The 55,527-nt window shown below is 72.3% G+C and carries 49 protein-coding genes and 1 pseudogene; 22 read left to right on the forward strand and 28 right to left on the reverse strand.

The window, feature by feature from the left end:
- Positions 1-140 precede the first annotated feature (140 nt).
- Positions 141-1,871, forward strand: coding sequence for an LCP family protein (locus ACFW6B_RS27040; protein WP_386599689.1), 1,731 nt, complete (start codon positions 141-143; stop codon positions 1,869-1,871).
- A 108-nt stretch (positions 1,872-1,979) separates the two neighbouring features.
- Here ACFW6B_RS27040 and ACFW6B_RS27045 read toward each other — a convergent pair whose 3' ends face one another.
- Entirely contained in the window at positions 1,980-3,011 is a 1,032-nt protein-coding gene (locus ACFW6B_RS27045; RefSeq protein ID WP_386599692.1) for a glycosyltransferase family 2 protein, read from the reverse strand.
- 175 nt (positions 3,012-3,186) lie between these two features.
- On the opposite strand from ACFW6B_RS27045, the gene ACFW6B_RS27050 reads away from it, so the two are divergent.
- Complete coding sequence (locus tag ACFW6B_RS27050; RefSeq protein ID WP_386599694.1) at positions 3,187-4,680, forward strand: LCP family protein; 1,494 nt, start codon at positions 3,187-3,189, stop codon at positions 4,678-4,680.
- Between the two features lie 82 nt (positions 4,681-4,762).
- On the opposite strand, the gene ACFW6B_RS27055 is transcribed toward ACFW6B_RS27050, so the two are convergent.
- Positions 4,763-5,311: an acyl-CoA thioesterase gene (locus tag ACFW6B_RS27055; protein WP_386599696.1), complete on the reverse strand. Its 549-nt coding sequence runs from the start codon at positions 5,309-5,311 to the stop codon at positions 4,763-4,765.
- A gap of 118 nt (positions 5,312-5,429) precedes the next feature.
- Here ACFW6B_RS27055 and ACFW6B_RS27060 point away from each other — a divergent pair, with 118 nt between their 5' ends.
- A complete protein-coding gene (locus ACFW6B_RS27060; RefSeq protein WP_386599698.1) occupies positions 5,430-6,713 on the forward strand; it encodes an LCP family protein in 1,284 nt (427 codons plus the stop codon).
- 122 nt (positions 6,714-6,835) lie between these two features.
- On the opposite strand, the gene ACFW6B_RS27065 is transcribed toward ACFW6B_RS27060, so the two are convergent.
- Genes ACFW6B_RS27065 through ACFW6B_RS27085 form a run of 5 tightly spaced genes read right to left on the reverse strand, consistent with a single transcriptional unit; the run spans position 6,836 to position 12,137 of the window.
- Positions 6,836-7,792, reverse strand: a complete 957-nt coding sequence (locus tag ACFW6B_RS27065; protein WP_386599700.1) for a hypothetical protein — start codon at positions 7,790-7,792, stop codon at positions 6,836-6,838.
- Positions 7,789-9,357, reverse strand: a complete 1,569-nt coding sequence (locus ACFW6B_RS27070) for a PP2C family serine/threonine-protein phosphatase (protein ID WP_386599702.1) — start codon at positions 9,355-9,357, stop codon at positions 7,789-7,791. The genes ACFW6B_RS27065 and ACFW6B_RS27070 overlap by 4 nt, the downstream gene beginning before the upstream one ends.
- 10 nt (positions 9,358-9,367) lie before the next feature.
- Positions 9,368-10,033 (reverse strand): VWA domain-containing protein, encoded by a 666-nt coding sequence (locus tag ACFW6B_RS27075; protein WP_386599704.1) that lies wholly within the window; start codon positions 10,031-10,033, stop codon positions 9,368-9,370.
- A gap of 17 nt (positions 10,034-10,050) precedes the next feature.
- The gene (locus ACFW6B_RS27080; RefSeq protein WP_386599706.1) at positions 10,051-10,530 is read right to left on the reverse strand and encodes a hypothetical protein; all 480 of its coding nucleotides are present in this window, start codon (positions 10,528-10,530) and stop codon (positions 10,051-10,053) included.
- Complete coding sequence (locus ACFW6B_RS27085) at positions 10,527-12,137, reverse strand: methyl-accepting chemotaxis protein (RefSeq protein WP_386599709.1); 1,611 nt, start codon at positions 12,135-12,137, stop codon at positions 10,527-10,529. Before ACFW6B_RS27085 ends, ACFW6B_RS27080 begins: the two co-directional genes overlap by 4 nt.
- A 203-nt stretch (positions 12,138-12,340) precedes the next feature.
- Here ACFW6B_RS27085 and ACFW6B_RS27090 point away from each other — a divergent pair, with 203 nt between their 5' ends.
- The 3 genes and pseudogenes from ACFW6B_RS27090 to ACFW6B_RS27100 form a co-directional block, all read left to right on the forward strand.
- The gene (locus tag ACFW6B_RS27090) at positions 12,341-13,033 is read left to right on the forward strand and encodes a tellurium resistance protein (RefSeq protein ID WP_386599711.1); all 693 of its coding nucleotides are present in this window, start codon (positions 12,341-12,343) and stop codon (positions 13,031-13,033) included.
- Between the two features lie 265 nt (positions 13,034-13,298).
- Positions 13,299-14,024 carry a hypothetical protein gene (locus ACFW6B_RS27095; RefSeq protein WP_386599713.1) on the forward strand — a complete coding sequence of 242 codons (726 nt, stop codon included), beginning with the start codon at positions 13,299-13,301 and terminating at the stop codon, positions 14,022-14,024.
- An 80-nt stretch (positions 14,025-14,104) separates the two neighbouring features.
- A pseudogene (locus tag ACFW6B_RS27100) lies at positions 14,105-14,720 on the forward strand (transposase family protein); the annotation flags it as partial.
- 92 nt (positions 14,721-14,812) lie between these two features.
- On the opposite strand, the gene ACFW6B_RS27105 reads toward ACFW6B_RS27100, so the two are convergent.
- Positions 14,813-15,355, reverse strand: coding sequence for a hypothetical protein (locus tag ACFW6B_RS27105; protein WP_386599715.1), 543 nt, complete (start codon positions 15,353-15,355; stop codon positions 14,813-14,815).
- A gap of 131 nt (positions 15,356-15,486) precedes the next feature.
- Between ACFW6B_RS27105 and ACFW6B_RS27110 the strand changes: the two genes are divergently transcribed.
- On the forward strand, positions 15,487-16,665 hold the full coding sequence (locus tag ACFW6B_RS27110) for a tyrosine-type recombinase/integrase (RefSeq protein ID WP_386599717.1): 1,179 nt from the start codon (positions 15,487-15,489) through the stop codon (positions 16,663-16,665).
- Between the two features lie 199 nt (positions 16,666-16,864).
- On the opposite strand, the gene ACFW6B_RS27115 is transcribed toward ACFW6B_RS27110, so the two are convergent.
- Positions 16,865-18,022 carry an acyl-CoA dehydrogenase gene (locus ACFW6B_RS27115; RefSeq protein WP_386599719.1) on the reverse strand — a complete coding sequence of 386 codons (1,158 nt, stop codon included), beginning with the start codon at positions 18,020-18,022 and terminating at the stop codon, positions 16,865-16,867.
- 190 nt (positions 18,023-18,212) lie between these two features.
- Here ACFW6B_RS27115 and ACFW6B_RS27120 point away from each other — a divergent pair, with 190 nt between their 5' ends.
- Positions 18,213-19,556: a UDP-glucose dehydrogenase family protein gene (locus ACFW6B_RS27120; RefSeq protein ID WP_386599721.1), complete on the forward strand. Its 1,344-nt coding sequence runs from the start codon at positions 18,213-18,215 to the stop codon at positions 19,554-19,556.
- 164 nt (positions 19,557-19,720) lie between these two features.
- On the opposite strand, the gene ACFW6B_RS27125 is transcribed toward ACFW6B_RS27120, so the two are convergent.
- The gene (locus tag ACFW6B_RS27125; RefSeq protein WP_386599722.1) at positions 19,721-20,359 is read right to left on the reverse strand and encodes a CGNR zinc finger domain-containing protein; all 639 of its coding nucleotides are present in this window, start codon (positions 20,357-20,359) and stop codon (positions 19,721-19,723) included.
- A gap of 104 nt (positions 20,360-20,463) precedes the next feature.
- Between ACFW6B_RS27125 and ACFW6B_RS27130 the strand changes: the two genes are divergently transcribed.
- Positions 20,464-20,823, forward strand: a complete 360-nt coding sequence (locus ACFW6B_RS27130; RefSeq protein WP_386599723.1) for a VOC family protein — start codon at positions 20,464-20,466, stop codon at positions 20,821-20,823.
- A gap of 57 nt (positions 20,824-20,880) precedes the next feature.
- Here ACFW6B_RS27130 and ACFW6B_RS27135 read toward each other — a convergent pair whose 3' ends face one another.
- Genes ACFW6B_RS27135 through ACFW6B_RS27145 form a run of 3 tightly spaced genes read right to left on the reverse strand, consistent with a single transcriptional unit; the run spans position 20,881 to position 23,761 of the window.
- Positions 20,881-22,074: a dipeptidase gene (locus tag ACFW6B_RS27135; RefSeq protein ID WP_386599725.1), complete on the reverse strand. Its 1,194-nt coding sequence runs from the start codon at positions 22,072-22,074 to the stop codon at positions 20,881-20,883.
- Between the two features lie 5 nt (positions 22,075-22,079).
- Positions 22,080-22,604 carry a 5-(carboxyamino)imidazole ribonucleotide mutase gene (gene purE, locus ACFW6B_RS27140; RefSeq protein WP_386599727.1) on the reverse strand — a complete coding sequence of 175 codons (525 nt, stop codon included), beginning with the start codon at positions 22,602-22,604 and terminating at the stop codon, positions 22,080-22,082.
- A complete protein-coding gene (locus ACFW6B_RS27145; protein WP_386599729.1) occupies positions 22,601-23,761 on the reverse strand; it encodes a 5-(carboxyamino)imidazole ribonucleotide synthase in 1,161 nt (386 codons plus the stop codon). The genes purE and ACFW6B_RS27145 overlap by 4 nt, the downstream gene beginning before the upstream one ends.
- A gap of 209 nt (positions 23,762-23,970) precedes the next feature.
- Here ACFW6B_RS27145 and ACFW6B_RS27150 point away from each other — a divergent pair, with 209 nt between their 5' ends.
- On the forward strand, positions 23,971-24,516 hold the full coding sequence (locus ACFW6B_RS27150) for a GtrA family protein (RefSeq protein ID WP_386599730.1): 546 nt from the start codon (positions 23,971-23,973) through the stop codon (positions 24,514-24,516).
- A gap of 70 nt (positions 24,517-24,586) precedes the next feature.
- On the opposite strand, the gene ACFW6B_RS27155 is transcribed toward ACFW6B_RS27150, so the two are convergent.
- Positions 24,587-25,870 carry an ATP-binding protein gene (locus ACFW6B_RS27155; protein WP_386599732.1) on the reverse strand — a complete coding sequence of 428 codons (1,284 nt, stop codon included), beginning with the start codon at positions 25,868-25,870 and terminating at the stop codon, positions 24,587-24,589.
- A 114-nt stretch (positions 25,871-25,984) separates the two neighbouring features.
- Entirely contained in the window at positions 25,985-26,662 is a 678-nt protein-coding gene (locus tag ACFW6B_RS27160; protein WP_386599735.1) for a response regulator transcription factor, read from the reverse strand.
- A gap of 523 nt (positions 26,663-27,185) precedes the next feature.
- Here ACFW6B_RS27160 and ACFW6B_RS27165 point away from each other — a divergent pair.
- Positions 27,186-28,682, forward strand: coding sequence for an oligopeptide:H+ symporter (locus ACFW6B_RS27165; RefSeq protein ID WP_386599737.1), 1,497 nt, complete (start codon positions 27,186-27,188; stop codon positions 28,680-28,682).
- 99 nt (positions 28,683-28,781) lie between these two features.
- Here the strand turns inward: ACFW6B_RS27165 and ACFW6B_RS27170 are convergent, their stop codons facing one another.
- From ACFW6B_RS27170 to ACFW6B_RS27195, 6 genes are all read right to left on the reverse strand, one after another.
- A complete protein-coding gene (locus ACFW6B_RS27170) occupies positions 28,782-30,059 on the reverse strand; it encodes a hypothetical protein (RefSeq protein WP_386599829.1) in 1,278 nt (425 codons plus the stop codon).
- A gap of 62 nt (positions 30,060-30,121) precedes the next feature.
- A complete protein-coding gene (locus ACFW6B_RS27175; RefSeq protein WP_386599831.1) occupies positions 30,122-31,231 on the reverse strand; it encodes a hypothetical protein in 1,110 nt (369 codons plus the stop codon).
- A 5-nt stretch (positions 31,232-31,236) separates the two neighbouring features.
- Positions 31,237-32,217 (reverse strand): hypothetical protein, encoded by a 981-nt coding sequence (locus ACFW6B_RS27180; RefSeq protein WP_386599739.1) that lies wholly within the window; start codon positions 32,215-32,217, stop codon positions 31,237-31,239.
- Positions 32,218-32,245: 28 nt separating this feature from the next.
- Positions 32,246-32,995: an LPXTG cell wall anchor domain-containing protein gene (locus ACFW6B_RS27185; protein ID WP_386599741.1), complete on the reverse strand. Its 750-nt coding sequence runs from the start codon at positions 32,993-32,995 to the stop codon at positions 32,246-32,248.
- A 155-nt stretch (positions 32,996-33,150) separates the two neighbouring features.
- Positions 33,151-33,750 carry an ATP-binding protein gene (locus ACFW6B_RS27190; RefSeq protein WP_386599743.1) on the reverse strand — a complete coding sequence of 200 codons (600 nt, stop codon included), beginning with the start codon at positions 33,748-33,750 and terminating at the stop codon, positions 33,151-33,153.
- A 296-nt stretch (positions 33,751-34,046) separates the two neighbouring features.
- Positions 34,047-34,415: an STAS domain-containing protein gene (locus ACFW6B_RS27195; protein WP_386599745.1), complete on the reverse strand. Its 369-nt coding sequence runs from the start codon at positions 34,413-34,415 to the stop codon at positions 34,047-34,049.
- 249 nt (positions 34,416-34,664) lie between these two features.
- On the opposite strand from ACFW6B_RS27195, the gene ACFW6B_RS27200 reads away from it, so the two are divergent.
- Together ACFW6B_RS27200 and ACFW6B_RS27205 are read left to right on the forward strand one after the other, a co-directional pair.
- Positions 34,665-35,582, forward strand: coding sequence for an RNA polymerase sigma factor SigF (locus tag ACFW6B_RS27200; RefSeq protein WP_386599747.1), 918 nt, complete (start codon positions 34,665-34,667; stop codon positions 35,580-35,582).
- A 324-nt stretch (positions 35,583-35,906) separates the two neighbouring features.
- A complete protein-coding gene (locus ACFW6B_RS27205) occupies positions 35,907-37,487 on the forward strand; it encodes a ricin-type beta-trefoil lectin domain protein (RefSeq protein WP_386599749.1) in 1,581 nt (526 codons plus the stop codon).
- A gap of 72 nt (positions 37,488-37,559) precedes the next feature.
- On the opposite strand, the gene hutI is transcribed toward ACFW6B_RS27205, so the two are convergent.
- From hutI to hutU, 4 genes are read right to left on the reverse strand one after another with little or no spacing between them, the layout of a single operon-like run.
- Complete coding sequence (hutI, locus tag ACFW6B_RS27210; protein WP_386599834.1) at positions 37,560-38,810, reverse strand: imidazolonepropionase; 1,251 nt, start codon at positions 38,808-38,810, stop codon at positions 37,560-37,562.
- Positions 38,807-40,165, reverse strand: a complete 1,359-nt coding sequence (locus tag ACFW6B_RS27215; protein ID WP_386599751.1) for a formimidoylglutamate deiminase — start codon at positions 40,163-40,165, stop codon at positions 38,807-38,809. Before ACFW6B_RS27215 ends, hutI begins: the two co-directional genes overlap by 4 nt.
- Entirely contained in the window at positions 40,162-41,385 is a 1,224-nt protein-coding gene (locus ACFW6B_RS27220; protein ID WP_386599752.1) for an allantoate amidohydrolase, read from the reverse strand. Before ACFW6B_RS27220 ends, ACFW6B_RS27215 begins: the two co-directional genes overlap by 4 nt.
- Positions 41,382-43,055 carry a urocanate hydratase gene (gene hutU, locus ACFW6B_RS27225; protein ID WP_386599755.1) on the reverse strand — a complete coding sequence of 558 codons (1,674 nt, stop codon included), beginning with the start codon at positions 43,053-43,055 and terminating at the stop codon, positions 41,382-41,384. Before hutU ends, ACFW6B_RS27220 begins: the two co-directional genes overlap by 4 nt.
- Positions 43,056-43,242: 187 nt before the next feature.
- On the opposite strand from hutU, the gene ACFW6B_RS27230 reads away from it, so the two are divergent.
- From ACFW6B_RS27230 to ACFW6B_RS27250, 5 genes are all read left to right on the forward strand, one after another.
- Positions 43,243-44,592 carry a diaminopimelate decarboxylase gene (locus ACFW6B_RS27230; protein WP_386599757.1) on the forward strand — a complete coding sequence of 450 codons (1,350 nt, stop codon included), beginning with the start codon at positions 43,243-43,245 and terminating at the stop codon, positions 44,590-44,592.
- Positions 44,593-44,942: 350 nt separating this feature from the next.
- Positions 44,943-45,350, forward strand: a complete 408-nt coding sequence (locus ACFW6B_RS27235; protein ID WP_386599759.1) for a hypothetical protein — start codon at positions 44,943-44,945, stop codon at positions 45,348-45,350.
- Complete coding sequence (locus ACFW6B_RS27240) at positions 45,347-46,159, forward strand: hypothetical protein (RefSeq protein WP_386599761.1); 813 nt, start codon at positions 45,347-45,349, stop codon at positions 46,157-46,159. The genes ACFW6B_RS27235 and ACFW6B_RS27240 overlap by 4 nt, the downstream gene beginning before the upstream one ends.
- Before the next feature lie 65 nt (positions 46,160-46,224).
- Positions 46,225-46,719: a roadblock/LC7 domain-containing protein gene (locus ACFW6B_RS27245; RefSeq protein ID WP_386599762.1), complete on the forward strand. Its 495-nt coding sequence runs from the start codon at positions 46,225-46,227 to the stop codon at positions 46,717-46,719.
- 14 nt (positions 46,720-46,733) lie between these two features.
- Positions 46,734-47,108: a hypothetical protein gene (locus ACFW6B_RS27250; RefSeq protein WP_103550703.1), complete on the forward strand. Its 375-nt coding sequence runs from the start codon at positions 46,734-46,736 to the stop codon at positions 47,106-47,108.
- 30 nt (positions 47,109-47,138) lie between these two features.
- Here the strand turns inward: ACFW6B_RS27250 and ACFW6B_RS27255 are convergent, their stop codons facing one another.
- Both ACFW6B_RS27255 and ACFW6B_RS27260 read right to left on the reverse strand, forming a co-directional pair.
- Positions 47,139-47,708, reverse strand: coding sequence for a hypothetical protein (locus tag ACFW6B_RS27255; protein WP_386599764.1), 570 nt, complete (start codon positions 47,706-47,708; stop codon positions 47,139-47,141).
- A gap of 174 nt (positions 47,709-47,882) precedes the next feature.
- A complete protein-coding gene (locus ACFW6B_RS27260; protein ID WP_386599766.1) occupies positions 47,883-48,917 on the reverse strand; it encodes a MurR/RpiR family transcriptional regulator in 1,035 nt (344 codons plus the stop codon).
- 321 nt (positions 48,918-49,238) lie between these two features.
- Between ACFW6B_RS27260 and ACFW6B_RS27265 the strand changes: the two genes are divergently transcribed.
- Positions 49,239-49,676 (forward strand): hypothetical protein, encoded by a 438-nt coding sequence (locus tag ACFW6B_RS27265; RefSeq protein ID WP_386599768.1) that lies wholly within the window; start codon positions 49,239-49,241, stop codon positions 49,674-49,676.
- A 398-nt stretch (positions 49,677-50,074) separates the two neighbouring features.
- Here ACFW6B_RS27265 and ACFW6B_RS27270 read toward each other — a convergent pair whose 3' ends face one another.
- The gene (locus ACFW6B_RS27270) at positions 50,075-51,469 is read right to left on the reverse strand and encodes a cystathionine beta-synthase (RefSeq protein WP_386599770.1); all 1,395 of its coding nucleotides are present in this window, start codon (positions 51,467-51,469) and stop codon (positions 50,075-50,077) included.
- Positions 51,470-51,612: 143 nt separating this feature from the next.
- On the opposite strand from ACFW6B_RS27270, the gene ACFW6B_RS27275 reads away from it, so the two are divergent.
- From ACFW6B_RS27275 to ACFW6B_RS27285, 3 genes are all read left to right on the forward strand, one after another.
- Entirely contained in the window at positions 51,613-52,641 is a 1,029-nt protein-coding gene (locus ACFW6B_RS27275; RefSeq protein WP_386599776.1) for an SGNH/GDSL hydrolase family protein, read from the forward strand.
- A 517-nt stretch (positions 52,642-53,158) separates the two neighbouring features.
- Positions 53,159-54,379 carry an acetyl-CoA C-acetyltransferase gene (locus tag ACFW6B_RS27280; RefSeq protein ID WP_386599778.1) on the forward strand — a complete coding sequence of 407 codons (1,221 nt, stop codon included), beginning with the start codon at positions 53,159-53,161 and terminating at the stop codon, positions 54,377-54,379.
- Between the two features lie 283 nt (positions 54,380-54,662).
- Positions 54,663-55,469 (forward strand): hypothetical protein, encoded by an 807-nt coding sequence (locus tag ACFW6B_RS27285; RefSeq protein WP_386599780.1) that lies wholly within the window; start codon positions 54,663-54,665, stop codon positions 55,467-55,469.
- The last annotated feature ends 58 nt before the right edge of the window (positions 55,470-55,527 follow it).

Consider the following 55,527-nt stretch of genomic DNA (forward strand, 5'->3'; position numbering starts at 1 on the left):
GCGGTGTCTTCTGCGTCCTGGTCGGCGCCGCCCCGGCGGCGGGGGGGGGGGGGGGCGGCGCCCCCCGCGCCGCGCCCCGCCCCCCCCCCCCCCCCCCGACGGGCCCGTTCGTCAGGCGCAGGGTGGGGAGAGGCTGGGAGATGCCGCAAAGCAGTGTGCGCGGGGAGGGAGCACGGTCACGTGTCCCGCAGGCCGGCGAACTGGGCTGGGACGACAGCATGTACGACGAGGACGGCGAGTCCGTCCGGACGGCGGACGGCGGCCGCGCCCGGCCCGACGGTGACGACGCCCGGCCCGGCGGTGACACCGTGCCGCCCGGCCCGCAGGGCAAGGGCCCGGACGACGGCGACGACGGACGGCACGGGACCCCGGGCCGTCCCCGGCGCAGACGCCGCATACTGCGCTGGTCGGCGCTGGTCCTGTCGGTCCTGATACTCGGCACCGCCGGGGCGGGCTACCTCTACTACCGGCACCTGAACAACAACCTCAAGCAGGACGACCTGAACATCGGCGACGCGAAGGACCGCGCCGCGAAGACGAAACCGAACGCGGCGGGCCAGACCCCGCTGAACATCCTGCTGATCGGTTCGGACGCCCGGAACTCCACCGAGAACCAGAAGCTCGGCGGCGCGAGGGACACCTTCGGCGCTCCGCCCCGGGCGGACGTCCAGATGCTGCTGCACCTGTCCGCGGACCGCACCAACATGTCGGTCGTGAGCATGCCGCGCGACACCCTGCTCCGGATACCCAACTGCACCGACCCGGAAACCGGGAAGACCTACACCGGCAGCACGTCACTGACCATGACGAACGACTCGCTGGGCCGCGGCGGCCCCGGCTGCACGGTCGCGACCTGGGAGAAGCTGACCGACATCCACATCGACCACTTCATCATGGTCGACTTCGCGGGTGTGGTGTCGATGGCCGACGCGATCGGCGGCGTCCCCGTCTGCGTGGACGCCAACATCTACTCGCACACCTCCACCGGTCACGGCTCCGGACTGAAGCTCGAAGAGGGCACGACGTCCATCAAGGGCGAGCAGGCCCTGCAGTGGCTGCGCACGCGGTACGGCTTCGAGGACGGCAGCGACATCGGCCGGACCAAGGCGCAGCACCAGTACATGAACTCGATGGTGCGCCAGCTCCGGGAGAACGCCACGCTGAGCAACCCGGGCAAGCTGCGCGGCCTCGCGGAGACGGCGACCAGCGCGCTGACCGTCGACCAGGGCCTGGGCTCGGTCACCAAGCTCTACGACCTCAGCAAGGAACTGAAGAAGGTCCCGACCAAGCGCATCACCATGACCACCATGCCGTGGGTGTACTCCAGCGACGGCAACCGCGTGCTGCCCAAGCCGACGGACGCGGACAAGGTCTGGCGACTGCTGCGCGAGGACATCGCGCTGGACGGCGCGGACAAGAAGAAGCCCGCGGAGAAGACCTCCTCGGACCCGGCGGCGGACGACGACAAGATCGCGGTGCTGGTGCGCAACGGCACCCGCACCAGCACGCTCGCCCCGGTGCCCGGACGCGCGAGCGCGGTGGGCGAACTGCTCGTCGGCGAGGGGTTCACGCAGGCGAAGGCCGACCCGTCGACGACGTCCGCCGAGGAGGCCACGGTGATCCGCTACCCGAGCGCCGATCTGGAGGGTGACGCCCTGCGGGTCGCCAAGGCCCTCGGGATGTCGACGCACGCGGTGGAGAAGTCGGCGGACGTCTCCGGGGTCACGCTCGTCGTCGGCGCCGACTGGCGGGACGGCACGACGTACGAGGCGCCCGAGGAGGACGACTCGGCTCCCGAGTCCGCGAAGCTCGACAAGGGCTCGGACACCGAAGCCTGCATGCACGTCGACCCGCACTACACCTGGTCGTAGGACAGGCCGAAGGCCGCAAAGCGGTGGGGCCCCTCCCGGATTCCGGGAGGGGCCCCACCGCTTTGCGCCGAGGGCACCCGGCCGCGGACCCCCGCGGCCGGGACGGGCTCAGTTCGAGCCGCTGAGGACCGCGGGACGCCGCGACGCGATGACCTTCCTCGCCAGCGCCTTCGGGCTGGTGAGGAAGCCCCAGCCCCACGACATGTGCATCGTCGCGAGGGCCACGGGGATCTGCAGGCGGGCCTTCGCCGGCAGGCCCTTGCCCGCGGGCAGCGAGCCGAGCCCGATGGCCGCGAGGTAACCGGCCGGGACGACGAACCCCCAGGGCGTCAGCGCCGCGCCGACGACCACGCCCGCCGCGATCGCGCAGACGGCGGTCGGCGGGGCGAGGTAGCGCAGGTTGATGGAGCCCTCGTGGTAGCGGGCGACGACGTGCCGCCAGCGGCCGTAGTCCTTGTACTGCTTGGCGAGCGCCTTGACGGACGGCCTCGGACGGTACGACACCTTCAGCTCGGGCGAGAACCAGATGAGCCCGCCGGCCTCACGGATGCGGAAGTTCAGCTCCCAGTCCTGGGCGCGGATGAACTCCTCGTTGTAGCCGCCCTGCTGCTCCAGCGCCTCGCGCCGGAACACCCCGAGGTACACGGTCTCCGCCCGGCCCGCCTCACCGCCCGTGTGGAAGGCGGCGTTGCCCACGCCGATCTTCGACGTCATGGCGGCGGCGACGGCGTGCTCCCAGTCGTTCTCGCCCTCGGCGTGCATGATGCCGCCGACGTTCTGCGCGCCGGTCTCCTCCAGGAGCCGCACCGCGGTGGCGATGTAGTTCGGGGAGAGCATGCCGTGACCGTCGACCCGCACGACGACGGGGTGCCGGGACGCCTTGATCGCGGCGTTCAGCGCCGCGGGCGTACGGCCGGTCGGGTTCGGCACCGTGTGGACCCTCGGGTCCTCGCGGACGAGTTCGGCCGCGATCTCGTCCGTCCGGTCCGTGGAGGGACCGAGCGCGATCACGACCTCCATCTCGCCCTCGTACCGCTGCTCCAGGATCGCTTGGACGGCCCCGCGCAGATGCCGCTCCTCATTGAGGACGGGCATGATCACAGATACGGCGGGGAACCGCACGTCAGACTTCTCGCTCATCGGAGCTCACGTTACCGCGAACGGGGGACACGGTCGCGCGCCGCCCGGCGTAAGGGCCGGGCCGCAGATCGTATGGGCCTACCGTGCTCACGGATCCCCCTGCCCAGCGGGACGCGGCTCCGTCCGGCCCGCGGAACGCTTCCCTCCCCCGTCCAGCCTCGCGGAGGTGTTCCCCTTGCCCACGCCGCCCCGCTCCCCCGTCCGCCCTCAGCGCCCTCCGCAGCCGTCTCCCGCGCGGCGGCCCGCCCGGCGCTCCGGCGGACGGCCGGTGCGCCCCGTACGGCGCAGGAGGCCGCGCTGGGCCGTGCGGGCGCTGACCACCCTCTCCGTGGTGGTCCTCGCCTCGGCGGGCATCGGGCACGCGGTGCTGAACGGCCTGGACGCGGACATCGCCCGGGTCGACCCGTTCAGGGACATGAAGAACCGGCCCGAGGGCGGGCACGGCATGAACCTGCTGATGGTGGGCACCGACGGCCGGGAGAAGGTCGGCGAGGCGGAACGGCGGAGGTACCGGCTCGGCGGCGCGCCCTGCCGCTGCACCGACACGGTCATGATCGTGCACATCTCGGAGGACCGGGAGCGCGCCAGCATCGTCAGCCTGCCGCGCGACTCCTACGCCGAGGCACCCGCGCACACCGACGCGGTCACCGGCAGACGGCACCCCCCGCACCCCCTCAAACTGAACGCGGCGTACGCGGAGGGCGGCCCGCCCCTGACCGTGCGGACCGTCGAGAAGATGACCCACGTGAAGATCGACCACTACCTGGAGGTCGACTTCACCAGCTTCATGAAGACGGTCGACGTGCTCGGGGGCGTCCGGATCTGCACCGCGCAGCCGCTGAAGGACCGGTACACCGGTCTCGACCTGGCGGCCGGCACGCATCTGCTGCGCGGCGGCCAGGCCCTGCAGTACGTGCGCTCCCGGCACACCGACGGCTCCTCCGACCTCGGCCGGATGAGACGTCAGCAGCGCTTCCTGGCCTCTCTCGTCTCCCGGGCCACGTCGTCCGGGGTGCTGCTGAACCCGATGAGGTTCCGGGACGTGACACGGGCCGTGCTGGGCTCGGTGCGGGCCGACAAGGGGTTCGGCACGGACGAGATGCTGGACCTGGGGCGGGCGATGCGGAACTTCTCCCCGTCCTCGTCCGAGTTCACCACCGTGCCGATCGGACAGATGGCCTACCCCGTCAAGGGCATCGGCTCCACCCTCAAATGGGACGGGCCGAAGGCCAGGAAGCTGTTCCGGGAGCTGCGCGAGGACAAGCCGCTCGCGGCGCCCCGGGCACCGCGCCCGCGGGCCGTCCAGGTCGCGGTGGCCCCGCAGCAGATCCGGGTCCAGATCGAGAACGGGACCTCCACGGCGGGTCTCGGCAAGCGGGTCGACGGCGCGCTCGCCGCCACCGGGTTCCGGACCACGGGCCGGCCCACGACGGGCCATGGCGCGACGATCCGGCGCACCGTCATCGCGTACGACCCCCGCTGGGACCGCTCGGCGAAGTCCCTCGCCGCCGCCCTGCCCGGCTCCGAGATGCGCGCCGTCCCCGGGCGGGGTCCCCTGCTGAAGGTGATCGCCGGTGCCGACTTCAAGCGGGTGACCCGGGTACGGGCCGAGGATCCCACCCAGGGCGGGCCCGGGGTGGTGACGGGGGACCAGGTGGTCTGCCCCTGACCCGGCCGCCGGCGGAGCGTTCCCGGCCCGGCCGCCGGAACCGCCCCGAGCCGAACGGCGGGTGCTGGTGCCGCAGCAGGCACTAGTCGTCGAGGCCCTCCGCCGCGCGCTTCTCGCGGAGTTCCATGATCGCGCGGCGGCGGGCCAGCCGGTGGGTGCGGCGGATCTGCGCCTCCTGGAAGCGGCGCTCGTCCCGCTCGGTCTCGGTGATGACCGGCGGCACCCGGCGGGGCTTGCCGTCGGCGTCGACGGCGGCGAAGACGAGGTAGGCCGAACCGACCTGCTGAGGCGGGGTGGACTCGTTCCAGCGCTCGGCCAGGACCCGCACGCCGACCTCCATCGAGGTCCGCCCCGTCCAGTTGACCTGGGCCTTCACATGGACCAGGTCGCCCACGCGGACGGGTTCGAGGAAGGCCATCTCGTCCATCGAGGCGGTGACGGCGGGTCCCCCGGAGTGCCGCCCCGCCACGGCGCCCGCCGCGTCGTCGACGAGCTTCATGATCACGCCACCGTGCACCGACCCCAGGAGGTTCGTGTCGTTGTGGGTCATGATGTGGCTGAGGGTGGTACGGGACGCGGAGGTCGGCTTGCCCGGGATGTCGTTTTCCGGGTTGGGGGCCTGTTCTGTCATGTCCTCCACCTTATGCCGGGCGCGCGGCAGCCTCTTTGCATCAGCTCTGCAACAGGCGTGACCCAGATCTCCCCGCTCTCTTGTAAGGCTCCTGGTGGGGGGCGGCAAACTGGTCCGCATGAATGACTGGCCCGACGGGCGGACCGACGAGAACCGCAGCAACCGCTACGGACGCGGAAGCGCAGGCGCACAGCCTGAGAGCGCCCGCGTCATGCGCCAGGTCCGCCGTGGGCCCGCCGCCCCGGGCCAGGGCGCTCCGCCGTACGGCGCCGGTGTGCCCCGGCAGCCCTCGTACGTCGACGGCCAGGGCCACGACGAGGGCCAGGGTTACGACTCCGGCTACAACACCGGCCAGGTGTACGGGAACCCGCCCGGCGGCCCGCAGGGACCCGGCGGCGACGGCGGCTACCCGCAGCGCCCCGCGCCGGACTGGCGGCGCCGGATCAAGTGGACCGCGATCACGCTGGTCACCACCCTGGTCGTGGTCTCCGTCGGCACGTACTTCTGGGCCGACTCCAAGCTCAACCGTGACGTGGATCTCTCCAAGGTCATAGACCGGCCGGAGACCGGCGAGGGCACGAACTACCTGATCGTCGGTTCCGACAGCCGCGCCGGCATGTCCGACGAGGAGAAGAAGAAGCTCCACACCGGCTCCGCCCAGGGCAAGCGCACCGACTCGATGATGATCCTGCACACCGGTGACAACGGCTCGGCGCTGATCTCGCTGCCGCGTGACTCGGACGTCGTGATCCCCACGTTCAAGGGTTCCGAGTCCGGCAAGACGTACCAGTCCACCGGCAGGCACACGAAGCTGAACGCGGCCTACGCCATGGACGGCCCCGAGCTGCTCGTGCGCACCGTCGAGGCCAACACCGGTCTGCGCATAGACCACTACGTGGAGATCGGCTTCGGCGGGTTCGCGAACATCGTCGACGCCGTCGGCGGTGTCGAGATGACCCTCGACAAGGGCTTCAAGGACAAGTACTCCGGCGCCGATTTCAAGGCGGGCAAGCAGACGCTGAACGGCGAGCAGGCCCTCGCCTTCGTCCGGACCCGGTACGCCCTCGCGGCCTCGGACCTGGATCGCACCAAGAACCAGCAGAAGTTCCTGGCCGCCCTGGCCCACCAGGTCGCGACCCCCTCGACGGTCCTGAACCCGTTCAAGCTCTACCCGACGATGGGCGCGGGCCTGGACTCGCTGGTCGTCGACGAGGACATGAGCCTGTGGGACCTGGCCGACATGTTCTGGGCCATGAAGGGCGTCACCGGCGGCGACGGCACGTCCATGAACATGCCGATCTCCGGTTCCGTCGGCGGCAACCTCGTCTGGGACAAGGCGAAGGTGAAGACGCTGGTGAACGAGCTCAAGAACGACGAGAAGGTCACGGTGACCGGCAACTGACCCGCCACGGGCCGCCGGCGACGGCGGCCCGGCCGTCTCCTCGGCCGCCCGCCGCCGGCGCCCCCGCCCGGCACCGCACAGGTCACCGGCGGCCCGCACCGCTTCCCGGCGGGGCCGGCGGGTCAGTTGCGCAGGGTCCGCAGGGTGATGCGGCCCCGGGTGCGCGGGCCGTCGAACTTCGAGCGGTCGACGACGGGCCTCGGGGCCGGTTCCGCGGCCATGAGACGGATGGTGTCGCGCCCCGCGAGGGCCGTGCACCACTGGGCCAGGTGGGGACGGGTGCCCCGGGGGCCCGACGCCTCCTCCCAGAGGCCCCGGACCGCGTCGGCCCGCCGGTCGTCGAGGACGCCGGACAGCGGCCGCAGCGGCTCGCCGGGCGTCACGTACGGGTCCTGGCTCACGACACGGCCCACCACCAGCGCCGCCTTGTAGCGGTCGCTGTCCACCGTGGCGGTGCCGGCGGCGGCCAGCGGGTCGTGCCAGTCGGGGGTGTCCGCCTGTTCCAGGACCGGGGGCCGCCCGGCCATGCGTACGCCGTCGCAGTCCAGGAGATACGGGCCGGGCGCGGGCCGGACGGTCCACAGCACGTTCGCGTGGGACACATCGCCGACGACGAGCCCCAGGGTGTGCAGCCACCGGAAGAGCCCGAGCACGGCGACGACCAGCGCGAACCGCTCGGCCGGCGAGGGCTGCGCGACCGCCTGCCAGGCCGCCCTCGGCGGCCGGAGCAGATAGGACAGGTCGGTCAGCCGGGTCTCGGCGCGCGAGGTCCGCCAGGTCATGGAGTCCGGCGCGCGGCGCATCAGGAAGCCGGTCGCCCTGCCGCCGTCCACGACCCGGCACAGCGGCCACGCCGTCTCCCGGTCCAGGCGCTCGCGGTCGGCCGGGGCGAGCTGCTGGCGCAGGGCCACGAGCGCCGCGAGCTCCCCGCCGTCCGCCTTCCCCGGCTCGCGGTAGCTCTTGTACAGCAGCCGGCCGGGACCGGCGACGTCCCACACCTCGCCCTGGCCACCGTCGCCGACGCGCGCGCCGAGGGCGAGCGAGCCGAGCGTCACGTCCGCGCCGTCGTCGGCGCTCACGGCACGGCCTCCCACAGGACGACGGCGGTGCGGTCGTCGTCGTACGACTTCACCCGGTACTGGAGCTGCCACAGGAAGTCGGCCGGTGCCGGCGCGGTCCCCCGCCCCCAGCCCGACCCCAGGAAGTCCCGCATCCCCGCGTCGCCGGCGAGCGGGGTGGACAGGCCGTCCGTGCACAGCACGAGGACGTCACCGGGCAGCGCTGGGCCGAGGAGCAGGGCGCGGGCGCGGTGGCCGTGCGGGAGGGCGGCGGTGCGCGTGTCGATCATTCCGTCGCCCTCGTGCTCGGGGTCCGTGAGGGACAGGTTCCACTCCCCGGCGCGCAGCAGCGCCGTACCGCCGTCGCCGACGGCCAGGAAGCCGCGGGTGCGCACCCGGGGGTCGAGCGGTACGAGCAGGGCGCGCAGGGTGGTGGCGTACGCGGCGGGGTCGTCGCCGTGTTCGCGGGCGCGGTGCGCGAGCAGGGTCGCGACCCGGCCCACGGCGGTGTCCACCAGGGTGGCGAACCCCGGCTGGTCGCCCGTCCGCACGGTCTCCGAGAGGTCCGCGGACACGGCGTCCAGTTCCATGGCCGCGAGCCGGCACGCCTCCTGGGAGCCGACGTGCGAGCGGGCCGCCGACCCCACGCCGTCCGCCACCGCGAGCAGCAGCAGCCCGTCCGGGCCGGACGGTCCGAGGCGCACCACGGCGAGGGAGTCCTGGCGCGGCTCGCCCTGGTAGCGGTGCGAGTCGCCGCGCACCGAGGCCGCCCGCACCGTCAGAGCGCCGTAGCCGGCGCCGTCCACCACCATGTCGGGCGTCAGCGCCGCGGTCGGGTCCTCCCGGACCGAGGGGAGCTCCCTGGGCTCCGGGGCGTACAGCGGGGGTTTGGGGCCGGAGTGGCGGGGCGCGCCGAGCACCGGCACGGCCACGGCCCGCGCCGCGGGCTCGTCGGAGGCGGGGAGGGACGTGGAGACGGGGGCGGGGACGGGCGGGGGGCCGGGCTCGGGGGGCGTGGCGGCGCGCGGGGGCGACGGGTGCGGGGAGCCGTGCGGCGACGGGTGTACGGGGGCGTGCGGGGACGGCTGTGCCGGGGTGTGTGGCGACAGGTGTACGGGGGCTTGCTGCGACGGGTGCGGCATCGGCTGCTGCACGAAACCGCCCGTGGGGAACGTCGGCGTCGGCGCGTACGCCGTGGGGGCGGGGGGCGACGGCTGCGGGGCGGGCCCGTAGGACAGCGGGGGCGGCCCGGCCGGTTGTGCCGCGGAGGTCCCGGGCACGGCGGGCTCCGGCTGGTCGTTGAAGAACAGGTCGACGCTCTGCCAGGTCTCGTCCAGCGGGTCGGGCTCCCGCGCGTCCGGCCAGCTGGGCTCCGCCCGCCCCGCGTCCTGCCGTCCCACGTCCTGTCGGCACCCGTCCGGCTGCCTCGTGTCCGGCTGCCGGGCGTCCGGTCCCCGCTTGCGGCCCCCGTACTCCTTGCTTCCGTACTCCTCGCTCCCGTCCTGCTCCCGCGTCCCGGGCATGCGCGTGTCGGGCTGCCGCGGGCCCGTCCGGGAGGGTCCGGCGGCGTTCATGTCGTTCTCCATCGGTGCGACCTCACAGCTTGTCGAGAGAGACGATGGAGAAACCGGGCACGGTGTCGTCCACGGCCAGCGTGAATCCGTTGCCGCCGTCCGCGCCGATGCTCCCGGCGGACCGGACGATCGACCGGGTGAGGCTGGAGGCGAACTCGCGCAGCGCCTGCGCCGGTGACACCGAGGAGTCCTTCTGCATGAAGGCCCGGAAGTTCGCGACCCGTGCGATCGTCGACTCCTGGGCCTCGCCGATGCCGAAGGCGATGATCTTCGGGCAGAACCGGGACTGGGTGACCTCCTTGTACGCCTGGTCCCAGTCCGGGTCGGTGGGAATGCCGTCCGAGAGGAAGAAGACCACGGGGCGGTACACCTCGTGGCCCTCCGCCTTCAGTGCCGCCACGTCGGCCTCGACGCAGCGCAGCAGGGTGCGGAACGCGTCGCCGTACGAGGTGAGCCCGCCCGCGGCGAGCGCCGGGACCGAGTCGATGTCGCTGAGGTCGACGAGCGGCTGGAGCACGGTGGCGCTGTCGGAGAAGCCGATCAGGCAGAAGCGCGTCTTGTCGGCGACGGTCGGGTTGGTGCTGATCTCGTGGTGCAGGTCCGGGAGCGCGCCGTTGATGGCGTCGATCGGTTCGCCGATCATCGACCCGGACTCGTCGCAGAGCAGGTAGAAGGGCAGGATCTGCAAGGTCTCGTACCTCCGGGTCAGTACGTGTAGAAGTAGATCTCGATGTCGGCGTGGCCCGGGGAGGCTCCGCCTTTCCAGAAGTCGCGGGTGGTGGCGGCGCGGAACATGTCCGGACGGGCCTTCTCCAGCAGGGCGTTGACCTCGTGGGCGTAGCGGCCGCCGGCGCCCGGGTCGGTGTGGCGTCCGAAGGTCAGCACGAAGGCCGCCTGCCGGCCCCGGTAGCGCGCGGTCGCGTCGCGCAGGGCCCGCACGATGCCGTCGTCGTCGCCCTCGGCCGCGTCGACGGCGACCTCGACCGGGGTGCGGACCACCGCCCGGGGGCCGGTGTGCCGGGGTTCCTTCCCGTCGGCCGGGGCGGAGGACGAGGCGGCCGGCCGCTTCTCGGCGGCCTGCGGGTCGCCCTGGTCCCCCATGGCCACCAGGGCGAGGACGAGCAGCATGTCCGCGAACAGCCAGCCGGCCATGTGCAGCGGCTGGAACCTTCCGCCGCGCTTCATCGGGCCTCGGTCAGGGACGTGGGCGGGAGCTGCGGGGGTTCACGGCGGGGGCCGGGGTGCCCGGGGCCCGCACGCCCCGGGTCGTCGGCGGGAGGCCCGACCCGGTCGGCGGGATTGCCGGGCCTGTACGCGGGGGGACCCGGCCTGTGCGCCGGGAGGCCGGAGCGGTCGGCGGGAGTGCCGGGCGGGTCCGCGGGGTGATCGATCCGGTCCGCGGGACGACCGGTCCGGTCGGCGGGGGTGTCGGCCTGCTCCACGGGCGGACGGAACCGGTCGACGGGAGTGCCGGGCGGGTCCGCGGGAGCGTGGCCCGCGTCGGCGGAGGGGGCGTGGCCCGCGTCGGCGGACCGGCTGTGCCCGTGGGCGTGACCACCGCCCGCCGCCCCGGCCCGGCCCCCCTGGCCCGCCCGGGGCACCTGGACGGACCCGGGCACCTGGACGGACCGGTCGGCGTACGCCTGGCGGTCCGCGCGCAACTCGGCCACCAGCCGGGCGAACTCGTCGGCGACCAGCCTCAACGCGCCGCTCTGCGCGTTCAGTTCACGCACCGCGTGCTGGGACTCCTCGACCGCGCGGGCCGTGCCCTCGGCCACCTCGCCGAACCGGTCCAGGAGTTGGGCCGAGATGTCCGACGTCACCTCGATGCCGGTGGCGTAGGCCCGCTGGGAGGCGGCCAGCACGGTGACGGAGTCCTCGACGCGGCCGCCGGCGCCCTGCACGGCGAGCCGCACCTCACCGCTCGCCTCGCGGACCTCGTCGAGCGCCCTGCGGACCCCCGTCCCGCCGTCACTGACGGCGGCCTCGACACGGCCCACCGCGGCCTCCAGGGGCTTGACGGCGGTGTCGACCCCGGCCAGCCTGCGTTCGGCGCCCTGGACCGCCTCGCCGACGGTCGAGGCCGCCGCCGTCAGGTCCTTCTGGACCCGGACCGCCCTGTCGCCCAGCCGCCCGAGCGTCGCGGCGGCCTCGGTGAGTTCGGCGGCGAAGCGCCGCGGGGAACTCGACCGCCGCCCGTTCAGCACGAGCTGGGCGCGGGTCAGCGCCGGGACGAGCGCCGCCATCAGTTCCTCGCGACCGCGGCCCGCGTCCTCCTCCCGGCGGGCGAGGGCGGACCGCCGCACCCCGTGCACGAGCACCAGCGCGAACAGCAGCGCGATGGCGACGGTGGCGCTCATCGCCACGTGGCCGAACGTGAAGGCGCCGGTGAGGTGCCCCTCGAAACCGGACTGCCAGAGCTGGAGGAAGGGCCGGGAGGCCGCCCGCGGATCCGCGCCCGTCAGCGCTCCGTACGCGCTCGACGCCCGGGTCAGGCCGTACCACGTGAGCATCAGCGGTACGAAGACCAGCGCGCCCAGCACCCCTTCGGCGTAGGACCAGAGCGGGTGCTCCCCGGCGCGGCCGCCGGGCGGGCGAAGGCTCTCCGGGCGGGCGTAGGCGGCGACGAGATCGAGCTCGGACCACGGGTCGAGCTCGGCGGCGTCCTGGTTCCGGAGCGCCGCCGCGAGCGCGGCCAGCTCTTCCTTCCGGGTTCCGAGCTCCGGCCGCCCGGCGAGTTCCTCGATGCTCTGCGCGATGACATGACGGTCCATCAGGGCGCCCGACGGCATGCCCACCCCCACAACACGACGTTCGCGGGGGCGCGTCGACGGCGACCATGGATCCCCACCCGTGTCACGTACCGCCGTACCCCCGCCGGTTCGCACGCACCAGACGCGCGACCGAGGGCACAGAGAGTACTCCAGCGGACACGCTCCGCGCATAAACTCGCGGCACCCGCCACTCTCCCCGACGGCGGCGCGAGGGGGAAAAGTTGAGCAACGACGAACGCCGACGGGCGACCATCCGCCTGGGGCCCGCGCCCGGCGCCCGGCCCGGAACCGGCACGCGGCGCGCGGCACCGACGGCCCGCGAGGTGCCGCGGCCTCCCACGGCGCGGGCCGAGACGATGCTGACCAGGTCGGCGCCGCGGGCCCGCGTCACGGGGCGCGGGGTCCTCCAGGTGAACCTGAACCGGCCGCCGGGGACCGGTGCCGACCTCGACCTCGGCTGCATGGCCGCGTTCACGGACGGCACCTGCGCGGCCGTACAGCCGCTGGGGAGGAACTTCGGCTCACTGTCGCGGTGGCCGTACATGGCACTCGACCAGGACGACCGCACCGGGGCGTCCGCGGACGGGGAGACGGTCCGGGTGGACCTGGCGCGGCGCGAGCTCTTCCGGCAGCTGCTCTTCCACGTCTACGTGTACAGCGGCGCCGTGGATTTCCGGAGCCTGGGCGCCACGGCCACCGTGACCGCCCCGTCCGGCGGTTTCCGCATCGCCCTCGACGAGTCCCCCGAGGGAGCGACGGGCTGCGCCGTCGCCCTGGCCGCACCCGCCGAGGGCGGCCTCACGGTCAGCCGCGAGGTCCGCTGGTTCACGGGCACCCCGCGGCACTCGGTCCAGGAGCAGATGGACGGCGCCTACGGGTTCGGTCTCACGTGGGTCCGCATGAGGAAGGACTGACCCCGGGGAACGCGAAACCGACCCCGGGAAACGCGAAAGGCGAGAGGCACCCCGGGGCGCCTCTCACCTCTGCTCACCTCTGCTGCCGGCGGGCGGCGTACTACGGCAGGTTCCGCGCCATCACGATCCGCTGGACTTGGTTCGTTCCTTCGCAGATCTGGGCGCTTCACAGGCAATACGCCCTGAACTGCATCAACTATGGGCTGTCCCGCAAAGCATCGGACCCGGCAGTCACTCGTGAGGCAGCCGAAGACATGATGGCCTCGTGACGAACAGCCCGCAGGCACCCCCGGCCCGGATCCCGGGCTATGACGGTGGCCCCTTTCAGCACCAGCCCGAACTCCTGGACGAGCACCTGTTCTGGCTGGGCCACCTGCACAACTACTACTCCGAGAGCGAGGAAGCCGAGGAGCTCGTATGCAGTACGGACGAGCAGGAGGCCGGAGCCTTGCAGTCCCGGCTGCTGGGAGGCGACGCCTGGCCCGTTTTCACGGTGCCGCTCGCTGGTGACCATCGGCTGTACGTGGTGTATCGAGCCTTCAAGGGGGACAAGGGCATCGATTACCTGCTGCACCACCCAGACTGGGACGGGGCCGAGCACCTTGCGCAAGACGAAGGGCACTTCATGGGACCCGGCCTGACCTGGGCCGAGCTGACCGCCGCGGCGGACAATCGTCTACCCGGCGGCAGCACCAATGACGCTCACGCCCGCCTGCTGCTCCTGCTACCCGTGCTGGGCGATGACGCCGTGCCGGACGGCGCCATTGAGCGCCTGACTGCGGCGTTGCGCGCCCGCACCCGAGTCGAGGCGCCCGAGCGCCTTGCCGCGGCACTCCTGGAAGATCAGGGGCCATGCGGTCCCGTGCACTGGACCAAGGCCGAGGGTGGCTACCCGATCAACGACGGCGGATACTCCTTCCGCAACCCCGCCAACCGCTTCGCCTTGCCCGCCGCGCGTCTGGCCCGAGTCGCCGCCGCTCTGACCCTCTAACGGCAGGATTGAGCAACGAAGAGTAGATCTGCACGAAGCGGCGCCCGATCACACCAGTCACGAGCTGGAAAGATCAGGCCGTGACTGGTGTGATTACGGCGTCGGAGTCATCCTGGATAGCCCCGTTCACTGGGCTGAGTTCACGGGCGTTCGTCAAGTTGGTGGTCCAGCTGCGCCGCGAGGGCGCCGATGCCCACGTGGAAGCTGTCGCTGGAGGACCGGGTGCTGCTGGTCGCGGCATACTGACGGACCAACCTGACGATGCGACAACTGGCACCGTTGTTCGGGGTGTCGAAGTCGGCCGCCGACCGGGTGGTCCGCGACCTCGGACCGAAGCTCGCCCTGCAGCCCCGCCGGCGGTTCGCCAAGGACACCGTGCTGATCGTGTACGGCACCTTGGTCCCCGCCCGCGATCACAAGGTGGCCGAGCAGTCGAAGAACTATCGCTACTCGACCAACCATCAGGTAGTCATCGACGCCGACACCCGCCTCGTTGTGGTGGTCGGCAAGCCGTTGCCCGGCAACCGCAACGACTGCCGCGCTTGGGCCGAATCCGGCGTGAAGGCCGCGGTCGGCAACACCACGACCATCGCAGACGGCGGCTATCCTGGCACCGGACTTGTGATGCCGCACCGCCGCCGCAAGGGCGAAGAGCTTCCCGCCTGGAAAACGGACCAACCGGCGCTTCACCGCGAGGCCGGAAAAGACTCACCCCTCCGGAAACAGAAGACCCCCGAGTCGCCTCAGGGGCCGTGAGCCATGAAGTTCTTTGTATTACGCGGAAACCGCTACCTCTTCGACGCCGACATGGATTCAATGATCTTCGACGTCTTGCCGGTCAGCTCTCCCCCGGCCTTTCCAGCGATCGTTCCCAAGTAGCCTTCCCGCCGAGCCCGCTTCAAGTGGTCCTTGATGGTCTCCGGCTTGCGGCCGATCAGCTTCGCCAATCGCGCCACGGGGGCCACGGCCCCCATGTCGGCCATGGACGCGTAGGTGAACGAGAGAACAGCCAAGTAGTGCTCCGAAACGCCCTCGTTGGCCAGCAGAAGCCCGGCCGTCTCCCCTGATTCAGTGAGCACCTTTGTCGTGTCCCCCAAGACACTCTGAGCCTGTGGCGCCATCTTGGCCAGGTTCAGAGCCGCAGCGAGGTCGAGCCTGCGCAGCACGGTCGTGGAAATGCCGCGGGCCACGTCCCGCGCAGGCGCATCGACGGCCGGCTCGATGGTGATGCGCTGCGGGCCGCCAGTCACAGGCCCCGCAGGCCACCACATCCGAACCGTCCACCCCCCTTGCTGCTGCTCAACCTCGAAGCCGCTCTCATCTGCTCGCACACCCTCAGCGTATACCACCCTGGGTGATCCACCCTGGGTTGACAAGCAAGGGTGGATAAGCGCAGCCTGAGGCCAGGCGCTCCCGTCGCACCGGTCGACCGTTCCCTTTGGGCAGAAAGGCCAGCACATCCGTGGCTAGAGCTTGGGTTGCGCGTTCGAAGGACGACGCGAAGAAGTGGACGACGTTTTGGTACGGCCCGGACGGCAAGCAGAGGCAGAAGACGTTCGAGACCAAAAAGCGGGCTGACGACCAGCGCAAGCGCAAGGAGCAGGAACTCGACGCCCGGACCTACCTGGACGACCGCTTGGGCAAGCAGCCCGTGACGGCCGCGTGGGAGCAGTGGACGAATCGAAGGAAGCTGGAGAACAGCACCAAGAAGCAGTACCGGTCGATCCTCAACACGACCATTGAGCCGTTCTTCAAGGCCCGTTCCATCGTGTCCCTGAAGGTCGCAGACGTTGAGCAGTGGCTCTTGTGGATGGAGCAGGACCGGAAGCTCTCCGCCCGCACACGCCGTCAGCGATTCTCGTTCTTCTCCGGGATGATGGACTGGGCTGTCGTCAACGAGATCATCGGCCGGAACCCGTGCAAGAAGGTCAAGGGCGCCGGAAGCCGCGCCAAGGAGATCCGGGAGCAGAAGAGCACCGCAAGGCGGCTCACGACGCGGGAAGTCCTGGCGATGCTGGATGCCGCCCCTCCGCGTTACCGCGCGATGCTGTGGCTCATGGCCGGGTGCGGCCTGCGGCTGGGGGAGGCCATGGCGGTATCCCGCGATCAGATCGACTTCAAGGCCGAGACGCTTCGGGTCGACTTTCAGATTGCGGAGGACGGAGACACCGAGTCGGGGAAGAACAGCGCCATCCAGCGTCGGCACATCAAGGCTCGTGACGAAGGCGAGCCAGGGCGCACTGTCCCCCTCCCCCCCCCGAACGTCGCCTTCGAGCTTCGGCGGCACATCAAGAACCACGGCGTATGGGGGCCGGAGCGGCTTCTCTTCCCCAACGTGACGCGGACCGGCTACCTCTACGCGTCGTACTTCTACCCGAGGATCTGGATGGAGGCTCTGGGCAAGGGACAGGTGAAGTACTGCAAGGCCCACTCACTCCGGCACTACTACGGATCGCGGCTGCTGTACGCCGGAGTCCCCGAGAACGATGTGGCCGACTGGATGGGCCACAGCAGCACGGACGTGCTGAGGGAGCACTACCACTACGTCTTCGAAGGGGCCGAGCAGCGCGGTCGGGCCGCCATCGCAACGATGTTGACGCCCGGCGCCGACGACCCGACGGAGGCATCAGAGGTCGCCTGATGCGCGTACGACAACAGCCCCCGGCGCGACGCCGGGGGCTGTGTTGTTTGTGCAGGTCAGCGGCTGTTTTCAGCCCGGCATCTGCCCAGGATTCCCCCAGCATGACGCCCAGGAACGGCCCTGATCGGACCGCAACGGGCAGAAACCCGAGGGTGTCCCTCCGGACCTTCGAAACAGCTTCTGACCTGCAAAAACCCTGCTAGGGCAGGTTCCTCGCCATCACAATCCGCTGAACTTGGTTCGTGCCCTCATAAATCTGCGTGATCTTCGCGTCGCGCATCATGCGCTCGACCGGGTAGTCGCGGGTGTAGCCGTAGCCGCCGAGGAGCTGGACGGCGTCCGTGGTGACCTCCATGGCGACGTCCGAGGCGAAGCACTTGGCGGCGGCGCCCTGGAAGGTGAGGTCCTTGTCGCCGCGCTCCGACTTGGCGGCGGCCGCGTACGTGAGCTGGCGGGCGGCCTCGATCTTCATGGCCATGTCGGCGAGCATGAACTGGACGCCCTGGAAGTCGCCGATCGGCTTGCCGAACTGCTTGCGCTCCTGGACGTAGCCCTTGGCGTAGTCGAGGGCGCCCTGGGCGACACCGAGGGCCTGGGCCGCGATGGTGATGCGGGTGTGGTCCAGGGTCTTCATGGCGGTCGCGAAGCCGGTGCCCTCCTCGCCGATCATGCGGTCGGCGGGGATGCGGACGTTGTCGAGGTAGACCTCGCGGGTCGGGCTGCCCTTGATGCCGAGCTTCTTCTCGGGGGCGCCGAAGGAGACGCCCTCGTCGGACTTCTCGACGACGAACGCGCTGATGCCCTTGGAGCGCTTCGTCGGGTCGGTCACCGCCATGACCGTGTAGTACTCGGAGACGCCCGCGTTGGTGATCCAGCGCTTCACGCCGTTCAGGACCCAGTAGTCCCCGTCGCGGACGGCGCGCGTCTTCATGCCGGCCGCGTCCGAACCGGCGTCCGGCTCGGAGAGGCAGTACGAGAACATGCCGTCGCCCTTGGCGAGCGGGGTCATGTACTTCTTCTTCAGGTCCTCGGAGCCCGAGAGGATCACCGGGAGCGAGCCCAGCTTGTTCACCGCGGGGATCAGGGAGGAGGACACGCAGACGCGGGCCACCTCCTCGATCACGATGACCGTCGCGAGGGCGTCGGCACCGGCGCCGCCGTACTCCTCGGGGACGTGCACGGCGTGCAGGTCGTTGGCCACCAGGGCGTCCAGCGCCTCCTGCGGGAAGCGGGCTTCCTCGTCCACCGCGGCGGCGTACGGCGCGATTTTCGCCTCGGCCAGCGCGCGGATCGCGTCCCGGAGCATGTCGTGCTCCTCGGACGGGCGGTACAGGTCGAAATCAGCCGATCCGGCCAAGGTCTCTCACGCTCCAAAAGGTGCTGTGCTGGCGGCGCTAACTACCGTTAAGTAACACAATTTTAGGCCCCCAGAGCGCAGGACGGGTACGTGAGGTTGGCGACAGGGGAAAACTGCCCGTGGAAGCGCTCCCCGAAGCCCCGACTATGCTCAGGCGCGCACCTCCGCGCCGCACACCCCAGGAGCATCCATGGCCCTCAAGATCACCGTGATCGGCACCGGCTACCTCGGCGCCACCCACGCCGCGGCCATGGCCGAGCTCGGCTTCGAGGTCCTCGGGCTCGACGTGGTGCCGGAGAAGATCGAGATGCTCCAGCGGGGCGAGGTCCCGATGTTCGAGCCCGGTCTCGAGGAGCTGCTGCGCAAGCACGTGGCCGGGATCGAGGGCTCCACGGGCCGGCTCCGCTTCACCATGGACTGGGCCGAGGTCGGCGCCTTCGGCGACGTCCACTTCGTGTGCGTGAACACACCGCAGAAGCACGGCGAGTACGCCTGTGACATGAGTTACGTCGACGCGGCCTTCGAGGCGCTGGCCCCGCATCTGCACGGTCCCGCCCTGGTGGTCGGCAAGTCCACCGTGCCGGTCGGCTCGGCGGAGCGGCTGGCCGCCCGGCTCGCCGAGCTGGCGCCCGCGGGCGCGGACGCCGAACTGGCCTGGAACCCGGAGTTCCTGCGCGAGGGCTTCGCCGTGAACGACACGCTGCACCCCGACCGGATCGTGGTGGGCGTGCGCGGCGAGCGCTCCGAGAAGCTGCTGCGCGAGGTCTACGTGACGCCGGTGGCCGAGGGCACGCCGTTCGTCGTGACGGACTTCCCGACCGCCGAGCTGGTGAAGACGTCCGCGAACTCCTTCCTCGCCACGAAGATCTCCTTCATCAACGCGATGGCCGAGGTCTGCGAGGCCGCGGGCGGCGACGTCGCCAAGCTGGCGGAGGCCATAGGGCACGACGAGCGGATCGGGAACAAGTTCCTGCGCGCCGGGATCGGCTTCGGCGGCGGCTGTCTGCCCAAGGACATCCGGGCCTTCATGGCGCGCGCCGGCGAGCTGGGCGCCGACCAGGCGCTGACCTTCCTGCGCGAGATCGACTCCATCAACATGCGGCGCCGCGGGCAGATGGTGGAGATGGCCCGCGACGCGCTCGGCGGCGGTTCGTTCCTCGGCAGGCGGGTCGCCGTGCTCGGCGCGACGTTCAAGCCGGACTCGGACGACGTGCGCGACTCCCCGGCGCTGAACGTCGCCGGGCAGATACACCTCCAGGGCGGCCAGGTCACCGTGTACGACCCGAAGGGCATGGCGAACGCCAGGCGGCTCTTCCCGACGCTCGGGTACGCCGGTTCCGCGGTGGAGGCCGTACGGGGCGCCGACGTCGTCCTGCACCTGACGGAGTGGCGCGAGTTCCGCGAGCTGGACCCGGCGGTGCTGGGCGAGGCGGTCACGTCCCGGGTGATCCTCGACGGGCGCAACGCCCTGGACCCGGAGACGTGGCGCCGGGCCGGCTGGACGTACCGCGCGATGGGCCGTCCCACGGCCTGATCCCCCACCGGACGCGCACCGCCCGGAGCACGGTTTTCCCGGTTCCCGGCGGAACAGGCGACCGCGGCCCGGCCGGCGGTGCGGGCTCCGGGCCGGGTGCCGATGCGGGCTCCGGGCCGGGTGCCGGGCGAAGGCGTGACGGAGGACGCCGGTCCGGCCGAGGCTCAGTCGGCCGGACCGCCGCCGGTTGCATTCTGCACCACTTCGCTGTGCGGTGACCGGAGACCGCCGGACCCCGTCCGGCCGCCGGCCCCGCCGGCCGTGCGGTCCGCCCCCGCCGGCGGCTGGTTCGCGCGGTAGCGGCGCATCTTGGCGCGCGCCCCGCAGACCGCCATCGAGCACCAGCGGCCCCGTCCCGCGGGCGAGCGGTCGAAGTACGCCCAGTGGCAGGTCGGGGCCTCGCAGGCCTTCAGCCGCTGCCAGGTGCCCTCGACCAGCGCCTCGGCGATCGCGGCGGCGACGCGGAAGGCCAGGGGCGCCACGGCGGCCGGAGCCTCCTCCACGGCGGGGACCAGGCGCGCGGCGCCTCCGTCCTCGTCGAGTGTCACCCGCAGGGGCGCGCGGGCGAGGAGGTCCCCGAGCGGGGTCACCTTCCGGTGCGCCGGGTGCCCCGCGTGCGCCAGGCACACCGCCCGCAGCGACTCGCGCAGCTCGCGGGCCCCTTCCGCCTCGCCCGCCGCCAGACCGAGGCGCGCCAGCCCCTCGGGCGTGTCCAGGAGGTCGGCGCCCGACTCGATGTCCAGGGTGTTCACCAGGGCCTGGACCAGGGCGAGGCCGCCGGGCGCGGGCGCTCGTTCGTTCATGCTTGCGACGTTACCCCCAGTGCGAGAGCATGGAGTAACCGTTACCCCTTGAAGGGGCCTACGGGTAACCCGTCGGTGCTGCTGGAGATCCCACGGAGGAAGTCATGGCTCTCGCCGAACTGGACGTCGTCGTCCTGGACTGTCCCGACCCGCTCGCGCTCGCCGAGTTCTACGCGGGGGTGCTGGGCGGCACCATCACGGAGGAGCCCGGCTGGGTCGACCTGGAGGTGCCCGGCGGCCGGAAGCTGGCGTTCCAGGCCTCACCGGAGTACGTACCGCCGCGCTGGCCCTCGCCCGACGGCTCGCAGCAGCTCCACCTGGACCTGGTCGTGGAGGACCTGGACGTGGCGGAGAAGGGCGTGCTGGCGCTCGGCGCGACGCCGCTGGACGCCGAGGACAGGGCGCGTACGTTCCGGGTGTACGCGGACCCGGCCGGGCACCCGTTCTGCCTCTGCGCGGGCTGAGCGCGCCCGGCACCCGCGCCGGCCCCGGGATCCGGGGCCCGACGGCTCGGTGGGACCTCAGCCGTCCAGTTGCTCCAGCGTGGCGTTCGACGGCGCCCGCCGGGACCGGAGATCGCGGGCCACGTCCTCCGCCGCACCCAGCACGCGCACGGCGTTCTGCCAGGTCAGCTTGTTGATGTCCGTGGAGGACCAGCCGCGGTCCAGGAGCTCGGCGATCAGGTTCGGATAGCCGGAGACGTCGTCAAGCCCGGCCGGGGTGAACGCCGTGCCGTCGTAGTCGCCGCCGATGCCGAGGTGGTCGACGCCGGCGACCTCGCGCATGTGGTCGAGGTGGTCGGCGACCGTCGCGGCGGTGGCGACCGGGCGCGGGTTGTCCTCCTCGAAGGCGCGGTGGACCTTCATGGCCTCGGCGGTGGTGTCGAGGTGGTGGAAGCCGTTCGCGCGCATGTTGTCGTCGGCCGCCGCCGTCCAGTCGACCGCCGCCTGGAGGACGAACTTCGGCACGAACGTCACCATCGCCACTCCCCCGTTGGCGGGCAGCCGCTCCAGCACGTCGTCCGGGATGTTGCGCGGGTGGTCGCACACGGCGCGGGCCGAGGAGTGCGAGAAGATCACCGGCGCGACGGAGGTGTCGAGCGCGTCGCGCATGGTCGTGTCGGCCACGTGCGAGAGGTCCACGAGCATGCCCTCGCGGTTCATCTCCCGTACGACCTCGCGGCCGAACGCGGACAGACCGCCCACCGTGGGTGAGTCCGTCGCCGAGTCCGCCCAGGCGATGTTGTCGTTGTGGGTGAGGGTCATGTAGCGGACGCCGAGCGCGTACAGGGCGCGCAGGGCGGCGAGGGAGTTGTCGATCGAGTGACCGCCCTCCGCGCCCATGAGGGAGGCGATGCGGCCCTCGGCGCGGGCCGCCTCCATGTCGGCCGCGGTCAGCGCGGCCCGCAGGTCCGCCGGGTACCGGTCGATCAGCTGCCGTACGCAGTCGATCTGCTCCAGCGTCGCGGTGAGGGCGCCGGGCAGGTCGGAGCGGACGTACACCGACCAGTACTGGGCGCCGACGCCGCCCGCGCGCAGCCGGGCCAGGTCCGTGTGCAGGTGGGCGCTCTGGTCGGCGGCGATGTCACGGGCGCCGAGGTCGTAGCGGACCTGCTCCCGCAGGGCGTAGGGCAGGTCGTTGTGCCCGTCGACGACCGGGAACTCGTCGAGCAGGGCCCGGGCGCGGTCGGCCGGGGGCAGGGAGGACGACGGCATGCGCGTCACTTCCCGAAGCCGAAGCCGCCGGCGGCGCCCTCGACCTTGGCGCGCAGCCGCTTGCCCTTCTCGGTGGCCTGGTCGTTCAGCTCCTGCTGGAACTCCCGCATCCGGGCGAGGAGGTCCTCGTCGTGGGCGGCGAGGATCCGGGCGGCCAGCAGGCCCGCGTTGCGGGCGCCGCCGACGGAGACGGTCGCCACGGGCACGCCGGCCGGCATCTGCACGATGGAGAGCAGCGAGTCCATGCCGTCGAGGTACTTGAGCGGCACGGGCACGCCGATGACGGGCAGCGGGGTGACGGACGCGAGCATGCCCGGCAGGTGGGCCGCGCCGCCGGCGCCCGCGATGATCGCCTTGAGCCCGCGCTCCGCGGCCTGCTCGCCGTACGCGATCATCTCGTGCGGCATGCGGTGCGCGGAGACGACATCCACCTCGTAGGGGATCTCGAACTCGTCCAGCGCCTGGGCCGCGGCCTCCATGACCGGCCAGTCGGAGTCCGAACCCATGACGATGCCTACAACGGGGCTCATTCGGTGATCGTGCCTCTCAGGTAGCCGGCTGCGTGCCGGGCGCGCTCAAGGACGTCGTCCAGGTCGTCGCCGTAGGTGTTGACGTGGCCGACCTTACGGCCGGGCTTCACGTCCTTGCCGTACATGTGGATCTTGAGCTGCGGGTCGCGCGCCATGCAGTGCAGGTACGCGGAGTACATGTCGGGGTAGTCGCCGCCGAGGACGTTCGCCATGACCGTCCACCTGGCGCGCGGGCGCGGGTCGCCGAGCGGGAGGTCGAGGACCGCGCGGACGTGGTTGGCGAACTGGGAGGTGACCGCGCCGTCCTGGGTCCAGTGGCCCGAGTTGTGCGGGCGCATGGCCAGTTCGTTGACGAGGATGCGTCCGTCGCGGGTCTCGAAGAGCTCCACGGCCAGGTGCCCGACGACGCCGAGTTCCTTGGCGATGCGCAGCGCCAGTTCCTGGGCCTCCAGGGCCAGCCCCTCGGCGATGCCGGGCGCCGGGGCGATCACGGTGTCGCAGACGCCGCCGACCTGCTGGGACTCGACGACGGGGTACGCGACGGCCTGGCCGTGCGGGGAGCGGACGACGTTCGCCGCGAGCTCCCGCGCGAAGTCGACCTTCTCCTCCGCGAGGACGGGGACGCCCGCGCGGAACGGGTCGGCGGCCTCCTCCGGGGAGCGGACGAACCAGACGCCCTTGCCGTCGTAGCCGCCGCGGACGGTCTTGAGGATGACGGGGAAGCCGTCGCCCTCCTCGCCTTCCGCGAGGCCCTCCGCGGCGAACGCGACCACGTCCGCGACGTCGGTCACGATGCGGTGCCTCGGGCACGGCACGCCGATCGCGTCGAGCTTCGCGCGCATCACGCCCTTGTCCTGGGCGTGCACGAGCGCGTCGGGGCCGGGCCGGACGGGGATGCCGTCCGCCTCCAGGGCCCGCAGGTGCTCGGTGGGGACGTGCTCGTGATCGAAGGTGATCACGTCGCAGCCCCGCGCGAAGTCGCGCAGCGTGTCGAGGTCGCGGTAGTCGCCGACGACGACATCGCCGACGACCTGCGCCGCGGAATCCTGTGGAGTGTCACTGAGGAGCTTGAACTTGATGCCGAGCGGGATGCCCGCCTCGTGTGTCATACGAGCGAGCTGGCCCCCGCCGACCATGCCGACTACCGGGAACGTCACGCTCCAAGAGTATCGGCCGCGCCACAGTGGCCGGTTTCCGCGGCGATTCGCCCGGTTTTCCCTTCCGGTGACCGCGTCTTTTCTTACCTGTGAGCACATGCACAGGCACTGTGCGGGAGCGCTGGTTAGCATGGGCTGGTTGGCGCATTCCACGCGCGTTCACCGGCGCGGCAGACGATCAAGACCCACCGACGGGGGCTGGCGAGACCATGGGCAGTGCTTCATCGGGGCCTCATACCGGGCCCCGCGGCTCGGTTCGACGCCGCTTCGACCTGCTCTTCCGCGAGGTCGCGAAGTTCGGCGCGGTGGGCGGTGCGGGGCTCCTGGTCAACCTGCTCGTGTTCAACCTGGTGCGCCACCTCACGGACCTGCAGGTCGTGCGGGCCAGCGTCATCGCCACGGTCGTGTCCATCGCCTTCAACTACGTCGGGTTCCGCTACTTCACCTACCGGGACCGCGACAAGGGCGGGCGCACCAAGGAGCTGACGCTGTTCCTGCTGTTCAGCGGGGTGGGCCTGGTCATCGAGAACGGCGTGCTGTACGTGGCGACGTACGGTTTCGGCTGGGACAGCCCGCTGCAGAGCAACGTCTTCAAGTTCCTCGGCATCGGCGTCGCGACGCTCTTCCGCTTCTGGTCCTACCGCACCTGGGTGTTCCGGGCGCTTCCGGCCCGGGAGGCGGTGGCCGATGCCGAATCGTTCCTGGACGAGGAGCCCGCGCCCGGGGCGGACCGTCCGCGGGCCCGTGTGAACTGAGCGGACCGCCCCGCCGTAGCGTCCGCTCTCGTACCTGACCTGCGTTTTCCCGCCCGTCCCGGGTGCTCGCCTACCGGACCGTGCGCTCCTCGTCGTCCCCGGAGGGCCGGGCCGAGCGCTGGTGCGTGGTGCGGGACAGGAACAGGCCGAAGACCGGCGGCTGGGCCTGGAGCATCTCCAGGCGGCCGCCGTCGGCCTCCGCGAGGTCGCGGGCGACGGCCAGACCGATGCCGGTGGAGTTGCGTCCGCTGATGGTGCGCTCGAAGATGCGGGCGCCGAGGTCGGCGGGGACGCCGGGGCCCTCGTCGGTGACCTCGACGACGGCCTGGTTGCCGGTCACGCGGGTGCGCAGCGCGACGGTGCCGCCGCCGTGCATGAGGGAGTTCTCGATCAGTGCCGCGAGGACCTGCGCGACCGCGCCCGGGGTGCCCACCGCCTGGAGGTGGCGCTTGCCGGAGCTGACGATCGCGCGGCCGACGCCGCGGTAGGCGGGGCGCCACTCCTCCAGCTGCTGCTTGATGACCTCGTCGAGGTCGAAGGAGACGGCGGAGCCGGTACGCGGGTCGCGGGCGTTGGTGAGCAGGCGCTCGACCACGTCGGTGAGGCGTTCCACCTGCGTGAGCGCGATCGTCGCCTCCTCCTTCACCGTCTCGGGGTCGTCGGTGAGGGTGATCTCCTCCAGGCGCATGGAGAGCGCCGTCAGCGGTGTCCTCAGCTGGTGGGAGGCGTCGGCGGCGAGCCGGCGCTCCGCGGTGAGCATGCGGCCGATGCGTTCGGCGCTGCTGTCCAGCACGTCGGCGACCCGGTCGAGTTCGGGGACGCCGTAGCGCTTGTGCCGCGGGCGGGGGTCTCCCGAGCCCAGCCGTTCCGCCGTCTCGGCGAGGTCGGTGAGCGGGGAGGCGAGGCGGTTGGCCTGGCGTACGGCGAGCAGGACGGCGGCGATGATCGCGAGCAGGGCGACGGCTCCGATGACCAGGAGCGTGCGGCCGACCTCCTTGGTCACCGAGGAGCGGGGCTCCTGGACGGTGACGGTCTCGCCCTCCTCGCCCTTCGCGGTGTGCTGGATGACGTCACCGGTGGGCTGCTTGCCGACCTCGACGGGAGCGCGGCCCGGAATCCTGATCACGGCGTAGCGGCGGTCGGTGACCTGGTTCTCGAACGTCTCGCCGGTGATGTTCTCGTCGCCGAGGATGCGGCTGTCCACGATGCTGGCCAGGCGCAGCGCCTCGGAGTCCACGCGTTCCTGGGCGCTGTTGCCGATCGTGCGGGTCTCGACGAGGACGAGGGAGACGCCGAAGACGCCGATCACGACGAGGACGACGGCGAGGGTGGACTGGATCAGGCGGCGACGCACGGGGTCCTCCGGGCAGATGGCTGTACCGGGACCAGTGTGCACGGTCGCCGCTCCGGTCCGGGCGGCTCACCGCTCCGGGGGGCCGCGCCCCCGGAGCGCGGGCCGCCGCGAGGCTCAGCTCTTCTCGAAGCGGAAGCCGACACCTCGCACCGTCGCGATGTAGCGGGGGTTCGCGGCGTCGTCGCCGAGCTTCTTGCGCAGCCAGGAGATGTGCATGTCGAGGGTCTTGGTGGAGGACCACCACGTGGTGTCCCAGACCTCGCGCATGAGCTGGTCGCGGGTGACGACGCGTCCCGCGTCCCGGACCAGGACCCGCAGGAGGTCGAACTCCTTGGCCGTGAGCTGGAGTTCCTCGTCGCCCATCCAGGCGCGGTGCGACTCGACGTCGATGCGTACGCCGTGGGTGGCGGGCGGCTGCTGGGGCTCGGTGGCGCCGCGCCGGAGCAGGGCCCGTACGCGCGCGAGGAGTTCCGCGAGCCGGAACGGCTTGGTGACGTAGTCGTCGGCGCCCGCGTCGAGGCCGACGACGGTGTCCACCTCGTCGGCGCGCGCGGTGAGGATGAGGATGGGGATGGTGTGGCCCTCGGCGCGGAGCCTGCGGGCGACTTCCAGGCCGTCCATCCCGGGCAGTCCGAGGTCCAGCACGACCAGGTCGACGCCGCCCTGCATTCCGGCGTCGAGCGCGGTGGGGCCGTCCTCGCGGACCTCGACCTCGTAACCCTCCCGGCGCAGGGCACGGGCCAGCGGCTCCGAGATGGAAGCGTCGTCCTCGGCGAGCAGTACACGGGTCATGGGGTGATGGTAGTCCGCCGTGCGGTACGCCAGGGCAGTGATCCGCCCGGGTGATTCACACCCTCCGCCCGACTGTTTCTTACCTTCGGGTGTGGGATGTGATCGTTGATGAGACCTTCGAAAGGTCGATCCTGGTTCCATGGTCGCCTGTGATCCATATCTCAAGTCCTTTCATATGGGGCATTGTGATGCCGTATGGTGACCAGACGCCTGTTGCACCACATCGGGACCTTTGGCTCGAACATGATGCTGAAGGTCTCTTCTGTGTGCGGGCTGGTGTCATCCAGCCTCGATGGAAAGACCTGTGGCCGGGCCCGGACACACTGACGTGTCCCGGGCGTGGATCCCGGTGGTCGCCGTCCGCCCGCTCCGGTACGTCCGGGGCGGACTCCCCTTGGGCGTGGGGAAGGACGTCGAGCCCAGCCGGTGCCGGCCGCCCCCCTTGGGCGCGCGATTCCCCCAGCTCTCGGTCCGCCGTGAGCGGGGACCCCCACCAGCGCGTCCCGACCAGCAAGGATCGACCATGGCGTCCAGCCTGACGAAGGACTCGGCGACCCCGGGACTCTCCGGCTCCGAGAAGACCTTCTTCGGCCACCCCCGAGGACTGGCCACTCTCTTCATGACCGAGATGTGGGAGCGTTTCTCCTACTACGGGATGAAGGCACTGCTCCCGCTGTACCTGGTGGCACCGGGCGGCCTGCACCTCAGCGCGGCCAGCGCGACCGCGATCTACTCGGTCTACCTCTCCCTCGTGTACCTGCTCGCCCTGCCGGGCGGCTGGTTCGCCGACCGTGTCCTCGGCCCCCGCAAGACGGTCGCCGTCGCGGGTCTGATCATCATGCTGGGCCACCTCACGCTGGCTCTGCCCTCCTCCGGCACCTTCTTCGCCGGTCTCGGACTCGTGGCGATCGGCTCCGGTCTGCTGAAGTCCAACATCTCCACGATGGTGGGCCACCTCTACGACGGCCCGGACGACCCGCGCCGTGACGGTGGCTTCACGCTCTTCTACATCGGCATCAACCTCGGTGCCTTCGCCGCTCCGCTGGTCATCGGCACCGTCGGCGAGAACGTCAACTGGCACCTGGGCTTCGCCCTCGCCGCGCTCGGCATGGCGCTGGGTCTCGTCCAGTACCTGCTCGGAGGCCGTCACCTCAGTGCCCGCTCGCACGAGGTCCCCACGCCCCTGACGGCCCAGGAGAAGTCCTCGACGCTGCGCAAGTCCGCGCTGTGGGCCGCCGTCGCCGCCGTCTTCTACGCGGTCGTCGGCTTCTCGGGCCACTACACCCTGAACTGGCTGCTGGTCCCGATCACGATCGCGGGCCTGGTCATCCCGGTCATGGTCATCGGACGCATCAAGCGCGACAAGTCCCTGGACCACGCCGAGCAGTCGAAGATGTCCGCGTACATCTGGTTCTTCGTGGCCGCGGCCGTCTTCTGGATGATCTACGACCAGGGCGGCTCCACGCTGTCGATCTTCGCCGACTCGTCGGCGAAGAACACCGTCTTCGGCTGGGAGTTCCCGGTCTCCTGGTACCAGTCGGTCAACCCGGTCATGATCATGGCGCTGGCGCCGGTCTTCGCCTTCGCGTGGCTGTGGCTGAACAAGCGCGGCAAGGAGCCCAGCACGGCGACGAAGTTCGCCTCGGGTCTGATCCTGGTCGGCGCGTCGTTCTTCCTCTTCCTGGCCCCGCTCACGATCGCCGAGGGCGGTCACAAGGCGGCCGCGATGTGGCTGGTGGCCATCTACTTCGTGCAGACCGTCGGCGAGCTGACGCTCTCCCCGGTCGGCCTCTCCCTGACCACGAAGATGGCTCCGGCGAAGTACGCCTCCCAGATGATGGGTGTCTGGTTCCTGGCCGTCACCGCCGGTGACGCCACGACCGGTCTGCTCTCCATCGCCGAGGTCGACCTCAACAAGACGGGCATCGTCGCCCTGGAGGCCGTGCTCGCCGTGATCGCCGGTTTCGCGGTGTGGATGTACCGCAAGAAGGTCAAGGCGCTCATGGGCGACGTCGGCTGACGTCGCTTCCGGAGCAGGGCGAAGGGCCGCGGCACCGTCCGGTGCGGCGGCCCTTCGCCGTTCCCGCGGCCCCGGGGCCGGGGGATCAGTGCGTGCCGGTCACCGTGTCCTGCGGGTCGGCACGAAGGTGAGGATCGCGCCGCCCAGCAGGACGACCGTGCCCGCCACCAGTCCGAGCGCCTTCAGGGCGCCGTGACCGTCGGAGCCCGTCTCCGCCAGACCGCCGCTGGAGGACGTACCGGCCGAACCGGAGCCGGACGAGGTGGACCCGCCGCCCGAGGCCCCGCTCGCCTGCTCCGAGGTGTCCAGGGTCAGCGAGACCTCGGACTTCGTCGGGGTGCAGGTCGTCGTCGTACCCAGCGCCATCACCGTCAGCACACCCGGCGACAGGGTCGAACTCCCGGTCGCGCCCGGCTTGTAGGTGCCCTTCAGATCGGGGATCTCGATCGGGTCACCGGACTTGATCGGCGCGGAGTTCGTCGGCCCCTCCACGTGCACCGTGCCCTTGTCGGCGCCGCCCAGGACCACCTCCATCGACGGCTTCACGGAATCCGCGGGGATGTCCGCCGGACTGTCCATCACCGACGCCTTGAACTTCACGGTGAGGTCGAAACTCCCGCCGTTCTTCTTCGCGTTGATCTGGACGGCCGAGGTGGCGTTCTTGTCCCCGATCGGCGTCTTGCACGCGTAGGGCACGGAGACCTCCTTGCCCGTGAAGTCGGTCTGCCCGCCGGACCCGCCGGTGTCGGCGCCCCCGTCGGTCCCGCTGCCGCTCGGCGACGGGGTGGCCGACCCGCTCGGCGACGTCGGCGTCGGAGTCGGGGTGGGGGTCGGCGTCGGGGTCGGGGTCGGCGTGCCGCCCGAACCGCCGCTCGTCACCTTGATGGTCGCCGAGGGGTTCACCGCCTCCTTGGGCGCGCACTTGGTGTCGGTGGAGATCGGCTTGCTGACGTTGATGTCGTACGCGTCCGGGGTGAGCGTGACGTCACCCGCCGTCGTCAGCTTCAGCCTGCCCGTCATGTCGGACAGCTTCATGTCGCTGTTCTTGGGGATGGCGGGGTTCTCGCGCGGTCCCTCCATCGCGATGTCCGCGCTCTGCGCGCCGCCCGCCTTCAGCGTGCCGGTGGGCTTGACGGTGTTCGCGTCGAGGTCGAGGACGTCGGGGTTCTTCGAGGCGGCCTGGACGAACTTCCAGGTGATGGTGACCTCGTCGCCCACCTTCGCCTCGGCCGGCGCGGTGATCTCCACCTTCGTGGTGCCCTGCACGGCGGGCAGCCCGGAGATCGGGGGCGGGATGCACTCCGTGCTGTACGACACCTCTGCGGCCTGCGCCGGGACGGCGGCCACTCCCAGCAGGACGCCCGCACCGCCGAGCATCAGCGCGACCCCGGCCGCGCCCGCCCTGCGGCCTCCGGCCCGTACCACTCTCCGTTGCGTTCTCACGTGTGCCCCTTTCTCGTCTGCGTCGTCGGACCGTTCTCGTGCGGTGCGGAGAGCCGACCGGTCGCCCCGGTCCCCGGATCGCTGTCCGGGGTGAACCAGGGCAGGGCCGGAGCCCGGGAGGACGGGTCGTCCTCCGGGTTCCGGGGTACGGGATTCGCCCGGGGCAGGCGCAGGGTGAGTTCGCCCGGCCGCAGCCGCCGGTGCCGGACAGCCCGCCCGGCCGGCCTGCGGGGGCGCACCCGGTCCACCACGGCCATGCCGACGCGGAACACCGCGGCCGGGACGACGACGCAGAGCAGGATCCAGAAGACGGTGACGCCCCAGGGGCGGCCCACGCCCCACGGCTGCTCGGCGAGCACCTTCCCGCCGTACCTCAGCGAGATCGTGTAGTCGCCGTGCGCCCCGGCCGACAGCTCGACCGGAAGTCTGATCTGCGCCTTGCGGCCGGGCGCGACGGTGCCGCGCCACTGCCGTTCCTCCCACTGCGGGGCGAACACCCCGTGGGAGGTGCCGACCTGGAAGACCGGGTCCTTCACGGGGCTGGTGCCGACGTTGCCGACGGTGAGGACGAGGGTGCGCGAGGGAGGCGAGCCGAACCAGGTCAGCAGACCGCTCGACCCGTCGAGCCGGGGATCGCTCAGCACCGAGATCCGGCCGCCGCTCTCCTCCTTCGGCAACGGCTCGACCGCGTGGCCGGCCACCATGAAGATGGCGTCGGCCTCCGCCTTCTCCCCGGTGACGGTGGCGACGTGCACCACGCAGGGGCAGGGCTCGGGCGGCTCGGTGACCGGGAGTCTCCCGCTGAAGCCGCCCTTGGCGTCGGTGGTGACGGCCCGTCCGTCGGCGTTGGCGCAGGAGTTGGTGCCGCCGATCACCCCGCGCGAGGGCACGGACTGTCCGCAGATCAGCATCATGAGCAGCGTCCCGGGCCGCCATCCGCTGCCGGTCACGGTGATCGAACCGCCGGTTCCCGCCTCGGACTTCGACAGCGTGACGCCCGGCTTCCCGGCGGCGGCCGCCGGTCCCGCCGAGGCCGCCACCGCCGACGGGACCAGAAGAAGGGCCAGCACCGCGCCCAGCGCCACCGCCCGTACCCTGCCGCCCAGGACGCTCACGACACCGCTCCCGTCAACTCGACATCCGTGCCGCTGTGTTCACCGGCCCCGCCGCCTCGCGCCCGGCGCCCGCGGTGCTCCGGCCCGCGCGCCCCGGCCCGCCTCCGGTGCCGTGCGGCGGCCAGGGCGCCCAGCACCACCAGGACGCCTCCCGCCCCGGCCACCGCCCCCCACGGCACGAAACGGACCGACGCGGTCGCCGTCGAGCGCGCACCGCCCGCCGCCGTCACCGTCAGCCGTACGTCCGCCGCGTCGAGTGCCGGCGGGTCGGTCCACGGCTCGCGGAGCGTGACGCGGCGGCCCGGCGGGAGTTCGACGGGCAGGGCGCGCGGGCCCCGGTCGAGCAGGGTGCCGAGGACCCCGTCCACGTGCACGGCGAGCCGCGGGGCGAGGACCGTGGTGCCGCGGTTGACCAGCTCGTACGAGATCCGCCCGCCGCCCACCTCGACGTGCTCGACGGTCAGCGCCGACAGCGCGGGTCCCGGCACCCGGAGCCGGACCCGGACCGCCGAGGTGCGGCCGCCGCCGCTCGCGACGATCGCGCCGGGATGGTCACCGGGCGCCGCTCCGGCCGGAACGCCGACGGTGAACGGCACGTCGGCGCGGGTGCGCGCCGGCACCCGTACGGACAGCTCCCGCACCGCGCTCCTGCGGCCGTCCGCGTGTCCGGCGAAGACGATCCAGGCGCCCGCGTCCACCGGGCGTCCGCGCGCCGCGGGGGCGCCGTCGGCGGTGTCGTCCGCGTCGGCGCCGCGCAGGTGGACCGTGACGGGCCGCGCACCGGGGTTGAGCACGGACACCGCGTCCTGGAGGACCGTGCCGGGCGCGCCCTCCGCGTAGACGGAGGGCCGTCCGTCCGCCGCGCCGCCCGCGGCCGGCACGAGGGACCAGCCCTCGGCGGCCAGGGCCGTCGGCGCCGCGCTCAGCAGCACCAGGGCCAGGCCCAGCGCGCGGGCGGCGGGGAGTGCGTGGGGCATGCGGCGGCTCCAGGTCGGGGCGGGGAGGTCAGCGGCGTACCGCCTGGTGCCTGCGCGTCAGCCACAGCACTCCTGCCGCGCCGGCGAGCAGGACCGTGCCGCCGAGGGTGCCGAGGGCGATCACGGAGTCCTCGGGGCCGGTCTGCGGGAGGGAGCCGCCGGAACCGGAGGAACCCGAGGTCGACGAGCCGGAACTCGACGAGCCCGAGGTCGAGGAACCCGAGGTCGACGAACCCGAACCGCCGGCCGCCGTGACGTCGAGGGTCAGCGAAGGCCCGGGATTGTTCGAGGGCGTGCACGTGGTCGTGGTGCCGAGGGCCTTGATGGTGAGGACGCCCGCGGTGAAGGTGACCTTGCCGGACTTCCTCGGCGTGTAGGTTCCGCTCAAGTCGCTGATCTTTATGGGGGTGTTGGCGGGGATGGCGGCCGCGTTGGCCGGTCCGCTGACCGCCACCGTGCCGCTGTCCGCGCCGCCCACCTTGATGACCGCGCTCGGCGACATCGCGCCCTTGCCGAGTTCGACCGGGCTGGAGGAGACGCCCTTCTGCCAGGACATGGTGAGCCTGTAGGCGCTGCCGCTCCTGACGCTCTTGATGTCGATGGGCGAGACGGCGCTCTTGTCGCCGATCGGCGTCTTGCACTGGTAGTTGACGTCCACCACGTCGGCCCGGGCTGCGGGGGCGGCCGTCAGCACCGCCGAGCCGGCCAGGGCCGCGGCGAACGCGAGCGCGGCGGTTCGTTTCTGGTACGTCCGGTACGACACGGGCCTGCCCCTCATTTCTGACGGAACATCAGATGGGCCGTCAAGGTACGCCCGGGGACTTGTGGAGGGAAGACAAAGCGCGCGCCGGATCCACGGGGATCCGGCGCGCACCGAGTGCCGCACGAAGAAGGGTCCGGGCCGCGGGACGGCGGGCGGTACGGCCCGTCGGGCTACGCGGGGGCGCCGAGTTCCGCCCAGACCGTCTTGCCCGCGACGCCGGGCGTGCGCACGACCCCCCAGTCCAGGCAGAGCCGCTGCACGATGAACATGCCGTGGCCGCCGGGCCGGCCGGCGCGGTGCGGGGTGCGCGGGGCGGGCTGGCCCGACCCCCGGTCCGCGACCTCGATGCGCAGCACCTTGTTGCCGCAGGAGATCCGGAGTTCGTCCGGGCCCTCGGCGTGCAGGCAGGCGTTCGTGACCAGCTCGGAGACGACCAGCAGGACGTCCTCGGCGGCCGCGCGCCGGTCGGCGCTCGCCGCGGGCAGCCAGCCCCACGCGTACAGCGCCTGCCGGGCGAAGTCACGGGCGAGCGGTACGACGCCGCTCTCGCCCGCGAGGTTCAGCGCCCGGACCTGGGGGCCGGCGGACGCGGAAGCCGCGCCGGCGGCCGGGACGGCGCCGTCGGCGGAACCCGTGCCGGCCGGAGCGGCACCGTCGACGGGCGCCACGCCGTCCACGGGCGCCACGCTCCGCGCGGACACGGCGGAAGCGCCGCCGTCGCCCGACTCCGGGCCGCGGTCGCCCGGCGAGCAGGGCCGGGTGGTGCTCATCAGCGCTTCACCTCACCGATTCACCGGTTCACGATTCAAGACTCGGTACTTCACGATTCAAGACTCAGTACGCAGTACTCAGTACGGATGGATCAAGGGCTTTCGCCGCTCGCGGATCGAGGGCTCCCGCCGCACCGGCCGCCGGTCCCCGGGCCGTCGGCGCGTCCAGGATGTCTCCTGCCCGACGGAACCGCCCGAACACCCATTTTTTCGGCACGGAACCCGGGACGCGAGTGACGCGTCGGTCACACGGAGACGTCCGGGGCCGGGGTGACGACATGACCGAAGGCCCGCGCTCAGCCGGACAGGGCCGCTTCGAGCGTGTCGTGGACGGTGAAAACGGCCTCCGCCCCGGTGATCTCGAAGACCCGCGCCACCACCGGCTGCATCGCGGCCAGGTGCACCCCGCCGCCCGCGGCCTCGACCTTCAGCCGGGCACCGAGCAGCACGTTGAGCCCCGTGGAGTCGCAGAACTCCAGACGCGAGCAGTCGATGACCAGCCGCGCGCACCCCTTTTCGAGGCACTCCTCGAGTGGTTCGCGCAACAGGTCGGCCGTGTGGTGATCGAGCTCACCCGCGGGGGTCACGACGGCACTCGTGCCCTCTTCCCGCACCTCGACAAGAAGCCGGCCAGACTGTGCGCTGCCGACCGTCCCGCGGTCCATGCCGTCTCTCTCCCGAGTGTCGCGACTATTGACGTACGCACTCGAACACTACGCCTTCTCCACGTCACCCGACACCCGAACAACCCTACGAAAATGGACATTTCGCAGCGTAAGGTACTTGCGACGGGTTCGGGGAACCAGGTAGGGCTAGTAGGGAGACCTGTCCGGCCCGACCGGCTTCGGAGGCGCCGCACACCGCAGTGCACGTATCGGCATCGGCGGCCACATGCCGAGAACGATGGAGGACACATGTCACCCCGGCTCGACGCATCGCAGACCCTGACGGCGACGTCGGCACCTTCTCCGGAGTCCCCGGAGCACGTCGACGGAACCGGAACCGACGGAGCCGGCGCGCTTCCCGGACTCGCCGGACTCCCGGAGATCCCCCCGTACGACGAGGTGGGTCCGGTGGACGCGCGGGCTCTGTCCAAGACGCTCTTCGCGCGGCTGGAGTCCCTCGAAGAGGGCACGCACGACTACGCGTACGTACGCAACACGCTCGTCGAACTCAACCTCGCGCTGGTGAAGTTCGCCGCCTCCCGCTTCCGCTCCCGCAGCGAGCCGATGGAGGACATCGTCCAGGTCGGCACCATCGGCCTCGTCAAGGCGATCGACCGGTTCGAGCTGAGCCGCGGCGTCGAGTTCCCCACCTTCGCCATGCCGACGATCATCGGCGAGATCAAGCGCTTCTTCCGCGACACCTCCTGGTCCGTGCGAGTACCGCGCAGGCTCCAGGAACTCCGCCTCGACCTGGCCAAGGCCGGCGACGAACTGGCCCAGCGCCTCGACCGCGCCCCGACCGTGGACGAGCTCGCGCAGCGGCTCGGCATCGGCCGCGACGAGGTCGTCGAGGGCATGGCCGCGTCGAACGCCTACACGGCCAGTTCACTGGACGCCCAGCCCGAGGAGGACGACTCCGAGGGCACGCTCGCGGACCGCATCGGCTACGAGGACAACGGACTCGAGGGCATCGAGTACATGGAGTCCCTCAAGCCCCTGATCGCCGAACTCCCGCAGCGCGACCGGCGGATCCTCTCCCTGCGGTTCGTGGCGAACATGACCCAGGCCGAGATCGGCGACGAACTCGGCATCTCCCAGATGCACGTCTCCCGGCTGCTGTCGCGCACCCTCGCACGGCTCCGGAAGGGCCTGACCGTCGAGGAGTGACACGGCCTCACGGCCCACCGGGGCCGCGCGCACGAGCGGTCCGGCGCCGACGGCGCCGGACCGCTCCGTCCTTCCGGCGGCACGACCGGCCTCCCTCGCGGCACTTCGACCGGGCCCCGTCGAACCTCCCGCCCCGGCCCCGGGACGGCATCCGCGCAGCCCGGACAACTTCCTTGCCCCCAGGGAGATTGAGAGCGCTCCCACGGAATCGTTGTTCAACAACTCTTTCCCCGAAAGGTTGATCCCGTCACTATGGGCATCCCAAACTGGCCGGTACGTCAGGACGGGACGAGCACGCACCAGGTGCGGGGAGGCGGACAAGACATGGCGCAGGGCGACCCGGCCGACAGAGACACCCCGGCCGAGGGCGACGGACCGCTCGCGGGGGCGTCCGACGCACGGCTGACCGAGCTGCTGCGCGCCGGCGCCTCGACGTCGTACGCGGCCCTCCAGGAACTCCGCGGACGCCACCGCGCCTCGGTCCTCGCCTACGCCCGGCTGTGCACCACCGGCGACTCCGGGGCCGGACAGCTCGCCGCGCAGACCTTCACCCTCGCGGCCCGCGAGACGGCACGCGGCATCGAACCGAGCGTTCCCTGGCGGCACCAGCTCCTGCTGCTGACCGGACGGGTGACGGCCTCGTGGGCCCGGGACCAGCGGGCCGCGGGCCTCGACCCCGGTCTGCTCCTCGTCCTCAGCACAGCGGACCCGGACGGCCCCGTCCCGTCCCTGCTCCCCGCCTTCCAGTCCCTCTCCTCCCGCGCCCAGGGGCTCATCTGGTACGCGGTCGTGGAGCGCGAGCCGGCCGAGCGGACGGCGCTCGTGCTCGGCCTCACGCCCGAGGACGTCTCGTACGGCACCGGCCAGGCTCTCCAGTCGCTGGGCCAGGCCTGTCTGAGGTACCGGCTGGCCGCCTCGGACGATCCGCGCTGCGGGGACTTCCGCCGGCTGATCGAGGAGTCGGTGCGGCCCGGCAGCTCCCGCTCCAGCACCGACCTGCACACCCACATGGCGCACTGCCCGCACTGCTCGGCCGCGTACGAGGAACTGACCGCCCTGCGCGACCACCCGCGCTCCGCGCTGGCCGAGGGCCTGCTGCCGTGGGCGGGAACGGCGTACGTCGCGGACGACGCGCCGGGGACGGGGACCCTCCCGCCCGGACCGGCCACCGGACCGCGGACGTCCGCGTGGCCCTGGCCGCCGTCCCGCCGGTTCGTCCTGACCTCGGCGGCGGCGCTCGGCGTGGCCCTGGCACCGGTCCTGTTCCTGCTGCTGCCCCAGGGCGGGGAGCCCGCCACGGGCGCGGCGGGCTCGGTCGGCACGCCCTCGGGTCCGGCCGCGGTGACCGTCACGGCGACGGTCCCGGTCACCCCGTCGGCGCCCACGCCCTCGGCATCGCCCTCGCCGTCGGCGACGTCCGCGTCGCCCTCCCCGTCCCGCACGTCGGCGCCGCCGAGGTCACCGAGCCCGAAGCCGACCCCGACCGTCGTCTTCCACCCGCCGGGCGGCGCCTCCGCCCAGGTCGTGAACGTCGCCTCGGGACTGTGCCTGGACATCCGCGACGGCGACCTGGAGAAGCGCACCGACGTGATCACGGCGCCCTGCACCTCCTCCACCACCCAGCGCTGGCGCGTCGACACCGGCAGCGGTTCCCTGCGGTCGGCCGCCGACGACGACTTCTGCCTGGACAGCCGCGGCTCCGTCGACCGGGGCGTGGGCATCTGGCCGTGCTCCTCGCTCGACGGCGACCACGGCGAGAACCTCCGCTTCACCGTCGACCCGGACGGGGTGATCCGCCCGGCCGTGGCCATCGCGACGGCCATGACACCGGACGGCGACGGCGGACTGTCCCTGGTGCCGCTGAACGGGGGCACGGGCCAGCGCTGGCGCGCGGGCAGCACCTGAGGGGCCCCGGCCGTCCTGCGGGGACGCCCGGCGCGGGTCCGAGGGATCGCCCGGCGCGCCCCCGGCGGCGGCTCAGACCTCGCGGACGCCGCGCCGCCAGACACCGGTGACCAGCGGGACGCCCGGGCGGTAGGCGAGGTGCACGTGGCTCGGGGCGTCCAGGAGGGTCAGGTCCGCGTAGGCACCCGGCGCGATCCGGCCGACGTCGTCCCGGCGCAGCGCCCTCGCGCCTCCCGCCGTCGCCGACCACACGGCCTCGTCCGGGGTCATCCGCATGTCCCGTACCGCGAGCGCGATGCAGAAGGGCACGGACGAGGTGAAGGACGAGCCGGGGTTGCAGTCGGTGGACAGGGCCACCGTGACACCGGCGTCGATCAGCCTGCGGGCGTCCGGCCATTCGGCGCGGGTGGAGAACTCGGCACCGGGCAGCAGGGTCGCCACGGTGTCGCCGCTCGCCAGGGCGTCGACGTCCGCGTCGGTCAGGTGGGTGCAGTGGTCGGCGCTCGCCGCGTCCAGCTCGACGGCGAGCTGGACGCCGGGGCCGTACGAGAGCTGGTTGGCGTGCACGCGCGGGTGCAGCCCCTTGGCCTTGCCCGCCGTGAGGATCGCGCGGGCCTGGTCGCCGTCGAAGGCGCCCTTCTCGCAGAAGACGTCCACCCAACGGGCGTACGGGGCGCACGCGTCGAGCATCTCGCCGGTGACCAGGGCGACGTAGCCGGCCGGGTCGTCGGCGTAGTCCGGCGAGACGATGTGCGCGCCGAGATAGGTGACCTCGTCGGTGTGCGCGGCAGCGATGCGCAGCGCACGGGCCTCGTCCTCGACGGTCAGGCCGTAGCCCGACTTGGTCTCGAAGGTCGTGGTGCCCTGGCGCAGGGCCTCGCGCAGGTAGCGGGTGAGGTTGCGCTCCAGGTCCTCGTCGGAGGCGGCGCGGGTGGCGGCGACGGTGGTGCGGATGCCGCCCGCGCTGTACGCGCGGCCGGACATGCGGGCGTTGAACTCCTGGGTGCGGTCGCCCGCGAAGACCAGGTGCGAGTGGGAGTCCACGAAGCCGGGGATCACCGCGCGTCCACCGGCGTCGACCCGGTTGTCGGTGGCGGGTGCTTTGCTTGATTCACCGGTCCACGCGACCCGGTCGCCTTCGATGACGACGGCCGCGTCCTGGATCAGACCGAGGGGGGAACCGTCGCCTAGGGAGGGATCGTTGGTGACCAGACCGGCGATGTTGGTGATGACGGTCGTGCTGCTCATGGCGTCCTCAGGGGTGGCGGGACTGCTGGTGGGGGGTGTCGGTCGGACGGGGTCTTCCGCCCGACCGGTGGTCAGGAGCGCAGTGCCTGGACGGCGTCCGCGAGCGCTGCCGGCACATCGGGGACGAGCGTGTGCGCGCCGTCTCGCACGACGTGCCGGCCCGCCACGACCGTGTGCCGGACGTCGGCGGCCGTGGCCGCGAATACGGCTGTCTCCGCGCCGAGGCGCGGCACCGGTCCCGCCGTCCTGACCGAGTCGAGGGCGATCGTCGTGAAGTCGGCGAGCGCGCCCGTCTCGATGGTGCCCGCGCCGTCCCAGCCGAGGGCCGCGTGGCCGTCGGCGGAGGCGGCGCGCAGCAGGGCGGCCGCCGTCCAGTGACCGCGGGTGCGGGTGCGCAGCCGTTCGTTCAGCTCCATCGCGCGGGCCTCTTCGAGGAGGTCGATGACGGCGTGGCTGTCGGAGCCGAGCGAGAGGGGGGAGCCCGCGCCCTGGAGGGCGACGGCGGGGCCGATGCCGTCGGCGAGGTCGCGTTCGGTGGTGGGGCACATGCAGGTGCCGGTGCCCGAGCCGCCGAGCAGGGCGATGTCCTCGTCGGTGAGGTGCGTGTTGTGGACGCCGGTGGTGCGCGGTCCGAGGACGCCGTGGTCGGCGAGCAGGCGGGTGGGCGTGCGGCCGTGCGCGGCCTGACACGCCTCGTTCTCCGCCGTCTGCTCGGACAGGTGCACGTGGAGCGGGGCGCGCCGCTCCTCGGCCCAGCGCGCCACGGTGGCGAGCTGTCCGGCGGGCACGGCCCGTACGGAGTGGATCGCCGCGCCGATCCGTGCGTGGTCCCGGTCCTTGAGAAGTGAACAGCGTTCCGCCCAGGCGTCGGCGGTGCCGTCGGAGAAGCGCCGCTGGTGCTGGTTGGGGGGCTGTCCGAAGCCGGAGGAGAGGTAGGCCGCGTCGAGCAGGGTGATGCGGATGCCCGCGTCGGCGGCGGCGGTGATGAGCGCCTCGCCCATGGCGTTGGGGTCGGCGTAGGGGGTGCCGTCGTGGGCGTGGTGCACGTAGTGGAACTCGCCGACGGCGGTGACTCCGGCGAGCGCCATCTCGGCGTACACCGCGCGGGCCAGCGCGTGGTAGGTCTCCGGGGTCAGCCGGTCCGCGAAGGAGTACATGATCTCGCGCCAGGTCCAGAAGGTTCCGGAGCCGACCTGGACGGTGCCGCGCAGGGCGCGGTGGAAGGCGTGCGAGTGGGCGTTGGCGAGGCCGGGGAGGGTGAGTCCGCGCAGGATCTCGGCGCCCGGCGGCGGGGTGTCGACGCCGGTGCGGACGTCGGTGAAACGGCCGTCGGCACCGGCCCCGGAGCCGCCCGCCGACACGGTCACGGCGACGCCCGGCTCGACGTGGGTGCCGAGCCAGGCGTGTTCCAGCCAGTACGTCTTGGTCACCTGCAGGCCAGCCCTTCGAGTACGTCGGCGAGTGCGGTCACCCCGGCCACGCAGTCGTCCTCGGCGGCGTGCTCGGCCGGGGAGTGCGAGACGCCCGTGGGGTTGCGTACGAACAGCATGGCGGTCGGGACGGTGCCGGAGAGGATTCCGGCGTCGTGTCCGGCGCCGGTCCCGAGGACGGGGACGTTCAGGGCGGCGTCGCGGTCCTTGCCCAGGATGCGGGCGAGTTCGTCGCGCAGGGTGTGCTCGAACTCGACGACGGGGGTGAACGACTCGCGGATCACGTCGAGTTCGACGCCCTGTGCCTCGGCGTACTCGCGGGCCGCCTTCTCGACGCCGCCCACGACCGTGTCGAGGGTGGCCTGGTCGGCGGCGCGGGAGTCGAGCCAGCCGCGGACGAGGGAGGGGATGGCGTTGACGCCGTTCGGCTCGACGGCGATCTTGCCGAAGGTGGCGACAGCGCCCGCGAGCCGGGCCTCGCGGCGGGCGGCGAGGACGGTCTCGGCGTAGGGCAGCATCGGGTCGTGGCGGTCCACGAGCCGGGTGGTGCCGGCGTGGTTGGCCTCGCCGCGGAAGTCGAAGCGCCAGCGGCCGTGCGGCCAGATGGCGCTGGCGATGCCGACCTGGTCGCCGCTCAGGTCCAGTGCGCGGCCCTGCTCGACGTGGAGTTCGACGAACGCGCCGATCCGGCCGAGGCGTTCGGGGTCGGGGCCGATGGCGGCGGGGTCGTACCCGGCGCGCTCCATGGCCTGCGGCAGGGTGATGCCGTCGGCGTCGGTGAGCCGGTGCGCCTGCTCGACGGTGAGCTGTCCGGCGGCCAGCCGGGAGCCGACGCAGGCGAGGCCGAACCGGGCGCCCTCCTCGTCGCCGAAGTTGACGATGGCGAGGGGCTTGGTGAACCGGACGCCCCGGGCGCGGAGTTCGTCGAGGGCGGCGAAGGAGGAGACGACGCCGAGGGGGCCGTCGAAGGCGCCGCCGTCGGGCACGGAGTCCAGGTGCGAGCCGGTGACCACGGCGTCGCCCTCGGCGGGGTCGCCGAGCCAGGCCCACTGGTTGCCGTTGCGGTCGAGCTCGTAGGTGAGCCCGCGGGACTCGGCCTGCTGCCGGAACCACGCGCGGCAGTCGGTGTCGGCCCCGGTCCAGGCGAACCGGCGGTAGCCGCCGGAGGCGGAGCTGCGGCCGATCGGCAGCAGCTCCGCCCACATGCTGTGGAACGTCACGCGGAGGCCTCTTCCCGGCCTTCGCGCATCGGCACCCGGACCCCGCGCTCGTCCGCGACGGACTCGGCGATGTCGTAGCCGGCGTCGACGTGCCGGATGACGCCCATGCCCGGGTCGTTGGTGAGCACCCGGCGGATCTTCTCCCCGGCGAGCTTGGTGCCGTCGGCGACGGAGACCTGGCCGGCGTGGATGGAGCGGCCCATGCCGACGCCGCCGCCGTGGTGCAGGGAGACCCAGGAGGCGCCGGAGGCGACGTTCACCATGGCGTTCAGCAGCGGCCAGTCGGCGATCGCGTCGGAGCCGTCGAGCATGGCCTCGGTCTCGCGGTACGGGGAGGCGACGGAGCCGCAGTCGAGGTGGTCGCGGCCGATGGCGAGGGGGGCGGCGAGTTCGCCGGAGGCCACCATGTCGTTGAAGCGCTCGCCGGCCTTGTCGCGCTCGCCGTAGCCGAGCCAGCAGATGCGGGCGGGCAGGCCCTGGAAGTGGACGCGCTCGCCGGCCATCTTGATCCAGCGGTGCAGGGACTCGTTCTCCGGGAAGAGGTCGAGGATCGCCTTGTCCGTCTTGTGGATGTCGGAGGCCTCGCCGGACAGGGCCGCCCAGCGGAAGGGGCCCTTGCCCTCGCAGAAGAGGGGGCGGATGTAGGCGGGGACGAAGCCGGGGAAGGCGAAGGCGCGGTCGTAGCCGGCGAGCTGGGCCTCGCCGCGGATGGAGTTGCCGTAGTCGAAGACCTCGGCGCCCGCGTCCATGAAGCCGACCATGGCCTCGACGTGCCTGGCCATGGACTCGCGGGCGCGGGTGGTGAAGCCGGCCGGGTCCTTGGCGGCGGCGTCGGCCATGTCGTCGAAGTCGACGCCGACGGGGAGGTAGGCGAGCGGGTCGTGGGCCGAGGTCTGGTCGGTCACGATGTCGATGGGCGCGCCCTCGGCGAGCATGCGGGGAAGCAGCTCCGCCGCGTTGCCGAGCAGGCCGATGGAGAGCGGCTTGCGCTGGTCACGGGCCTCGACGGCCAGCTGGAGGGCGTGCTCCAGGGAGTCGGCCCGCACGTCCAGGTAGCGGTGCTCGATGCGGCGCTCGATGGCGCGGGGGTCGACGTCGATGCAGATCGCGACGCCGTCGTTCATCGTGACGGCGAGCGGCTGGGCGCCGCCCATGCCGCCGAGGCCGGCGGTGAGGGTGATCGTCCCGGCCAGGGTGCCGCCGAACTTCTTCGCGGCGACGGCGGCGAAGGTCTCGTAGGTGCCCTGGAGGATGCCCTGGGTGCCGATGTAGATCCACGAACCGGCGGTCATCTGGCCGTACATGGTCAGGCCGAGCTGCTCCAGGCGGCGGAACTCCTCCCAGTTCGCCCAGTCGCCGACCAGGTTGGAGTTGGCGATGAGGACGCGCGGGGCCCATTCGTGGGTCTGCATGACGCCGACCGGACGGCCGGACTGGACGAGCATCGTCTCGTCCTGCTTGAGGGTCTGCAGCGTGCGGACCATCGCGTCGAAGGAGCGCCAGTCACGGGCCGCCTTGCCGGTGCCGCCGTAGACGACGAGCTTGTCGGGGTGCTCGGCGACCTCGGGGTCGAGGTTGTTCTGGAGCATCCGCAGGGCGGCTTCCTGCTGCCATCCCAGGGCGCTCAGTTCCGTACCGCGCGGCGCTCGGACGGGGCGGGGTCCTGACATGGTCTGCCTCCTAGCGGACTGTTGCTGTAGATATTCACATCCTTGCTCTTTGAATAGAGCTAGTCAATAGGCGCGCGGGCCCGCGCGCGCTCCTCCCGGATGTTTGGCTGGGACGCATGGGCGCAGACATGGACAGGGCGGGGGGCCTGACGGACGACGGCGACGACGACGGGACGAGGGGGCTGTGATGTCTTCGGCGGGGACTTCGGACGCGGCACGGGTCTCACGGCGGGACGACGCCGTGCGGGCCGCCGTGGAGCAGGGGCTCATCGCCCCGGACCGTCCCGTCGTCGCGCTCCTGGACGTCGCCGGCATCCGGGCCTCGGCCGCCGCGCTGCACGCCGCCTTCGACGCGGTGACCGCTCCCGGCACCCCGGTGCTGCACGCCTTCGCGGTGAAGGCCACGCCCCTCGTGCCCGTCCTGCGGCTGCTGCGCGAGGAGGGCGTCGGCGCGGAGGTGGCGAGCCCCGGGGAGCTCGCGCTCGCCCGGGCCGCCGGGATCCCGCCCGGGCGGACCGTGCTCGACTCGCCGGCCAAGACGCCCGCCGAACTGCGCGAGGCGCTGGCGCTGGGCGTCGCGGTCAACGCCGACAGCCCGCAGGAACTGGACCGCATCGACGCCGCCGTCCGCTCGGCGGCCACCGCCTCCCCCCTCGGGATCCGGGTGAACCCGCAGGTCGGCGGCGGCTCGATCGAGGCACTGTCGACGGCCACCGCCACCTCCAAGTTCGGGGTCGCGCTGCGGGACGAGGGGGCCCGCGCCTGGATCGTGCGGGCGTACGCCGACCGGCCCTGGCTGACCCGGCTGCACGCGCACTCGGGCTCGCAGGGCATGCCGCTGGCGCTGATGACGCGGGGCGTGGCGGAGACGTACGCGCTGGCCGAGGAGATCAACCGGCACGTCGGGCGGCACCAGGTCGACACGGTCGACATCGGCGGCGGGCTGCCGGTCGACTTCACCTCCGACGCCGTGGAACCGACGTTCGCGCGGTACGCGCGGCTGCTCGCCGAGGCGGCACCGGGACTGTTCCACGGGCGGTACGGGCTGGTCACCGAGTTCGGGCGGTCACTGCTGGCCAAGCACGGGACGGTGCTGGCCCGGGTCGAGTACACGAAGTCCGCCGGGGGCCGGGCGGTCGCGGTCACCCACGCCGGGGTGCAGGTGGCGACCCGCACGGTGTACGCGCCGGGGTCGTGGCCGCTGCGGATCGCCGCGTACGACGCGAAGGGCCGGCCCAGGACGGGGCCGGACGTCGTCCAGGACGTCGCGGGCCCGGCCTGCTTCGCGGGCGACCTGCTCGCCGAGGGCCGCGCGCTGCCGCTGCTGGAACAGGGCGACCACGTGGCCGCCCTGGACACGGGCGCGTACTACTTCGCCCACCACTACGCGTACAACTCCCTGGCCCGCCCCGGCGTCTACGGCTACGCGGGCGACGCGGCGGGCGTGCGCTTCGCGGTCGTACGGGAGCCGCAGACCCTCGACGAGATCGTCACGGAGTCGGGCGGCCCCCACGCCGGCTCACTGACCGGCCTGTAGCGGATTCAGCCCCTCCGGCGTTCGAGGAGCGGGGTCCGGGGCGGAGCCCCGAGTACGGGAGGACCGGGGTAGCGGGACGTGACTCCGAGGCGCCCCGCAGGCTCACCGGTCCCGGCGCGCACTCGGACCGAGGGCGCCCGTTCGCACCCATGTGCGCCCCTGCCGCACCACTCCGGGGCAGCACAAACCGACCCCAGGGGGTTTAAGCACACCTGAGAATGTGGTCAGTCGACCCACCTTAGTCATCGCGGGCATTTTCCACAGGAAAATGCCGGATCACTCCCTTCCCGTGCGCACAGTGCGTAACTTCGTCGTCACTCGGCCGAACCCTTTGGCGGGAGGGAGACACGGTGCCCGGAATCGACGAGTGCCTGCTGGAGGCCATGACACTGCCCGGGGCCCGGGGCGCCTCGGTGGTCGACTGGACCAGCGGCCTGGCCCTGGGCACGGTCGGCGACGCTCCGGGCGACGACCACGAGACGACCGCGGCGGAGGCCGCCGAGCTGGCCCGGCTCGCCGCGGAGAACCGCTCGTTCGCCCCCAAGGGCGGCTCCGACTGGTCCGAGTGGTCCGACCAGGAGACGCCGATCGAAGACCTGATCATCAGCAACCGCGACAGCTATCACGTCCTGCGCTTCGTCCGGACCGCCTTCGACAGCAGCGTGTTCCTGCACCTGTGGCTGGCCCGCGCGGACGGCAACCTCGCCCTGGCGCGCATCCGGCTGGGCGAGATGGCCGGACGGCTGGTGCTCGTATGACCACGGTCCGGACCTCCCCCCCGCCCCGTCTCCCGATACGGGACACGGCACAGGGCGCCGCCGGCGGCGCCTCACCGATGCTCGGCCGGCTCGCCGACGAGCGGGCCACCGGCGTCCTCATCCGCGAGCGCGGCACCCTCTACCTCGCCGACGGCGAGGTGGTGCACGCCGAGAGCCCGGCCACACCCGGGCTCGACGTCCTGTTCTCCGTCCACGGCGTCCTGGACCCCGAGGTGTGGCGGGAGGCGGTCGCCACGGCCGGGGCGCGCCGCAGCGTCGGCCGGTTCCTGATCGACAGCGGACGGATCGCGGAGGGCGCGCTGGAGCTGTGCCACCTCGGCTCCCTGTACGACGCCGCGTACTTCGTGCTCGGACCGAGCAGCACGCCGAGCCGCTTCCGGTACGGCGCCGCGCACTGGTTCGGCCCCCTCCGCCCGGTCCCGGTCGCCGCGCTGGAGCGCGAGACGGTGCGCCGGCGTGAACTCCTGCACCGGATCTGGCCCGACCCGGCCACCGACACCGCACCGCTGCGGCGCGCCCCGGGCACCACGGGACCCGCCGTCCCGTTCCGCCAGGAGGCCGTCCTCGGCCGCGTGGACGGCGTCCGCACGGCGGCGGACGTGTCCCTCGCCCTGGGACGGCCCGCCTTCCACACGCTCGTCGACCTGCGCCGGCTCGCCGCCGCCGGACTCGTGACGGCCGCGCCCGAACCGCAGCCGCTTCCCCCGCCCAGCGTGCTCACCCAGACCTCCGCCGATCCCGACGTCGCGCTGCTGCGACGGCTCAGAGACGCGCTGGAGGCCTTGTGAGTCCCAACCCCGCGGGAGGCCTTGTGATCCGCGCGCTACGACAGCGTGCCGAGAGGAGACTGCTGATGGCGGCGGAGGCCGAAGTCCTGGACGAGCTCCATCGGCTCCGGGCCCGGGTGCCCCAGCTGACCGGAGCGCTCGCGGCCAGCGCCGACGGTCTCGTCCTCGCCCACGACACACCCGGCGTCGAGCCGGACGGCCTGGCCGCGCTCACCGCGGCCGCCCTGGGGGTCGCCATACGCATGGCCGAGTCCACCGGCCACGGCGACCTGCGCGAACTGCTGGTGCGCGGCGTGCACGGCTATGTCGCGACGTACGCCGCGGGCGGCTCCGCCGTGCTGACGCTGCTCGCCCAGGACCGGGTCAACGTCGGCCGGCTGCACCTGGAGGGGCGGCGCTCCGGCACCCGGATCGGCGAACTCGTCGACGCCGCCACGGCCCGTGGCGAGCCGGCCGCCGAACCGGCCAGGACCTCCACGAAGACCCCGCTGCGCACGCGCACTCCACGCGGCACCACATCCACTCCCGCCACCAACCACCCGAGAACATCAGAGAGCTGAAGGAGCACCACACCATGTCGAACACCGAGACCGCCCTCAAAGAGGCCCTGGCGTCCATCGAGGGCGCGACCGGAGCGGCCCTCGTCGACTACACCAGCGGAATGGCGCTGGGCACGATCGGCGGCAGCAAGAGCTTCGACCTCACCGTCGCGGCCGCCGGCAACACCGACGTCGTCCGCGCCAAGCTGCGCACCATGGAGCACCTGGGGCTGAAGGGCGACATCGAGGACATCCTGATCACGCTCTCCGACCAGTACCACCTGATCCGGCTGATGAAGGGCCGCGGTGGGAACGGCCTGTTCCTGTACCTGGTCCTCGACCAGAAGCGGGCCAACCTGGCGATGGCCCGGCACCAGCTGAAGAGGATCGAGTCCGATCTGGAGATCTAGCTCCACGCACCGGGTCCGGTTCCGTTCCGGTCAGTGACGCCGCGCCCCACCGGGCGCGGCGTCACCCGCCGCCACCCCGGTGGCCCGGACGGCACGGACCGGCTTGCCCACGGGGGCACCGGCGCGCCGGCCGAGCCAGTCGACGCGCACCCAGATCAGTGCCTGCTGCGCACGCTCCAGCCGCCCCAGCCGGGCGGCCTTCAGCCACAGTCCGACACCCGCCCCGGCGAGCAGCATGCCGCCCGCGGCGGGCACGGCGAACGAGCTGCCCAGCGCGGCGGCGAAGGCGAGCAGCAGCCACCAGCGGTGACCCCGGCGCCAGTTGCGCAGGGTCACGGCACGGTCCTGGAGCACATCGTGCTTACCGGCACGGGCGGCCGAGCGGACCAGGGCGTCGTACCGCTTCCTGCGCCAGTACGTCACCACGGCCGCCGTGACGAGGAACAGCGCGGCCCCCGCCATGACGCCGATCCTGCGCCCGGTCAGCCCGGGCAGCAGCACTCCGACCCCGGCGGCCAGCACTCCGCACCACCACAGCGGCGACGCCCCCGCCCTCACCACGACGGCCACCCGGGCCAGTCCCTGTCCTCCGCGCGTCATGATCCGCCTCCCGTCCCTGCGGCTGCACACCCACGGGCACGCCGCCGACCGCCGTCACGCCCGTATGCCTTCGGGCGCGCAGGTTAGCCACGCAAGGTGAGACGTGTCTGAGAAACGCCCGGATCGGGCCACAGTGCGGCCGGATCGCCCGGCCGCCGGGACGGCACGACGCCCCTACTCCACGAACAGGCCCCGTACGGCGGCCCTCGCGTCGAACTGCTCCAGCCGCGCCTGGGCGTCCGGCAGGTCGTCGCACATGGCCTCCAGCAGGACGCGGCCCAGCAGCATCGGCGCGCACGCCGTGTCGAACGCGAGGCCGGTGCCGACGGCGGCGGGGAGCAGCAGGTCGGACACCTTCGCCACCGGCGCGAACGCCGAGTCCGCGACCGTGACGACGGTCAGCCCCGCCTCCTTCGCGTGGCCGAGGGCGTCGAGGACCTCGCGCGGGTGGCGGGGCAGCGCGAAGCACAGCAGGGCCGTGGCCCCGGCCCGGACGGCCGCGTCGATGCGGTCCTGGAGCATCGTGCCGCCCTCGTGCAGCAGGCGGACGTCGGGGTGCACCTTGGCGGCGAAGTAGGCGAAGCCGTAAGCCTGGGAGGCGGCGGCGCGCAGCCCGAGGACGGGCAGCGGGCGGGAGGCGGCCAGCAGGCGTCCCGCCCGCTCGACCGGACGCGGATCGGCGAGCACGGCGGCGAGGTGGCGCAGGTTCTCGATCTCGGCCTCGACGGCCTGCTGGTACTCGTTGTACGAGGCGGTGTCGGCGGCCGGTTCGGCGGGCGCGACCTCGCGCAGGTGCTTGCGCAGCGCCGGGTAGCCGTCGAAGCCGAGGGCGACCGCGAAGCGGGTGACGGAGGGCTGGCTGACTCCGGCTAGTTCGGCGAGTTCGACGCTCGACAGGAACGGCACGTCGGCGGCGCTGCGCACCATGCTGTGGGCGATGCGCCGCTGGGTCGGGGTGAGCCTGCGCCCCTCGAAGAGGCTCTGGAGCCGTCCGGCGGGACTGTCGCCCGCCCCCGTGTCGCCCTCCGCGCCGCCGAACCCCGCCGTCTCGCCGGCGCCCGCGGTCTCACCGGCGCCCGTCGCCCGACCGCCCCTCGTCGCCCTGCCGCCCCCGGCCACCGTGCGGCCCTCCATCGCCTCGCCGCTCCCCATCGCCCTGCCGTTCCCGCCCATGTCGCCGCTCCCGGCCCTGTCGCTGACCGTGCTCATGACGTGCTCCCCCTCCAGATGTCCGTGAACCGGTCGAGCGGTACGGCGTCCGGCGTGCGGCGAGCGAGGCGGAGCCCGCCTGTTCCTCGACGCCCCGGGAGAGTACAGCGTGGGCGGGCGGGGCGGGCGCCGCCTGGGACGCCACCGCACGCGACGTGTCCACGGACCGAGACGACACCACGCGCACGCCCTTCTATTCAGGTACCCAGAACTCTGCATGACGATATGCAGACCGGCAAGGGGCGTCCGGGGGCCGGACCCGCCGCAACAGGGGGGCTATCCCCAGTGCCACGCGCGCACAGGCTGCCTAACGTGATGGGCATGACCGGTATGAACGCCCGCCATGACGACGCGGAGCTGAAGAAGGAACTCGACGCCACCCTGCACGCACGCAGGGAACTGGGCGAGGAGTACGAGTCCGCGCTGGTCGACTCGTTCCTGGAGAAGGTCGAGCAGCGCCTCGACGGCGTCGTCGACCGCCGGGTGCGGCGCCGGCTCGCCGAACAGCAGATGACGGTGGCGCGCGACGCCCGTTCGCCCCGGTCGGCCGACTCCTGGGGCGAGCGCTTCGGCTTCGGGATCGTCTCACTGGTCCTCGCGATCCCGCTGTCCGCGATCGGCGCCGCCCAGGCCGACCTGCCCGGTCTGCTGGTCGCCTGGGGCGGCATCGTCGGGGTGAACGTGGTCCAGGCGGCGCGGCTGTCCCCCGGTCTCTTCGGCCGCCGCGCGTCCCGGCCGGAGTCGGACTGGGAGGAGTAGGCGCCGGAAACGGCATACGAAAGGGCCCGGCACTCGGGACGAGTACCGGGCCCTTCGACGTATTGCGCGGGGACCGCCGCACCCCCGGTGAAGGGGGGCGGGACGACGGCGGTCCCCGCGGGGGACGCGGGCCGGGTCAGGACCGGGCTTGCGCGTCCTAGGCGTCCATGGAGGTCCGGGAGCCGCTCCGGAGGTCCTTGGCGCCGTTCGCCGCCGGCCCGGGCGGGGAGCCGCTCCCGCCCTGCCGACACCCACCAATGTGCCGGACCCGTGTTAAGCGGGTGCTGCGCGGACGTGACGCGCTCGTACCACTTCCGCGAAGTTCACCCCGGCCGGGGCCGGAAGATCCACACGGATCCGGCACTTCGAGCGAAATCCCTGCTCAGGCCCTGGACGGGTCAGGCCTTGGCGCCGCCCTTGGCCAGGAAGGACAGCAGGTCCTGCCGGCTGACGACGCCGGTGGGCTTGCCCTCGACGAGCACGATCGCCGCGTCGGCGCCGCCGAGCACGGTCATCAGGTCGCCGACCGGCTCGCCGGAACCGACCTGCGGCAGCGGCGCGGACATGTGCTTCTCCAGCGGGTCGTCCAGGGAGGCCCGCTTGGTGAACAGCGCGTCCAGGAGCTCGCGCTCCACGACCGACCCGATGACCTCGGCGGCCATCACGTCCGGGTGGCCGGCGCCCGGCTTGACGATCGGCATCTGCGAGACGCCGTACTCGCGCAGCACCTCGATGGCCTCGCCGACGGTCTCCTCCGGGTGCATGTGCACCAAGGACGGGATGGAGCCGCCCGCCTTGTCGTCGAGGACGTCGGCGACCCGGGCGCTGGGGCCCTCGTCCTCCAGGAAGCCGTAGTCCGCCATCCACTCGTCGTTGAAGATCTTGCTGAGGTAGCCGCGGCCGCTGTCGGGGAGCAGCACGACCACGACGTCGTCGGGGCCGAGGCGCTCGGCGACCCGCAGCGCGGCCACGACGGCCATGCCGCAGGAGCCGCCGACGAGCAGTCCCTCCTCCTTGGCCAGCCGGCGCGTCATCTGGAAGGAGTCCTTGTCGGACACGGCGACGATCTCGTCGGCGACCGTGCGGTCGTAGGCGGTCGGCCAGAAGTCCTCGCCGACGCCCTCGACGAGGTAGGGGCGGCCGGAGCCGCCGGAGTACACGGACCCCTCGGGGTCGGCGCCCACGACCTGGACCTTGCCGTCGCTGGCGTCCTTCAGGTACCGGCCGGTGCCGGAGATCGTGCCGCCGGTGCCCACGCCCGCGACGAAGTGCGTGATCTTCCCCTCGGTCTGCTCCCACAGCTCGGGTCCGGTGGAGTGGTAGTGCGACAGGGGGTTGTTCGGGTTGGAGTACTGGTCGGGCTTCCAGGCGCCCGGGGTCTCGCGCACGAGCCGGTCGGAGACGTTGTAGTACGAGTCCGGGTGCTCCGGGTCGACGGCGGTGGGGCACACCACGACGTCGGCCCCGTACGCGCGCATCACGTTGATCTTGTCGGTGGAGACCTTGTCGGGGCACACGAAGATGCAGTGGTACCCCTTCTGCTGCGCCACGATGGCGAGCCCGACACCGGTGTTCCCGCTGGTCGGCTCGACGATCGTGCCACCGGGCTTGAGCGCGCCGCTCTCCTCGGCGGCCTCGATCATGCGCAGGGCGATGCGGTCCTTCACGGATCCGCCGGGGTTGAAGTACTCGACCTTCGCCAGGACGGTCGCCTGGATGCCCGCGGTCACGCTGTTGAGCCTCACCAGCGGGGTGTTGCCGACGAGACTGATCATCGAGTCGTGGAATTGCACCGTTGTCTCCGGAGCTGCGTTTTTTACAGGAATGGTCTCGTCAGCCTACGGCCCTGAGCAGCCGTTCACCCTCGGTTGCGATTGGCTCACCCGCCCTTCGGGGCAAGCAGTGGTTGTACGGCTACAGGAGGTGGCGGCGACGGATGTCGAGCATGTCGAGGGCGAGGGTGGCCCGGCGGATCGCCGCGGGCGCGGCGTACGGCGGGGGCGGCGTCGGTCTGGTGGGGGCGGCGGCCGTCGGTCTGGTGCTGGCCGAGGTGCAGCTGGTGAAGAGGCACGTGGGCAACGGACACGCTCCCTACGCCCCGCGCGCGGACGGTCTCTACGGGTACGACTACACCGGCGCCTCCCCCGACGAACCCCCGCTGCGGCTGACGATGCTCGGCGACTCGACGGCCGCCGGCCAGGGAGTGCGCAGGGTCCGCCAGACCCCGGGGGCGCTGCTGGCCTCGGGGCTCGCGGCGGTGGCCGAGCGGCCGGTGGAGCTGTGCAACGTGGCGCAGCCCGGCGCCCAGTCGGACGACCTGGACCGGCAGGTCGCGCTCGCCCTCGCGGACACGTCCCGGGTGCCCGACGTCTGCGTGATCATGATCGGCGCGAACGACGTGACGCACCGTATGCCGCCGACACGCTCGGTGCGCCATCTGTCCGCGGCGGTACGCCGGCTGCGCACGGCCGGTGCGGAGGTGGTCGTCGGCACCTGTCCCGACCTGGGCACGGTCGAGCAGGTCCAGCAGCCGCTGCGGTGGCTGGCGCGGCGCGCCTCCCGCCAGCTCGCCGCCGCCCAGACGATCGGGACGGTCGAGCAGGGCGGCCGTACGGTGTCGCTGGGGGACCTGCTGGGCCCCGAGTTCGAGGCGAATCCCCGTGAGCTGTTCGGCCCCGACCACTACCACCCCTCGGCCGAGGGGTACGCGACGGCCGCCATGGCGATCCTTCCCACGGTCTGCGCGGCGCTGGGCCTCTGGCCGGCCGAGGAGGAGCGTCCGGACGTCTCGCGCCACGAGGGGTTCCTGCCGGTCGCCCGGGCGGCCGCGGAGGCCGCGGCCGAGCCCGGCACCGAGGTCGCCGCCGCGATGCCCACCGGTCCCCGTGGCCCCTGGGCCCTCCTCAAACGCCGCCGCCGCCAACGCCTCCCGGCGACGGACCCGGCCCCGACCCCCTCCAGCTGACCCCCCTGCGGGGCCCCTCCGGGGTCCGGGACCACACCCGCCTGCGGGCACGCGGGGTCGGGCCCGTACCCGGCCGCGGGCGCGCGGGGGCCGATCGCGCAGTTCCCCGCGCCCCTGGGCGTCCCACCCCGGCCGGCACCGAGATCCGACCTCGGCCGGGACGGCCCGTACCCGGCCGCGGGCGCGCGGGGGCCGATCGCGCAGTTCCCCGCGCCCCTGACCTCGTCACCCGTCCCGGCGCCGAACACTCAGCTCCGGCCTATGGGGAAATTCAGCCCCTCCGGCGTTTGAGGAGCGGGGGCCGGGGCAGAGCCCCGAGGGCGGCCACCCGGCCCGGGGTACCTCGCGACCCCGCCCCGGGAAACGCGCCCCACCCCCGCAAGGCGCCCCGCCCGAAAAAAGCAAGCGCTTAGAAAAGTGCGGTCCGTGTCACACCCCCACACCGGTGACCTCGACCGTACGTACGGGTAACTTCCCAAGCAGCCCTGCACACTTCCCGTACGCCAATGGAGCCGTGATGCCCGAAGCCGTGATCGTCTCAGCCGCCCGATCCCCGATCGGCCGCGCCTTCAAGGGCTCCCTGAAGGACGTGCGCCCCGACGACCTGACCGCCACGATCATCCAGGCCGCCCTCGCCAAGGTCCCCGAGCTGGACCCGAAGGACATCGACGACCTGATGCTCGGCTGCGGCCTCCCCGGCGGCGAGCAGGGCCACAACCTCGCCCGCATCGTGTCCGTGCAGATGGGCATGGACCACCTCCCGGGCTGCACCGTCACCCGTTACTGTTCCTCGTCCCTCCAGACCTCCCGCATGGCCCTGCACGCCATCAAGGCGGGCGAGGGCGACGTCTTCATCTCCGCGGGCGTCGAGATGGTGTCGCGGTCCGTCAAGGGCACCTCGGACGGCCTGCCCGAGACCCACAACCCCCTCTTCGCCGACGCCGAGGCCCGTACCCTCGAGGTCGCGCAGTCGGAGGGCTCGACCTGGCACGACCCGCGCGAGGACGACCTGGTCCCGGACGCGTACATCGGGATGGGCCAGACCGCCGAGAACCTGGCCCGCCTCAAGGGCGTCACCCGCCAGGACATGGACGAGTTCGGCGTGCGCTCGCAGAACCTCGCCGAGGAAGCCATCAAGAACGGCTTCTGGGAGCGCGAGATCACCCCGATCACGACCCCGGACGGAACGGTCGTCAGCAAGGACGACGGCCCGCGCGCGGGTGTGACGCTGGAGGCCGTCCAGGGCCTCAAGCCGGTCTTCCGCCCCGACGGCCTGGTCACCGCCGGCAACTGCTGCCCGCTGAACGACGGCGCCGCCGCCCTCGTGATCATGTCCGACACGAAGGCCCGCGAGCTCGGCCTGACCCCGCTCGCCCGCATCGTCTCGACCGGCGTCACCGGCCTGTCCCCCGAGATCATGGGCCTCGGCCCGGTGGAGGCCAGCAAGCAGGCGCTCGGCCGCGCCGGCCTCACCGTCGACGACATCGACCTGTTCGAGATCAACGAGGCCTTCGCCGCCCAGGTGATCCCGAGCGCCCGCGACCTCGGCATCCCGATGGACAAGCTGAACGTGAACGGCGGCGCCATCGCCATCGGCCACCCCTTCGGCATGACCGGCGCCCGCATCACCGGCACGCTCATCAACAGCCTCCAGTTCCACGACAAGCAGTTCGGCCTGGAGACCATGTGCGTCGGCGGCGGCCAGGGCATGGCGATGGTCATCGAGCGCCTGAGCTGACAACGACGACCCGTTCCCGTGACGGGTTTTGAACCCAGCGTGAACGAATCGGCCCAGAAGCCCGGAATCACCGGGCCTCTGGGCCGATTTGTGATCCAATCCCTTCCAAGATGTGACCTATATCCCGCCGAACAGGCATCACCGCAGGTCAACCCCATTGCACAGCTAAACCTAAGGCCCAAAGTCCTGTCCTATTCGTGACGTTACGCACTGACAGTTTGGTGGTTCGCCCTTCAAGCTGAGGTAGGAAGTCGGGGGCCGACTTTGAACCGGGAGTACGTCAGTGAGCGCCATGCCGATTGCTCTGCTGCTCACCACCGCCGCCAGTGCGGGTGTGGGCGTCGCCGCTCTGCGCAGCCTGCGGGACCTGCGCCGGCAGGTCGCGGCCCTGCACAGTGAACTCACCGCGTACCGTGCCGGCGCGGCACGGGCTCTCGTGCCGGCGGCGCGCGGGTCCGCCGACGCGGACGAGATACGCACGGCCGTGGCCGACGCGCTGGCCGAGGAGCGGGAGCGGGAGCTCGCCGAGGCGCGGGCCTTCTGGGCCGCCCAGGAGGCGCGTGACGCCTCCGACGCGCCGTCGCTGCTCGGACTGCCCGACAGCGAGCTGTTCCTGCCGCGCCACTCGGACTTCGCGGGTCTCGACCACCTGGAGCCCGCGGCCGAGACCGGCACGGACCTCGACGAGTTCCTCCAGACCGGTACCGCGGGCGACTCGCCCGAGCTCGCCGCGGCCCGCCGCCGTCACCCCTCGCACCCGGACTTCGTGCCCGTCCAGTCACCGGTGGTCAGCGACCACGAACGCACGGTGACCCGCCTGGAGGAGCTCGCCGAGTCCCGTACGGAGCTGGCGGACGTGCGCCCCGGCCCGCTCGGCACCCTCGACGTCTACGTCTTCGCCGACGGCACGACCCTGTGCATGACCCCCGGCCACCGCGAGACCGCCCAGCGGCTCGCCGCCGCGCTGACGGCGGGCGAGGCTCCGGTCCTGCTCGGCGGCTCCGGCGTCTCGGGCGCGTACGCGCTGACCTTCTCCTTCGGCGAGGAGAGCGTCTACATCCTGGCGGACCGCGTCATAGCGTCGCTCTGACCTCCTCCCCGGCCCGGAGGCCGGGGATTCCCGTCCGCACCCGGAACGGGGACGGCCG

Origin of the sequence: Streptomyces sp. NPDC058751, from assembly GCF_042746485.1 — a bacterium.
Classification (GTDB): Bacteria; Actinomycetota; Actinomycetes; order Streptomycetales; family Streptomycetaceae; genus Streptomyces.

What these genes read in the sequence shown, in the direction of transcription:
- ACFW6B_RS27070 (WP_386599702.1), bottom strand. Translation starts at nt 9,357, where the DNA reads ATGGAGAACGACATGAACGCCGCCGGACCCTCCCGGACGGGCCCGCGG.
- ACFW6B_RS27055 (WP_386599696.1), bottom strand. Translation starts at nt 5,311, where the DNA reads ATGACAGAACAGGCCCCCAACCCGGAAAACGACATCCCGGGCAAGCCG.
- ACFW6B_RS27195 (WP_386599745.1), bottom strand. Translation starts at nt 34,415, where the DNA reads ATGGACCGCGGGACGGTCGGCAGCGCACAGTCTGGCCGGCTTCTTGTC.
- ACFW6B_RS27125 (WP_386599722.1), bottom strand. Translation starts at nt 20,359, where the DNA reads ATGAACGAACGAGCGCCCGCGCCCGGCGGCCTCGCCCTGGTCCAGGCC.
- ACFW6B_RS27200 (WP_386599747.1), top strand. Translation starts at nt 34,665, where the DNA reads ATGTCACCCCGGCTCGACGCATCGCAGACCCTGACGGCGACGTCGGCA.
- ACFW6B_RS27170 (WP_386599829.1), bottom strand. Translation starts at nt 30,059, where the DNA reads ATGCTCGGCGGTGCGGGCGTCCTGCTGGGAGTGGCCGCCGTCCCGGCG.
- ACFW6B_RS27165 (WP_386599737.1), top strand. Translation starts at nt 27,186, where the DNA reads ATGGCGTCCAGCCTGACGAAGGACTCGGCGACCCCGGGACTCTCCGGC.
- ACFW6B_RS27085 (WP_386599709.1), bottom strand. Translation starts at nt 12,137, where the DNA reads ATGCCGTCGGGCGCCCTGATGGACCGTCATGTCATCGCGCAGAGCATC.
- ACFW6B_RS27135 (WP_386599725.1), bottom strand. Translation starts at nt 22,074, where the DNA reads ATGCCGTCGTCCTCCCTGCCCCCGGCCGACCGCGCCCGGGCCCTGCTC.
- ACFW6B_RS27045 (WP_386599692.1), bottom strand. Translation starts at nt 3,011, where the DNA reads ATGAGCGAGAAGTCTGACGTGCGGTTCCCCGCCGTATCTGTGATCATG.
- ACFW6B_RS27120 (WP_386599721.1), top strand. Translation starts at nt 18,213, where the DNA reads ATGGCCCTCAAGATCACCGTGATCGGCACCGGCTACCTCGGCGCCACC.
- ACFW6B_RS27180 (WP_386599739.1), bottom strand. Translation starts at nt 32,217, where the DNA reads ATGCCCCACGCACTCCCCGCCGCCCGCGCGCTGGGCCTGGCCCTGGTG.
- ACFW6B_RS27190 (WP_386599743.1), bottom strand. Translation starts at nt 33,750, where the DNA reads ATGAGCACCACCCGGCCCTGCTCGCCGGGCGACCGCGGCCCGGAGTCG.
- ACFW6B_RS27265 (WP_386599768.1), top strand. Translation starts at nt 49,239, where the DNA reads ATGACCGGTATGAACGCCCGCCATGACGACGCGGAGCTGAAGAAGGAA.
- hutU (WP_386599755.1), bottom strand. Translation starts at nt 43,055, where the DNA reads ATGTCAGGACCCCGCCCCGTCCGAGCGCCGCGCGGTACGGAACTGAGC.
- ACFW6B_RS27205 (WP_386599749.1), top strand. Translation starts at nt 35,907, where the DNA reads ATGGCGCAGGGCGACCCGGCCGACAGAGACACCCCGGCCGAGGGCGAC.
- ACFW6B_RS27230 (WP_386599757.1), top strand. Translation starts at nt 43,243, where the DNA reads ATGTCTTCGGCGGGGACTTCGGACGCGGCACGGGTCTCACGGCGGGAC.
- ACFW6B_RS27080 (WP_386599706.1), bottom strand. Translation starts at nt 10,530, where the DNA reads ATGAAGCGCGGCGGAAGGTTCCAGCCGCTGCACATGGCCGGCTGGCTG.
- purE (WP_386599727.1), bottom strand. Translation starts at nt 22,604, where the DNA reads ATGAGCCCCGTTGTAGGCATCGTCATGGGTTCGGACTCCGACTGGCCG.
- ACFW6B_RS27280 (WP_386599778.1), top strand. Translation starts at nt 53,159, where the DNA reads ATGCCCGAAGCCGTGATCGTCTCAGCCGCCCGATCCCCGATCGGCCGC.
- ACFW6B_RS27255 (WP_386599764.1), bottom strand. Translation starts at nt 47,708, where the DNA reads ATGACGCGCGGAGGACAGGGACTGGCCCGGGTGGCCGTCGTGGTGAGG.
- ACFW6B_RS27040 (WP_386599689.1), top strand. Translation starts at nt 141, where the DNA reads ATGCCGCAAAGCAGTGTGCGCGGGGAGGGAGCACGGTCACGTGTCCCG.
- ACFW6B_RS27060 (WP_386599698.1), top strand. Translation starts at nt 5,430, where the DNA reads ATGAATGACTGGCCCGACGGGCGGACCGACGAGAACCGCAGCAACCGC.
- ACFW6B_RS27150 (WP_386599730.1), top strand. Translation starts at nt 23,971, where the DNA reads ATGGGCAGTGCTTCATCGGGGCCTCATACCGGGCCCCGCGGCTCGGTT.
- ACFW6B_RS27130 (WP_386599723.1), top strand. Translation starts at nt 20,464, where the DNA reads ATGGCTCTCGCCGAACTGGACGTCGTCGTCCTGGACTGTCCCGACCCG.
- ACFW6B_RS27185 (WP_386599741.1), bottom strand. Translation starts at nt 32,995, where the DNA reads ATGAGGGGCAGGCCCGTGTCGTACCGGACGTACCAGAAACGAACCGCC.
- ACFW6B_RS27245 (WP_386599762.1), top strand. Translation starts at nt 46,225, where the DNA reads ATGGCGGCGGAGGCCGAAGTCCTGGACGAGCTCCATCGGCTCCGGGCC.
- ACFW6B_RS27260 (WP_386599766.1), bottom strand. Translation starts at nt 48,917, where the DNA reads ATGAGCACGGTCAGCGACAGGGCCGGGAGCGGCGACATGGGCGGGAAC.
- ACFW6B_RS27250 (WP_103550703.1), top strand. Translation starts at nt 46,734, where the DNA reads ATGTCGAACACCGAGACCGCCCTCAAAGAGGCCCTGGCGTCCATCGAG.
- ACFW6B_RS27240 (WP_386599761.1), top strand. Translation starts at nt 45,347, where the DNA reads ATGACCACGGTCCGGACCTCCCCCCCGCCCCGTCTCCCGATACGGGAC.
- ACFW6B_RS27275 (WP_386599776.1), top strand. Translation starts at nt 51,613, where the DNA reads ATGTCGAGCATGTCGAGGGCGAGGGTGGCCCGGCGGATCGCCGCGGGC.
- ACFW6B_RS27160 (WP_386599735.1), bottom strand. Translation starts at nt 26,662, where the DNA reads ATGACCCGTGTACTGCTCGCCGAGGACGACGCTTCCATCTCGGAGCCG.